The following is a 44,093-nucleotide window of genomic DNA, read 5'->3' as shown; positions in this document are numbered from 1 at the left end:
ACTGTTACCATATAACAAGGGATGGCAAAAAAATACTTAATCCGGGGAGGAAGAAGATGAAAAAACTCGTTTCTTTGTTAGCAACTTTCTTATTGGTATTTGGATTTACGAACGTAGGGTATGCAGCGGATGATAAGAATTGTGATGACTTCTCTTCTCAAGAAGAAGCGCAAAATTATTATGAAAGCAATGACCCTGATGCGGACCCAAGCGGCCTTGACCGTGACAATGATGGAGAAGCTTGTGAAATTCATTCCTATAGTGGATCTACTTCATCTGATGAAGAAGCAACATCAGGCGGCGAATCTTCCGATGAAGAAATGACTAGTGAAGAAAGCTCAGAAGCAGCTGACAGCGAAGGCGCTGAAATGGCCGATACAGCAACTAGCTATCCTGTTTATATGTTGCTTGGACTTGCTATCGCAGCATTCGGCTCTCTGCTACTATTAAAAAGACGCGTCCACTCTTAATGCACATACCATCCCATCGAGATAGGCGAACGCCTATCTCGATTTCTAAAGAAGGTGATCAATGGTGGTAAACAAGCTCAGTATTCTACTCATTTTAATCGGTCTGATTTTAACCGGCTGGAGCGGATATGAATGGTGGAGTCAGAAGAGTGTCACAACCTTTCAACCTGAAAAAGCCCAGGCCATTTCAAGGAATTGGGAGGAAACTGGTTATCAAAAGACAGTTAATCGAGAAGTGATTCAGACAAGTGATGCTACACCATCAAGTGAAGCATCTCAGGCGAAAACAGGGGAAAAAATCGGTGAATTAACAATCCCTCAATTAGGATATCTCTACCCGATCTATTGGGGAACCGATGAACAAACGTTGAAACAGGGAGTTGGTATGTATGACACAGATTTCACAACTTTACCAAGTCAAGCAGGCCATACTGCACTTGCAGGACACCGCGATACCGTTTTTGACGGCCTTGATCAACTAAAAAAAGGTGATCGTCTTTACCTCACATTAGACGATACAACATATGAATATCAAATCCGCAAAACGTGGATTACAGACGAGCATGATCGTAGCGTTATTGTGGATAAGAATTCCCCCACTCTCACACTCACCACGTGCTATCCGTTTGATTACCTCGGCTCCGCACCAGATCGTTACATCATTCAGGCAAGTTTAATACAAGTCGATGACGGGAGTGACTCGCAATCCTGAGTTACCCCTAATTCGAAATGCCGCAACAAAATAGCTATGTTAGCTTATATTGTTGATACCTCGATTTTGGCTCATTCGAGTGAAATTATAGTTTCACTCGCCTTTCAGCTCTCTGATGACCACAATCAACAATCATTAACAATTCCATATAAAAAAAGAGAACTGAGTCATCAGTTCCCTTCATCATGTTAGCGTATTTGACTAATCGAAAGCTTTTCCTGAACGATTCGAATCGCTTCAGCAAGTAGCGGAGCAATCGATAGGACTTTAATTTTATCAAGATCTTCTGAATCTGGAAGAGAGATGGTATTCGTTACAACCACTTCTTTAATGTTCGATTCAGCAATTTCTTCCGTCGCGTGACCAGAAAGAACAGCGTGGGTAAATGTCGCGTAGACGTCTTTCACACCGTTCTCTTCAAGAATGCGTGACGTAAACGTAACGTTTCTACCAGTATCAATCATATCATCAATAATAATCGCTGTTTTCCCTTGAACATCACCAATAACATTCACAGTGGATGGTTCTCCTGTGTCATAAGAGCGACGATCAATCAAAGCGATTGGCGCGTCTAGCATTGACCCTAATTTACGTGCACGAAGCGCACTGCTATTGTCGGGTGCCACAACAACAACATTTTCTAAATTTTTGTTCTCAAAATATTCAGCAAGGATCGGAATACCAGAAACCTGGTCAACTGGGATATTGAAAAATCCTTCAATTTGATTGGCATGCAAATCAATTGTTAACACGCGCGTTGCGCCCGAACGTTCTAGCATATTGGCAATCAATTTTGCTGTGATCGGCTGTCTTGGTCCCGTCTTTCGATCCTGTCTTGCATATCCATAATACGGTAGCACAACATTAATGGTTTTAGCTGATGCTCGTTTTAATGCATCAATCATAATCAAGAGCTCCATCAAATAGTCGTTTCCTGAGCCTGCGATCGATTGTACAAGGTATGTATCGCAACCACGGATGCTTTCCTCAACGTTCATGTGGATTTCACCGTCACTAAAGCGTTTAACGGAACAATTTCCAACTTTAACCCCAAGTGTCTCTACAATTTCTTGAGCCAACTCCGGATTTGAGTTCAAAGCGAACACTTTCACATCTTCTTCATGGCGTAGCATAGCGTAGCTCCTTTATCTTTCGTTTATCCCACGAATGTTCCATTCACAATACAACTGTGTATGAAGCATTTACATATGTATTTAGTTTAAACTTCTCCTCCACTATACCATACACGGAAGCTCAATTTCTGCAGATTTTTTTTGGAATTTCTATCAAAAATCACATATTTATTACTCTTCTTCATATGTATACGCTTCATTTCGTTCACTCCAAATCAGATGGGAACTTTCCCCTTTACCTCCACCTAATTGATTGAATGATACATATGATAATTGAGCCAAATATAAGCGTGAGGAATACAGGAAGAATCCATGGTATTAAGCCAACCTGTGAACCATTTGCCATTGATATGGTTTCGATTGTTATAACTGAAAACATGAGAGCGATTGTGTTCTTTAAAAAATGAATAAGAGCAACTGCCGTTCGATACTGTAGCTCAGCATTGCCTTTTGTAATGTGAACTACATAATTAAATACGTGCGGATAGCGCTCTAACATAGATAATCCACCCCACAGTAAAATGCCAAAAATAGGTAGAAAGAACAGCACCAGTTTACTTCCCCAATGATCTGCTTGACCCGCTACATCAAAATGAATGGGAACTTCTGATGGGAGACCTGACCAATTTAACAAAAGATAACCAAGAGAAAGACATAAGAAAACCAATCCAGCTATATCAAACAGTTTCTGAAGTATCGACTTTTCAATTTTAATTATCGGACGATCAGTCATTTAACTCCCCCCTTTTCATTACTTACGTTACTAGGGTAACTCTAGTTTCAGAACAAGCATGCTAAAAATATAGCCCGCTCTCAAAATAAAAGTGAGCGGGCTAGAACACATACTTTCCATTACATCTTCGCAACTTTTCTTGACTCTTCATCAATTTTCTTCATCTCGTCTTGTGTCAGCTTAAATCCTAACACTTTCACATTATCTTCTGCATGCTTTAATTTCGAAGCTCCTGGGATGGCTACAACCGTGTCTCCATGGAAATGAACGAGCCAGTTTAATGCCACCTGTCCTGCTCCCACGCCATAAGCATTCCCAATCTCTTTTAACACATTAATAAGTGGCAGCGTTCTAGCTAATCCCTGTGGTTTGAACTGAGACATATGCTTTCTCGGTCCAGAAAGGTTTGCTGCTAAGTCGGGATGATCATGGAATTTTCCAGTTAAAATCCCCTGTTCAAGTGGAGAATAGGCAATGATTGTTACTCCGTGCTGCTTCGCAAGATCGAGTACACCGTTTGTCTCAATTCTTCTATCGAGTAAGCTATACTTCATCTGGTTAGAAGCAAGGCTTGCTTCGTGACGGTTCAACTCTTGAATCGCACGATCCATTTTATCGCGATTGAAGTTACTTACACCAACAGCGCCAATATGACCCTCTTTCACGAGCGAGGCCATTTGATTCATCTCCTTTTCTGGCGAGGAGAAGGAAAACGGTTGGTGCACTTGATAAAGGTCAATACGCCGACCCTTTAATGCGTCTTTTCGTTTTTGAATCGTTCCTGTAATCGATCCTGCTGTACGCAAAAGCGGCCACCATTTAGTCGCGATGAGCGCATCTTCTTCTTTTATTTCAAGACGATTTAACGCTCCAGCAAGGGCTTCTTCTGACTTTCCCTTTCCGTAAGCTTCCGCTGTATCGAACCAGTTAATCCCGCCGTCTAAGCTCATTTTCACAATTGCGTCCATATCGGCTTCGGAAATCGTAGAGAAATAGCTTCCAATTAAGCCGCTCCCTTGACTAAATTGCCACGTTCCGAGGCCGATCGGAGAAATCTCATAATTTGTCTGTCCTAGTCTTCTCACGTCTTTGCCACATCCTTCATTAGTCTTATAACCAAGTATAGCATTCAGTGAAACAAATCTACTAAGATCTGAGTTTATGACTTCAATACCTTTTTAAACACATAGCTTACCTGATCATACGACATCTTTTCTTGATAAAAGCGATGAGCCTCTTTTTTAGCAATGCCTGAAGAAAGAGCCACTGCACCATACCCACTTTCAATTGCCCACTCTTCAACAAACGATAGCAGCTTTTCACCGTGCCCTTTCGAACGATGTTGTTCACTAGTGACAAGATCACATACCCAAACAAACCGTCCGTAGTAAAGTGTAATCATCGGCTTGAATCCAGTCACCGCGACGATTTCTTTTCCTTCGTAAAGAGCGAAAAGTCGGTACATATCCTTTATTCGAGCTTCTTCTACTAAACTAAGAAAAGTTTCTTCATCTAAATGCGACCTAAGCTCTTTCATAATTTCATATGTCTCCAGTAACTGTTCTCTTGTTTTCATTTCATAGATCAAACCGAGTCCTCCAAACAAATGCATATATTTTTTGAACTAATTATTCTATAGGATGACATATTTTAATAATAAAGCAGTTAAGACCGATTCACTTTTTCAGTTATCTTAGCTCCAGTTTGTTTCATAAGATCTTCTATTTCTAATCTATTCTCCACAAGATGAGGAGTCTTCGCTCCAACAATTGATAGGGATGCAATCACCCTCCCTCCTTTATTGAAAATAGGAACAGCCATACTAATCGCTCCATCAATTGGATCGTCAATACTAACGGAAATCCCTCGTTCTTTTACAATCTTCAGTTCCTCTAAATAGGATTCCTTATTAACAATTGAATTCGAGGCATATGACTTTAGTGGACTTTTTTCTATATTGTGGAGAATGGCCTCCTCCTCCATATGGGATAAGAAGATTTTCCCGAAATTTCCGTAGGTAAGTGGTAAAGTTTGACCTGCCTTAGAGAAAACCCTAAGTTCTTTCGTACCTTCTACCGTTTCAATAATGAGAATTTCCCCTTCGTTTAATATAGCTAATTGGACAGTATCTCCCAAACGGTCTCGTAATTCCTTCATATAGATCAACGCTAGATTTCTTAATTCATTTTGACTTTTTAAATTAATACTAAGTTCAAGAATTTTATAACCTAGTGAATATTTTTTAGTAATCGAATCTTGTTTCACAAATCCTCGATTCTCAAGCGTTTGTAAAGTTCTGTGTAGCGTACTTTTCGTAAGGTTTAAATACTCTCCAAGTTCACGAATACTTCTTTCATTGTTATTACTTAATAACAACAGCAAGTCGATCGCATTATCTACTGCAGCTACGCGCGAAAATGATTTGTTTGAATCAGACACCATTAACTTCCTCCCCATCAACATTAACTCTTCTTTCAATAGCATACCATTTACTAATAGCTATAAAATACTAATAAAAACCACATAAAAAAACTGACTCGGGCTGAGTCAGTTTTAACATCGCATAGTTAACTTACTTTGTACTTTGAAGAAAAGTCTTTATATTTACTCATTAGTTCTTTCGCAAGAGCCAAGCTCTCTTCTGGTTTGAAGGATTTATGATCAAAACCTAGCATCTCTTTTAATATTTTATGGGTGTATTTAGAGTAAACAACAGTCCCATCTTCTCTCACCTGATCAATGCCATCTAGTTTTGCAGAGGTTTCGTTTATATGGATAGCTGCATCTAAGCTAATTTCTTTAGGAAGAGCTAGTTCTGCCCCACTCTTACTAAGCACGATTGGATATCCTCCAGGCAATCCTTTTGGTGATGGAGAATGTGTGAAAATACCTGATGGACTCAATAGCGCATACATGTTTTTAATAGTAGAACTTGCAGATACAGTTGTAAATTCCGTGCCAGAAGGATACAACTTAATTGCATCCCATAATACTTGATCTGTATCAAACTGACTAGTTACGTCATTATCTTGAACCATTATTTTAATAAAGTATGGCGCTTTCTGATATCCAGATTCTCTAGGATAAACCCACCATTGATGATGTGCCACAAGGTAAACCTTCACAATATCAGTTGGTACTTGTAATTCATTCGACACCACTAGTTTTACAGCAGGTTCAATTAATTCAACATTCCCAATACCGATTGTTGGGGCGAGTCCAACCTTAGCAAGAACCGGGTTTACTAGATCAGATAGAGCCGTGTTAATAACATGGGGCTGAAGTCCAGATGCTTTAACAGCTAGCATTAAATGATACGCAAGAGCTAATTGGCACGGTAACCATGCACCTAAACTTGCTTCACTTAACTTTTTGTATACTTCATTAGGTAGTTTTCTTATCGTATGCCAGGTTTGTAAAACGGCGCAATTAATGATCACATCAGGGTTTTCTTTTTTAATTACAGAAGCTGTAGTCTCCACATCAAGCAAATCTAGTTTTTTAAAGGTAACTTTGGGATATAGTCTGAAAATGGAAGCACCACTGAGTGCATTATGGACCTTTTTCATTCCTACTTCCTCATTAATATCACATACAACTAATTCAGGACACTTCGCGTCTCTCACTAGAAACTCCAAAATATGGCTACCCACTTCACCAGAACCCATAAGAAGTACTTTACTCATTCATTAAAACCTCCTATTTTAGGGACACTGTCCCATTTCATTGTATTTTATCGGTTTCGTCTGAAAATTTCAATCATTTTTCTAAATAAGTTGCATTTTCTCACACCAATTATCAGATAATATACAAAAAAAGCTTGGAAACATATTAGTATGTTTCCAAGCTTTTTTGGCTCATTCATTCACAGCAGCATAACTTAGTTCGTTACATAATCCATAAGGTAAACAAAGCGGTTGGCCAGAACGAGGATCATAAATGATATCACTTCGAACACCAAACACATCTTCTAATACATCAGATTTCATCACTTCAAGCGGAGTGCCCGTTTTCTTCACTTTCCCTTTTTTGATCGCCACCATATGACCAGCGTAGCGGCTGGCGTGATTGAGGTCATGAACGACCATGACAATCGTGCGGTTTTCTTGAATATTTAACTTTTGAAGAAGCTCAAGCACTTCAAGCTGATGGGCCATATCGAGAAAAGTGGTTGGCTCATCTAGAAAAAGGATTTTCGTATCCTGAGCGAGCGCCATCGCAATCCAGGCGCGCTGGCGCTGACCACCAGAAAGCTGGTCAATCGGACGGTTGGCAAACTCTCCGATGCCCGTCATTTCAATCGCCCAGGCAATTTTTTCTTTATCTTCTATCGTAAGAGCTTTTAGTCCTTTCTGATGTGGAAAGCGCCCGTATGTGACAAGTTCTAGAACCGTTAGCCCTTCTGGTGCCGTGGGGTTTTGAGGAAGGATCGCTAACTCCTTCGCAAGGTCGCGCGTTTTCTGCTCATGAATGGCACGTCCATCAAGGTAAACCGTTCCACTTTTTGGCTTCATTAATCGAGATAGCGTTTTGAGAATCGTCGACTTTCCTGATCCATTCGCTCCAACAAGAGCCGTAATCTCTCCTTCAGGTATGGATAAATTCAGCTGATCTACAATGATGTTTTCCTGATAACCGATTTTAAGATCTTCTGTTTGAATCACCACACTCACTCCCTCCGCTTATACTTCTACAAAATCCTTATGATGCGTAGAATACATCGCCATAGCTTCTGCCTCAGGATCAAGAAAGGCTTTCGCACTATTTAACGCCTTAGGTCCTTCCGCAAGACCGCCTGCTATGAGCGTTAAACGATGGGGATATGTGACGATATCTCCTACTGCGAAAACACCTGGTATACTCGTTTCCATTTTTGCATCCGTAACGACTTTTCCTTCGTTCATCGTCATTCCCCAATTTTGAATGCCGCCTAAGTCGAGATTAAATCCATGATTAACAAGGAGGGCATCGATTTCAACTACTTCTTTTTCACCTGTGTCGACATGAGTAAGAACAACCTGATCAATACGCTCCTTACCAATCGCGTCAGATACGTAGCACGAACATTTTACGTGCGTTTCCGAGTTGTTCATCTCTGTGATACTACTTTCGTGACCACTAAAAGCCTCTCTGCGATGAACAATCGTTACTTTATCTGCAATTGGTTCAAGCCGATTCGCCCAGTCGATCGCCGAATCGCCTCCTCCAGAAATCAGAACGTGCTTACCTCTGAAGCTTTCCACACGATCCACGGCATAATAAAGGTTCTTCCCTTCAAAATGATCCGCGCCATCAACTGGAAGCTTTTTCACCCCAAGCGTCCCATGTCCTATCGCTAAAATAACGGTCCGTGTGTAATGCTTTTCTCCATTATGACTCGTTAAGATATAGGTTCCGTCCTCTGCTCGCTCAAGATCGTCTACTCGTTCCCCAAACACCATTGTTGGATCAAATGTGCTCGCCTGTTCTTCAAGCTGCTTAATCAAATCAGCTCCGGAGACGCCAGGAATTGCTCCAATATCTCGTAGAATTTTCTCTGGATAGAAGTAGGTCACTTTCCCACCAACTTGCGGAAGGTATTCAATGACTTTCGTCTTAAGCTCGCGCATACCGCTATAAAAAGCTGTAAATAAGCCAATAGGCCCTCCGCCAATGATCGTCACGTCATATATTTCATTCTTCACATCGTTCGCCTCCTAAGCTTTTGCTCTAGCAAGTAAATATAAAAAGTATGGAGCTCCTATAATCGCAACCATAATACCGGCATGAATTTCAGATGGTGCGAGAATCGTTCGACCAATCGTATCAGCTAATAAAAGGACAAGTCCACCAGCAAGAGCCGACAACGGCAATAGGAATCGGTGATCATTGCCGACTAACTGTCGAGCAAGATGTGGGCCAACAAGACCAACGAAACCAATTCCGCCACTAACTGACACGCAAGCAGATGCAAGGGCAACAGAAGCACCTAGGAGCAAGAAACGCTCTTTCTCTACTTTCACACCCATTCCGGTCGCAAGCTTCTCACCAAAAGTTAATCCATCTAGCGTCCTCGCTTTATAGAATATGAACGTAAATAAAACGATAATCCACGGCAGTAACGTTAGAACATGAACCCACGTCGTTCCCCAGATCTTACCGGCAAGCCAAATGGCAATGAATTGGTAATCGAATGGATCCATTCGCAGCGTTAAGATTGTAATAAGGGCACCAATACCCGCGGCGATGGCAATTCCATTTAGAATTAACCGCTGGGGCATCAATCCTTCTCTTTTACTATAAGAAAGGGCATAAATGATGATGGCCGTTGCACATCCACCAATTAATGCAAGAAACGGCATGAGTAGAATGGGTGCATCCGTTGTTTTTGGGAAGAAAGAAATGAAAATCACGACCATTAAGGCTGCTCCGCTATTGATTCCAAGGATGCCCGGATCTGCAAGGGCGTTTCGGGAGATGCCTTGGAGGATACAGCCTGAAATGGCAAGACCAGCACCGACGAGAACAGCAATCACTATTCTAGGTAAGCGAAATTCAAATAGAATCAACGATTGTTGCTCTGTTCCATTTCCAACTAGCGTGTTCAATACTTCAAGAGGACTTAATTTTGTTAATCCTGTATTCAAGCTAATTAAAAAGGTGATAACGATCAATAAGAGAAAAGTCGCCATAATGAAATACCGGCGGCGATTCCGTTTCCGCTGTGCGTCAAATAAAGCATCTAGATCCACTATAACTCCCTCCCTTCACGTCTCGCTACAAAGAGGAAGAAAGGAACACCGATAAGCGCAAATATCGCTCCGATTGGCGTTTCATATGGCGCATTAACCATTCTTGCCCCCATATCGGCAACAATCATCAAAAGTCCTCCAAGAACTGCTGAGCATGGGACAATCCAGCGGTAATCAACACCAACCAGAAACCTCGCTATATGTGGGATTACTAGGCCCACGAACCCTATTGGACCAACAGCTGACACGGCAGCACCTGCTAACACTAGTACAACAACTGCTGCTAGCGCTTTTATTAATTTCGTACGCTGACCGAGACCTACAGCAACATCTTCTCCAAGACTAAGTAACGAAATCGATTTGGAAAGAAACAGCGCCACTATGAGGGCTACAATGATCCACGGCAATAGAATCTGGATTTGTGGCCACTTCAAACCAGCTGTTCCTCCGGCAAACCAGAAGGCAAGGTCCTGTGATAGCTGAAAATGAATGGCGACTCCTTCACTCACTGCAGTAAAGAGAGCACTCACAGCAGCCCCTGCAAGCACAAGCCGAACAGGCGACAAACCATTTCTTGACAAGGAACCGATACCAAACACTAGTCCAGCCCCAATACCAGCACCTATAAAGGAAAACAGCATCAAATTGTTATAAGATAAACCTGGGAAAAAGGCAAAGCTAAGCGCAATCATCAAAGTTGCTCCTGCATTTAAACCAAGTAACCCTGAGTCAGCAAGAGGATTTCGCGTCACCCCTTGCATGATAGCACCAGCAACGGCAAAACTTGCTCCAATTAATATGTCAGCAACTGAACGCGGCATTCGAAATTCACGAATGATCGAATGTTCTGTTGAGGTTGGATCAAATTGAAAAATCGCCTGCCAGACTGTCATTAACTTTATATCTGCTGCTCCAAGCGCGATTGATAGTCCAAGGCTCAGAATGAGGGCCGCACTACCAGCAACTAAAATAAGCATAGCCGTAACAGGTCGCGACTGAACAGCTAGCTGATCTTCTATTTTTGCAGTCGGCTCAACTTTCTTTGACATGTGATAACTCCTTGCTTTATGTAGTAAAGAACCCCGGTGCCAGGCACCAGGATTTCTTCATTATTCATTGTTTTCTTTAAATGTTTTCACGATTTGGTCTAGCTGACCTTCTACTGCAATTGGATCATAGTAATACATTTCTTCAAAGTTCATTTCATAGAGATGTCCATTCTTCACAGCATCGAGGTTCTGCCAAAGAGCACTTTCCTTCGTTTCCTTTAGTACATCTTGATTATCCTCAGCGGCATACTCGGTATAAAACATGTGATCCGCTGCATATTCAGGCAATACCTCTAGTGAAATTTGTTTCCAATTGTCTCCTTCAATCACTTCTTTCTGAATCTTCTCAGGTGCTTTTAACTCAAGAGCGTCGTAGATGACCTGACCACCACGACCAAAGTTATCTCCAAAAACATAGAAATCTTTTGTTTGTACTTCGTATATGCCAACCGTCTCGTCTTCCCCAATCACACCGTCTAGTTCTTCACGCGCTGCGGCTGCCTTTTCATCAAACTGTTCAATCCACTCTTTCGCTGCGTCTTCTTTACCAGCGATTTCTCCCATAGCCGTTACTTCTTCATCTAGTGAATCATATGCTCCGAATGGAACTAGGACAGTTGGGGCAATTTTAGAAAGGAGATCGTATTGTTCTTGGTCCGTCACAATGATTAAATCCGGGTCAAGCGACGTTACTTTCTCAACAGATGGCGGCGTACCAATATCTTCAATATCCGCAATTTGTTCTTCTGTAAAATAAGGATTATCAAGAACAAATTGATCTGGAGCTCCTACTGGAGTAATTCCAAGCGCCAGGAAGTAGCCAACGTAATCGGTTGCAACAATTCGTTCAGGATTAGCTGGAATATCAAATTCTTGCCCATCAGGCAACGTAAAAGTTTTCATCTCATTGGTTTTCTCACCTTCACTTGATTCGCTTTTCTCATTCTCGTTCCCACACGCTGCTAACATAAGAACGAGCACAAGCATCAAGATAAAAGTAACCCTCTTTTTTGTAACTTTCATTATATGTACCTCTCCCCTTTGGTGATATTGAGATTCATTATCATTTAGAATGATAACACTTCTCAATACATGTGTCTAGATATCAACGAACAATTTTAATTCTTCAAAATGTCTTCATAGAAGGTTTTGTATGCGCTTTCTGTCTCTTTATGAAATTTTTGTGAGAAAAAAAGTGGTTTATCCCCTCTTATCTAAGGTTATTATTACTGACATATTCAAATAAATTGTTGTGTTTTAACTTTTATGTTAGGAATCCTTACATAAAAACACAATTATCTGTAAATATCATTAGAATGGACACTAACAAAAAAATTAAAGGTGAGGTTATTTAATCCATGACACTAACAAAGAATAGTATTCAACAGGACATCATGAAGGAAGCAAAAGAAAAGAAAGTCGAATTTATTCGTCTTGAATTTACGGACATGCTTGGTGAAACAAAAAACGTTGAACTTCCAATTGAAGAACTGGAAAGCGTTATGAATAATGAAGCAATGTTTGACAGCTCTTCCATTGCAGGTTTTTCTGATATTCAGGAAAGTGATATGTATCTCTTCCCTGACCTTGAAACATTCAAAGTCCTACCGGACGCTGTTGATCAGGATTGTATCGCTCGCTTTATCTGTGATATTCATACACCAGACGGCGAACCTTTCGAAGGGGATCCACGCTACATTTTGAAAAGAGCGATGAAGGAAGCTGAGGATATGGGTTATACAGTAAACGTTGGCCCTGAACCAGAATTCTTCCTTTTCAAGCTAGATAAAGACGGTTATCCAATTCGTAAGATGAATGACCGCGCAGGTTATTTTGATGCTTCACCAAAAGATAAAGGTGACCAGGTACGTCGTGACATCGTCCGTACACTTAAGAAATTTGGATTTGAAATGGAAGCTTCCCACCACGAAGTAGCTCAGGGACAGCATGAAATCAACTTCCGTTTCGATAGCGTCATTAAAGCAGCTGATAACATCCAGACGTTCAAAAACGTTGTAAAAGACGTTGCGACAAGTCACGATTATCATGCTACTTTCATGCCGAAGCCAATCGCAGGTGAGAACGGCTCTGGTATGCACTGTCACCTTTCCCTCTTCACTGAAGGCGAAAGCGCATTTTATGATGAGAACGATCCAGAGGGCATTTCTAAAACAATGAAGCAATTTATGGCTGGTATTCTTTCACATGCAAATGGTCTTGCTGCCATTACGAACCCCAACGTTAACTCATACAAGCGTCTCGTTCCTGGTTATGAAGCACCAGTAAGTGTGGCATGGTCTCACTCTAACCGAAGCTGTATGATTCGCGTACCAACAACTCGTGGCATGGGTACTCGTTTTGAAATTCGTAACCCAGATCCAACAGCTAACCCTTACCTAACGCTAGCTGCTGTTATCCACGCTGGACTTGAAGGTATTCGTCATGATCTTGATGCTGGCGCACCAGAAACGCGTAACCTGTATGAAGTAAGCACAGATGACGTTCCAACACTTCCAACTAACTTGAAAGAAGCAATCAAGTCACTTCGTGAAGATAAGGTAGTTATGGAAGCATTAGGAGATCATACTTCAAAAGTATATATTGAAGAGAAACAAAAAGAGTGGATCGAATACTCCCTTAACGTAAGTCAGTGGGAAGTTGACCGCTACATGAATAAGTAATAAGTAAACAAAAAACAAGCTACCTCTCGATGAGGTAGCTTGTTTTTTGTTATATGATGTAAGCTTAATGGTTGCGTGTGTATTTTTTCAGCTTTTGATACTTCACTATTTTCTCATCTAATCGTTTACTTAAGAGAAGTATTTTCCCACTTGAATAATCGTCAGCTTCTTGTCCTAGATCATAAAGCACCATTCGCAGCGTATGAATTTCATCTTCAAGGCTTTGTAGCAACATAGCGCTCTCCCTTATCATTTGTCTTTTTATTACATTACCACAAAAAAAGCTTGACTGTTTCATATTCTTACAAATTACATAATTTTTAACATTTCGCTAATCATTAACACATTTGTAATACAAGTGTGAAAACATTGAATACTGGAACATTCATTAAAATGATTGACCCTCCTTTTTTTCATTGTTATGATTCTCGTTATAAATTTCATCTAAATAAACCTTGTATAAGTTCAGGAATACGGCCTGAACGTTTCTACCAGCTACCGAAAATGGCTTGTCTACAAGGAATAATGAATACATTCATATTCCTTGTGATTTGACTCTGGTTGCTGGCCAGAGTTTTTTTTATTGATCAGGAGGGTCCATCATGAAAAACTTCTTCCAGTTCACTGAACGGGAAACGAATTACCGAAAAGAAACGTTAGCTGGGGTTACAACGTTTCTATCCATGGCATATATATTAGTTGTTAACCCCATTATCCTTAGTGAAGCAGGCATTGATAAAGGCGCACTCTTCACAGCAACTGCTCTATCTGCAATCGTCGGGTCCTTACTAATTGGCCTACTCGCAAACTTCCCTGTCGGCATTGCTCCGAGTATGGGATTAAACTCTTTCTTCACCTTCTCCGTTGTAATTGGGATGGGAATTGATTGGGAAATTGCACTCACAGGCGTCTTTATAGCCGGGATTATCTTTATGATTCTTAGCTTACTTAAAATACGAGAGAAAATTATTAACGTCATACCAAAAGACTTAAAGCACGCCATTGCAGCTGGAATTGGTTTCTTTATCGCTTTTGTTGGACTTAAGAATGCAGGGATCGTCGTTGGAAACGAAGAAACGTTTATTTCGATCGGACAGCTTACAAATCCTACGACGGCTTTAGCTGCTTTTGGGTTTGTTATTACCTTAATGATGTTGATACGTGGCATTCGCGGTGGTATTTTTTACGGAATTGTCATCACTACGATTATTGGAATGATTATTGGTCTTGTGCAGGTACCAGGCTCGGTTGTTGGACAGGTACCAAGTCTTGAACCAACTTTTGGTGTTGTCTTTCAACATTTAGGAGATATTTTCTCGCCTGAAATTCTAGCAGTTATTTTCACATTCTTATTCGTTGCCTTCTTCGACACGGCGGGTGCTCTTATCGCCGTGGCAAGTCAGGCCGGACTTATGAAAAACAACGAAATTCCGAATGCGGGACGCGCGCTACTTGCTGATTCTACATCTGGAGTTGTTGGAGCGATCTTCGGTACATCAACGACTGCCTCATTCGTAGAATCATCTGCTGGCGTTGCCGTTGGTGGCCGAACTGGATTCACATCTGTCGTAATATCGATTTGCTTCTTTATTGCTCTCTTCTTCTCACCCATTCTTGGCGTGATAACACCTGAAGTAACGGCCCCAGCCTTAATTATCGTTGGTGCCCTTATGGCAACAGAAGTGAAGCAGATTGATTGGAGTCGATTAGAAGTAGTGATCCCTGCTTTTGTCACCATCATCATGATGCCACTCACGTTTAGCGTGGCAACAGGGATCGCCCTCGGTTTCATTCTTTATCCATTTGCGATGATCGCGAAAAAAGAATGGAAGCAGGTTCATCCGATCATGTATACACTCGGTGCTTTGTTCATTCTTTACTTTATCTTTCTATAACGTTACAAAGGGACATTTCAGCTGAAATGTCCCTTTTTTTAATCCACACTGTTTCAACTTGAAAAAATAGTGGTAGTATTGCGGTGGATGGTTTAAAATAAGGCATTAACGAGAAAAGCTTTACAAAAAAGGTAGTGATTAAAAACATGCTATATATATGGGATATTGAAGAATTGGTTAAAGACACATTGGCATTTCACCAATTACCAATCAACTATGAATTTAACAATGAGCTAAACGCTCCTATGAGCTATAACGTATCGACGAATACAATTAAGTTTAACTACTTACAATTGAACGGCTATCAAGCCAAAGTAAATTTCAAACTAAAAGAAACCGAAGAAAATATCGCGAAAATCCTTTTATATCATGAGATCGGGTACTACTTAGATTTTAAGAAGCACAGACATGACCTCAGGATTTTAATGTATGAGGAAGAAGAGGAGCAGCAAAAGTTTCTTGCTGAAATCGAACGAAATGCCTGGGATTTTGGGCGGAAATTGGTTCCAGATGACCTAGTCGAGTCGTACGATAAATTAAGGGAACTCGATCAGCAGTTTCAAAACGGACAATAAAAAAACACGGAAAAGGACGAGATCTCAGTGATCTCGTCCTTTTCCGTGCTTTCTCTAAAACTCTCTTCTCCACTTCGCTATCTTATCCAGCGCTAACTGATCTTCCTTTACTTCCCCCGGCTTCACACCGATACCGATGACGTAATCGACGAACTCCATGTTCACGAATTCAAAGATATAGCTAAATTGCTGAATAAGAGGAAGTCCTTTCATTTTCGCACTGCTTCCGCATGTTTCGATCACATATGCTTTTTTCTTTGCTAGCTCTTCTTTTAAATTTAATTGTTCATCACGTAAGTATTGCGACCAGCGATCAAAGAAATTCTTCATTGGACCGCTCATCCCATACCAGTATAGGGGTGTTGAGAAAACGAGAACATCATGCGTTAACAGTAGTTCAAGCAACTCCTCATAATCATCCTCTACTGGTGAGAACCCTTCTTCTGAATGTCTCTCATCGACAATGGAATTGATGTGTTTGTCTGCAAGAGAAACCATCGTATGGTCCGTATCTTCAAGCATTCTTTTTGTCAGGTACTCTGAGTTTCCATTTTCACGAGTACTCCCTAATAGTGCCAAAATCTTCATACTACACTCTCCTTTTGCAGTGAAGCGTCTATTCACTAGAAGTATATCATCGCAACTAATATCAACGTTATCTATAATAATTGATACTAACTATCGAAATTTTTAATGGAGGGTCTGATGGATTTAAATTACTTTTATACTTTTAATGAAGTCGTTCGATCAGGAAGCTACACACAAACAGCAGAAGAACTCGGTTATGCTCAGTCCAGTGTAACGACGCAAATCAAGAAGCTTGAAGACTTTTATCACGTGAAACTGTTTGAGCGTGTTGGAAGGAAAATGAGATTAACGCCATCAGGAGAACAGCTTCATGATTACGTGAAGGAAATCATCAAGCTTGCAGATGAAGCAGAGGCTCACCTTCGAACTGATGCCAATTTAAAAGGGACCATTCGCATTGGAACTGGCGAAACACTTGCAGCGTATTATATTACACCTTATATTAAAGCGCTCAAAGAAAAGCACCCTGAATTACGCATCCGACTTGAATCGGGTCAGTGTCAAAACTTAATTGGCGGCACAGTAGATGGCACGTACGACATCACTATTTTGTTAGACCAATTACAACATCATCCTGATGTAAAAACGATCCCCATTCGTCAGGAAGAAATGGTCATGATCGCCCCTCCCCAACATCACTTCACAAAACTTGATGGATTGGATTTAAAGAAATTAGAGGAGGAAACGCTCATTCTGACCGAAGAAGGCTGCGCCTATCGAGTTCTTCTAGAAAAATGGCTAAAAGATGCAAACGTACAAGCGAAGTCGATCATTTCATTCAGTAGTCTTGAAGCCATTAAGCAATGTGTCGCGGATCAACTCGGAATTGCGCTTCTACCAAGAATAGCGGTTGAACGAGAAATTCAAAATGGGCTTGTTGCCGTGCTTCCATTTCATTCGAATGACATCACTCTCTACACGCAGATTGTATACAAAAAACGAAAATGGATTTCACCACCGCTGCAACAATTTATCGATCTGATGGAGAAGTAGACAACAACAGAATCCATTAGGGACTCTGTTGACCTATTGCGCTTGTTAGCTATTCATTAATTGAACAATTCCAGCTACTACTGAAAAAAGACTAAGTCCTATGAAAATCAGCGTCACTCTTCGCTGCTTTTTCTTTGTTTCTTCTATATAAAAGAAACAAAGAGATGCGAATACGGTGATGCTGATGACTAATCGAAACAGGTTTTCGTTCCCACCAGAAAAACCGAGCCAAGCGATGCTGCTAGCAGCGCCAATGATAACAACCAACAAGAAAACTCTTAGCAACTTCATTCTTTGTCCTCCCCACTACGACCTCTCCCCTTACACTGTAGTAGTATGAACGTTCCACCAACAGCCATAGAGATCATTACTTCAATGGCAATACCATCGGAAGGTTTATGTATGTAGTAAATGGATAGCAAACTCATCATCGTAATGCACATAAGTAATGCTGTAAATAGTATAGCCTTCCCCTTCATACGTTCTCCCTTCTTTCATGTGCTTTTGGCATCTGCATCTCTTTTACAAAGTAAGCTCCTATTAATAGAAAAAGCATTGATCCTAGTAAACTATATAATCCGAGGAAACCAAACCAGTAGCCTAAAGGATTGAGCGCAGCACTGATCAAGAAACAACTCGGGGAAATAGCTGATTTAAAGCCCGTTAAACCCATCCGTTTTCTTCTCGTTACTTGTACATAGATCCCTATTAAAAAGACGATTGAGAAAATAATCGTTACGATTACTTCGATCATCTCTCTACCTCCTCTCTCAATAAATCGCTTTCTTCTTTTACGACTGAGATGAGAAAGAAGTTTCATTCATTTTTTTGGAGAAGAGGGAAGTTCCATTCTCTATTAACCGCTATTTCTCAACTAATTTTTGATTGATATACACAGAAACGATCAGTAATAAACTAATCATAGCAAAAGCAAGAACCCATTGATCATATGGATAAGCAATGAAACTATGAAGAATAAGTATCACCCCTAAAGGGAGTAAAAATCCCCCGCCAACCACCCTTCCTAACCTAGCTTTATCACGAATCGCTTTTTCATTAAATCCAGCTAATAACCACGTTTGTTTCATTACGCCTACCAAATAAGAAACAATCAGAATTAAAATACCAATCACTAACAAATTTAGATTCATCCTAACTGCCTCCCTTCTTTTACTATTAAACTCACACAATGTTCAATCCTTCTCGTTGACTTTAAATTTAAACCGAGCTATAGTTAAAGTAACAAGGGGAGTAGCGACCGGTAACGGCTGATGAATCATCAATACGGTATTACGATACCTGGTTCATCGGGCTAAGCTATTTAGTACGCAAGACCTTGGTACAATTTTGTTGTGCCAGGGTTTTTTGTATGCGCTGGCGGAGAGGAGTTACACATGATCATTCTTATCTTTCTTCTTGCAGCTGCCGTAGTTGTCGGTGCCGCTATTTACCTGAATCAGTTCGGTGATGTTATTAGTAAGAAGTCTTCATTAAGTGGAGCTGTTGTAGGAACATTCTTAATTGCGGGAGCCACGTCACTTCCAGAATTAACAACAAGTTTAACAGCTGTGTATATCGATAATCCTGATATCGCAGTCGGTAACATGCTTGGAAGTAACGTTTTTAACCTTTTAATTTTAGCTGTAGTAGACTTAATTTATAGACGACGGAGATTGTTTCAGAAGGTAAACACGAAGGCAAATGTCCCATCTGCCCTCGTCGGTCTCCTTTTCCTCGTCATTTTAATCGTCTCTCTGTTAATTCCAGGAACGATTTCCATATTTGGTGTCGGGGTTGAAATGATTGTCATTGTATTATTGTATGTCTTATCAATGAGATACATTTCAAGCGACGATGGGGAGCAAGATGACGTCCCTACAAAAGATTACTCTCTTCGCACTGCCGTCATTGGCTTTATCGTCGCAGCACTCATTGTATTCGTATCAGGAAGTATTTTATCGATTGCTGGAGACAGACTAGCTGAGGCAACGGGTATGAATGCAAGCTTTGTCGGTAGCTTTCTCATTGCTGCTTCAACCTCTTTACCAGAACTTGTCACAGTGCTTGCTGCTTTCAAACTAGCAAACTACAATATGGCGATTGGCTCGATTCTTGGAAGCAATCTCTTTAACATTCAGCTATTAGCCCTAACTGATGTTCTCTATCGAAAAGGACCGATTCTAGCTGCAGTTGATCTGTCTCACATCTTCATTGCAGGACTTGGTTTGTTAATGACGATCGTGATTATGTACTTGCTTCTACGTCCACAAACACTCCGAAGTCAGTGGCGCTATGCTGCTCCTTCGCTTGTGATGGCGTTATTATATGTTGTTGTATCCTATGTATTATTCTAATGAAAAGCGTGCTGACTTGTTGTCAGCACGCTTTTTGATAATCTCAAAAACGTTAGTCTCGAAAGCCGCCATCTGAATGAATAATTTGTCCTGTAATCCACCTTGCTTCATGACTCGCTAGAAAACCAACCAGTCTCGCCGCATCATCAGGCGTGCCGATACGTCCTGTCGGAAACTTCGGCTTTAGAAAAGTTTGGAGTTCATCATCCATCCACCCTGAATCAGTTGGTCCAGGATCAATGGCATTCACTGTGATGTTGTAAGGAGCAAGCTCAGTTGAGAGCGATGTCGTGAAAGCTGAGATCGCTCCTTTTGTCGTAATATAGGCAAGATTGCCAGGCTGTGGGCTTTTGTCCTGCCCAGAAACAAAGTTAATGATTCTGCCTTCCGCTTGTTGCTTCTTTAAATGCTTCGCAAAAGTAACAGCCAGCATGCACGTTCCTCTTACGTTAACAGCACAGTGCTGATCAATGATTTCCGCTGATAATTCATCATGATCCACTTCTACACAATGGGTCGCATTGTTCACTAGAATCGCTAGCTCTCCGGTCATTTTCTTCACTTGTGCTATAAGGTCCTCTGATGCATTAGGCTCACTTAAATCCAGTTCCATTTCTTCAGCTATAACGCCCATTTCCTGCAGCTCTTTTTTAAAGATGACTGGGAACGTCTCGGTAGCATCCTTATAACCTGTGCTAACGTCATACTTCAAATAATGAGTAAAGAAAATATCATGGCCCTTCCTAGCAAGCTCACGACATATGCTAGCACCAATCCCGTTCGGACGGCTAACGCCTGTAACAATGGCAATGCGATTCCTTTGGTTATTCATTTAATTTCCTCCTTATGAGGAACACCTGACCAATGTGAAAGGAGATGATTCGAAAAAGGACAGCAGCCTAAGGCCCTGTCCTGATCATTTATCAATCATGAACGCGGTGTCCCCTGTATAGGTTCCATTGACATACCTATCCCTACTTAAATAGGATTATCAATAAATCTAAACCATTACAGGATTTGTCCACACATGTTCATGATCCCCTCTCCATACATCTCCGCATTCACTATATCAAATAGTTGTCTGTCATTTCAAGAAAATTCCGTAAAATAAACTCTCTATTAAACATAAATCGCACATTATATATCTCGAATTCAAGAATTTAGAGTTTGAAATAATTGTTGCAGTGGAATTACAAAATTATGACTATTATTTTAAGGAGCTAAAACATGCAGAGCCAAAATCAACTCATTCAAAAGCTTATTTCCAAAGACAGAAGTTCATTGAATGAATTGTATGATACATATATTCACCATGTCTCTCGCATCCTATGCAATAGTGACACTCCTCGATCTGATCACGAAGAAATAATCACGAAGCTTTTCACTCAGATTTGGACCTCGCCTAGACTACTTAGTAATGAAAAACACCTCTCCATAGCCATAACCAAACTTTGCCTCAAGCTTACCAATACTCATCGTTCTAGCGTCTCATAATTCAACAATTACTATTAAATAAAAACAGAGCTTCATCAAAAGGTACTCCTTTTATGTTCTATTATAAGAGAGTATCTTTCTATTTCCTGAGACAATCTAAGAAATAGTTTAAACTAGATAAGTAAATCCAATCGTTGATCAGGTGAAAGCTTGGTATAATGAATACAAAGAAGGAAATTTCTCATTTTGCTACAGATAGAGTGAGCACAACGATTTACCGTCCAAATAAACGAAACAATTATAAAGGATCGAGAGGAGCACTTATTCATGCAAAGAAACAAAGAACTTTATCAATTTTTATTAAATAAAGCAGAACAATTAACAGAAGATTGGTATGCATCACTTGATAAAAGTGGAACTGGTGTTTATTCTTCTACTGATCCAGAAGTCATTAAAGGACTTAAAGCTCAGAATTTTGAATTCCACCTACATTTGTGCAAAATCTTCATTATGAAGAAAGACGAATTCTTTGAGGAATTCGAAGACTGGGTACGAGAAATTGGACGTGATCCTGAACATTTGAACACTCCCACTCATCTGATTATGAGGGAATTTCTGCGCGTACGCGAGCAATATATGGACTTCATTGATCTGTATATAAAAGAAGCAGAAGATCTTGTCTCACAGAAAAGTATTGATATCTGGAAGTATGCTGTGATTGAAGCCATTGATGTGCTCATGACCCGCGTCGTTGAAGAAAAATCAAATCATTTGAACGCCCGTATTGAAGAACAACAACAAACGATTAATGAACTAAGCTCCCCTTTGATTGACCTGCCTAACGGAAAAGCTCTCCTGCCGCCAGTCGGTGACATTGACTCCGATCGAGCATCGGCCATTTTCGAGAACACGCTTGAAGGGTGTACAAGTAAACGAGTCGATCACCTTTTCATAGACTTATCTGGCGTGTATCTCGTCGATACACGGGTAGCTCAACAAATTTTCCAGCTGATTACTGGGCTTAAATTAATTGGTGTTACTGCTACACTATCTGGTATTCGTCCCGAAATTGCTCAAACCGCCGTTCAACTAGGCATCGACTTCGGTGAAATTCGCATCACTTCAAACCTGGCGCAGGCCATTTCAGCTGAGGCAACACCTTCTTAACACAATTAAATCATACTAAAAAGGAGAAAGCCGTCTCACGGTCTTCTCCTTTTATGATGCTTTCTCATTCTATTGTTCTCTGATTTACTAATCCACTCAAATAGGTCTCAACAATTATCCGGTAAGATTCTTCCAACGCAATGGGTCGCTGAAAACTGCCTTTACGATACAAATCAACCATGCCATGTAGAAAGCTCCGAAGCCCTCGGACGATATGGATTCTTTCCATTTCTGACAAGTGATATGGCTCAAACGCCTCCATCGTTAAGGTGACAATCGCTTCTCCAGCTTCTTGGACGTCAGACTGAAGAGGATTCGCCGCCATTAACGTAGCTTCATACAAACCTGGGTGCTGAAGTGCAAAGGTTATGTACGCCTCTGTTAAGGCTAGAATGCTTTCTCTCCCTTCCGTCTGGTGTTCAGTCTTCTCTGACAACCAATTGAAAAACTGGTTCAACGCTGAAACGGCCATACCATTTTTGATGTCATTTAAGCCATCGAAATGGTTATAAAGTGAAGGAGATTTTATCGATAGACGACGAGCAATGGTTGCCATCGTTACCTTTGAATAACTTTCTCGCTCTGCAATGTCGAGTGCTTCTTGAATCACGATATCCTTTGTGATTTTCACTTATCCCTTCACCCGCTTTTTTGCTTGAAGGATAGCGTTTTTCAACGCTTCTGGTTCATATAGAAAATCTCCATGCCCCACACCAATAACGGATGGGTTAAACGAAGCTAGCTTTTCCACTGTGGCAATCGCACGCTCCTTGTCCCACGTAGCCAGAGCAGGAAATGGAAACCGCCAGCGCAAATCACCAGCTATCGCTATGCCTCCCTTCGTTTGGAGCGCATCTGCGGCTATTAGTATTTGATTTCGTTTATCTATAAAAGCCATCATGCCAGGCGTGTGTCCCGGAGCCTCAATCGCGATCAGTGAGCCAACCATATCTCCTTCTTTAAGAAGAACATCTGGCTGCGTCTTACTGTTTCTAGGTACGCCACCCTTCACTGGAAGATCTCCTTCACCAGGCTCGAGTGATGAATCACCGTTTAACAATTTTAACTCTCTTTGAGGAAGAAGAATTTCCGCATGAGGAAGACTTGCCTTTAACCCATCAAGTGCTCCCATATGATCCGTATGTGCATGTGTAATAATGATGCGGTTGATCGGCTTCCCAATTTGAGCGGCCGCCTTTAGAATAGCGTTTTTACTAAAAGAAAGGGCTGCATCGATTAACGTTAAGCTCTCCTCTTCTTCAACGAAATAACAATTAACAGGGAACCAATTGGCCATGAAAGAAAGCTGATAGACGGTTTGTTCCTTTATTATTCTCATGTCTTATTCTCCCCCTTAAACTAATGGTGTTAGTTTAAGTATAATTAACACCATTAGTTATACAAGCTATATTTTCCGAACATATATATTAAGGATAGGTGGACAAAAGAAAAAAATAAGAGGTGTCTTCTATTTTAGGAAGGACTTCTTCTCTCCTACAGCTCGTACTTTTATTTGGATCTCTCGCAAACGTTCATTCTCTTTATGTGAGATAAACGAGTCTACAATTTGTCGAATGAAAAAAGGTCCATCTGGCTCATAACCCTGTTCAGATACGAAGTTCAATAGGGTATGATAATAAGCATTATCTTTCTCTCTCCCTTCTCTCATATAAACACTCGCATACTCCCCCTCTTCAAGTGTCATAATCTTTTGTTGATCTATTTCACTATCATCTTCAATTAAAATAAACAATCCGTCATATTCCATCGTTTCTCGTGTTTTCATATGATCCACAGATAAAATAAACCCTACTTTCCCAACCATAATTGGAGTAACATGATCAATTTCCTTTTTTAAACCGCGTAGCACGCTTTCAATATCATCTAGCGTATGGAACAGCCCCTGAATGGCTAATAGATAACGGTGAGGGAGTGTACGAATTTGCGGTTCACCAATGAAATGAATATCCCTCGATTGCTTTAAATCCAATATCTTCGTTTTCAAATGCTTCTTCATCTTTACTAATTCATTGATTTTCTCATCATTAATTCGTTCATATTCAGATAGTATTTCAATAAATTCATCAACGGTGCTATGCTCTACTTTTTTCTTTATTTCTTTTAACGGAATGCCCATCTTTTTCAAATACCAAATCATGTCCAATTTTTTAAATTGTTCTAAACAATAATAGCGATAACCTGTCTGATTATCGACTTGAAATGGCTTGAAAAGCCCAATTTCATCGTAATATCTAAGTGTTTTTACAGGAATATCATGGAGTTTTGACATCTGGCCAATTGTAAACTTATGATCCATGCTCCATTCCCTCCTAATCGTTAACGTGTTGTGATGAATTAAATGAACCAGAATTAGTTATCATTCATTCTCTTCATTATGTTCATTTCACGTGCAATCTTCAACTACAAAAGGGCTTAGCATAGTTGCTAAGCCCTTACACAATAAAAGAATAATGGTCGTTGTCATAAAACCAATTCACCTTAGTGCTGATTAGTATAACTTTCTTTCAAAACCATCTTCAGCTGCATGGTATTTGTAAGAACACCTAGAAAACCCATCACTGCAAAAATCGCAGAAAGAAGGTTTGAGAATAAGTCGATCCATCCAAACAAGGAAAAGAGTCCAGAACAAAATATTACGAAAGAACTAATCATCCCCACGATGTAATAAAAACCGTTTTTCTTCATTTAAACCTCCAACAGCAATACTAACGTAAGCATCCTTCTTGTTAATCTTTAAACTTAACATCCTGATCTGAAGGGAGCATAAGAGCAGCTCCAAAGTAAACTAGTACAAAGATTCCAGATGTTAAGAGCGTTAGTGCGATGTAAGCAATCCTTAATATATTAGCGTCTACATTCATAACCTCACTTAATCCGCCTAAAACACCCGCTAATTTTTTATTCGTCGTTGATTTGTAGATTTTCTTCATACGGCACTCTCCATTCATTTTGTTACTTACTATTCTTTACGTATTCAAAGCGAATTAGTTTCAATTACAACAAAATCATTCATTAAATGTTGAATCAGAAAGAGCGTTCAATGGTATAACCTGAGCTATGCTTCATACTTTTAACTAAAAGACTACGCCCAAAGGAGGCACCCCACTTGGTCCAGACACCACTTACTCCATGGCAGGAACATCATTTCTGGATTGAAATTCTTTCTGATCACGCGATCTTTATACGTGATTACTTATCACCGTCGGAACATAAATTTGTGAATGAAGCGAATCAGTTTGCTATGGCCTTCGAAGAGCTTCGCGAGCAACTCACACCTCTTAAGCGTGACGAACCTGCAAGCTCTGACGCTATGATTTCCTTTTCACGTAAAGCTTATCACCTGGCAAGGGCCTATTTCAATTTCGAAGGCACGATACAACGGCTTAGAATTCGGAACGAAATCAACATTAACCTAAGTCCATCTTACTTTAATGGAACGCTAGATGAGAATGAAGAATATTTGCGTCTGCTTACTTTCTACATCGAAGGAAAGGTGCCGCCCCCTCTTTCTCTTCTCGACTTAATGGACTTATGGTTAACTGATCAAGTTGGCCACGCCTCGCTATTAATTGATATTCTCGATCCGATTGAAGTCGAATTCATCACGAAAGCCCAGAATATTCAAAACCAATTTCGTGTGTATATCTCAAAAAACAGAGCCATGCGCGGTTTTCTTCGATTTACACCAACTGGCTTTCGAGCTCAGCAACGATTTGCAGATGAAGTCGCACATTCGATTCAAGATTTAAACGCTCTTGTTGAAGAAGTGATGTCTCTTTATAAAATCGATGAAGTTCTAAACAATACGACATTACGATTTCTTGAACATCATTTTCCTGAAAGCTGTTATTTCCTAGCTCATCTTAGCCACTATGCTCCATCGATTCCAGCGCCTTCTTGTTCATTAACGAAACCTTCCTATTTGCCACCAAAAGAATGAAGACGCATCAATTATGCCCTTCATTTTTCTATTTTAAAAAGAAGGATAACGGTTGTCCCTTTATTAGGGGAGCTTTCATAAATGATCTCCCCGTTCATGGCCTTCATAATGCTATGCGAGACCATCATCCCTAACCCTGTCCCTTTTTCTTTAGTAGTGAAAAAAGGCTCCCCCATTCTTACTATCTGCTCTTCCGACATACCAATGCCAGTGTCAGATATGCTAACTTTTAATTCAAAACCTTTATGTAAAGCATCAACAGTTAATTCTCCTCCATCCGGCATCGCTTCAATGGCATTTTTTAAAATATTTAGCAGACACTGCTGAAATTTACGCTTTTCTGATTGAATATAAGTGGGGGATATATCAATTTTTGAGTTAATGGTCACATCCGACATTGTAGCAAGAGGCTGAATGACGCTAAGGCTTTGCTCAAGTTCACTTTTTACATTTATTTTCTCTACCTTTTCTGGAAAAGGTTTGGCGAAGGTTAAATAATCATTAATAATTTCTGTTGCTCGATCAAGCTCATCAATAGCAAGCTCCATGTACCCCTTCGTTTTCTTATCTTCTAAGTCACTGTTGATCATTTGGAGAAAACCGCGACTAACGGTTAAGGGGTTGCGCACTTCGTGTGAGATGCTTGCGGCAAGGTGACTCGCCACCTCTAACTTCTGGCTTTCCATTACCGAATGAAGCAATTTAAATTGGTTCATAAATACTTCATAAATAAGCGTTGCTAGAACGACACCAGTTAAACTAACGAAATTGAATAATATCCAAGTTTCTATGTTTATTTGCGACTCAAAAAAAAACAAGCGACACTCCAGTTGATATACTCCCAAGACAAGCATCTAACCCAGCAGCAACCGCTAACTTCCATTTGAGGTCCAATTTAAGAAAGTGTTTTGATACTAGTGAAGTGAATATCGCAACGAGTGAAAATGAAAGCAATGTAGGATAAAAACCGCTACCTCCAAGCATAAAACGATAGCTTAATAAAACGAATAAATAGATAAGCGACACCCATTTCCCGCCATACAAAGCACCAAGAATAAAAGGGATCCTTCTAAAATCTAATATAAAATTTTCGTTAATCACAATGGGATACATCATACAGAGAATAACGGAAAGGAGGGGAAATATCGCAAGCAACCAACCTGATGATCGTTTTAAAAAGGAAGTTTGCTTCAGTAGATAAAGAATCTGAATAATACTTAACGGTGCAAAAACGAGTAATAAGTTTAGTAGGAAGCTCTTTGCAGTTAGGATCATCGTCATTGCCACCACTTTTCTAATGATTAGTAAGGTTGTCATAGTAAATATTCTTTATCTTTCCTTCTAATTCCTCTTTACAAAATGTGTAATCTTATTCTTTTCTATTGATAATGAAGCATTTTCTTTGTTATAGATGACTCACCTTTCTTCCACTTTCGGAATACAGGCATATAGATCAAGCTTTTTATCCCATTTACGAATCGTTTTCTCATAGGACATCCCAATCCGTTTTGCCACTTTGATAGAAGCTTTGTTCTCAGGATCAATTAATGAAATTAGCTTCGAAAGACCTATTTGCTCAAAACCATATTTCTTACAAGCCATCGCGGCTTCCGTTGCATAACCATTTCCCCAATTCCTTCTAGCAAAAAGATAACCGATCTCAACTTCAACACAGCCGTCCATTTTTTGAAGTACAAGCCCACATTGCCCAAGAAAACAGCCACTTCTTTTCTCTTCAACGATCCACATGCCAAAACCATAAACACTGTATTGATGCAGCGTCCATTCCACCCATTTCATCGTATCTTCTCTACTTTTACATGCAGGATAGTACCTCATTGCTTCCTTATCAGAAAAAATCTCTAAAAGGTAATCAACATCCTTCTCCCTCATTTTTCTTAAGATCAGTCGATTCGTGGAAAGAACTTGTGCTGTCATATAACTCACCTCTATGGCAGTAAAAAAGTTACAATCAAAACTTGATTGTAACTCTTTTTATCATTATCTTATACTGTGATGAAATAAAACATTCATTCCCATAATAGGAGGACGCTCATTCTCTTCCTCATCCTGATCGTTTGTTAAAGAGCTTCCTCGTGCCGATTTTTCTGATCAAGATCCCCAAACTCCATCGCCTCCAATATGGCCTCTTCTGAAAAGCCGGTTAATATGGAGATTTGTCTTATGTCACATGTCTTTTTCTGATGCTGCCTAATGAATTGAATGGCTACCATTGCTTGATACATAATCTTTGTATACTTGCTTAATAGCTGTTGACTCATCGAGCTTCGGCCACTTCCTCTCTTGGATGAGAGAAGAGAGGAGCATCTCTCCCTTATCCTTTAACCTATCACTCTTAAGCCTTTGTTCCAATAAGAAAAACTGAATTTTTACAATTTTTGATTGGAAACTTTCGTAGCCGACACAATAATTGGTTTTCTTTGGGTTTACTTCCTTTTATAGGTTCGTTCAGAAAGGAAATGAGCATTCCTACAAAAGTTTTTTTTCCATAGTTCTCAATTCAAATCTAATGGTCAGTGTTTCACAATATAGCTAAATTGTAAGACTGGTTTTATCCCTCAACCAGTTCCTGGTTCTACTTGTTCCTAATTCGCCATAATGAAAACGTCTTCTCTATGAAATCTGAGGATCGTGTGACACTTCTTACTGTTTATTGAGAATTCTTAGTTTTTCATCTATACTAACCATATTGACTGACCAGTCAGTCTAATGGTTTAAAACAATAAAGGAGGAACATTGTATGCAATCCGTTGAATCTGTCTATCAATCCAACTTTAAAAAAGGGGCATATGCTTTCTACGAAAACTTGCGCCAAAATGAGCCGATTACGTCCATTGGAAACTCCAATGGTAACAATACGTGGATCGTCACATCTTATGATGATGTTCTTGAGCTGCTAAAACGTCCTTCCTTTATTAAAGACCAATCAAAACTCTTCTCAAAAAGCGCTCGTATGGAAGACGAGCCAATGGAAACGAAGATTTTTCATCATATGATGCTAGATGTTGATCCACCAGATCACACGCGGTTACGAAAACTTGTTCAGCCTGGTTTTAACCCTAAAGCGATTAAACAACTAGCTCCCCGTATAGAAGCCATTGCTGATCAATTAATTGAAGAAATGAAGCAAAAGAATGATGTCGTGGACCTAATTGACGATTTTGCTTTTCCTCTACCAATTATCGTCATCTCGGAATTGCTTGGTGTACCAACAGAAGATCGAGATAAGTTCAGAAAATGGTCCAACTCCATCGTCTCCGCTTCCGACAATATGGAAGGCGAATTCATGCAGGATGTTCAGGAGTTTACCGAATATCTTACAACTCTCTTTAACAAAAGAAAAGCTGATCCACAAGATGACTTGATTTCAAACCTTATTAAACATGAAGAAGATGGAGAAAAGTTAAGTTCGGATGAGCTCTATTCAATGGTTTTTCTACTCATTATTGCCGGTCATGAAACGACTGTTAACTTAATTGGCAACGGTATGCTCGCTCTCTTCGAACATCGAGATCAGCTCGAGCTGTTACAAAGCGACTTTTCTTTAACAGAGAGCGCCATTGAAGAAGCGCTTCGTTATTATAGTCCCGTCGATTTCTCGACCGCTCGCTGGGCAGAAGAAGATTTTGAATTCAAAGGCGTTCAATTAACAAAAGGAGATATGATCCTCGCCTCCATCTCATCTGCTAACCGCGATGAGAAGAAATTCGACAATCCGAATAAGTTTGATATTACTCGTAAACCAAATCCTCACATCGCATTTGGCTATGGCATCCACTTCTGCCTTGGTGCTCCACTAGCAAGGTTAGAAGGAAAGATTGCTTATCAAAAATTACTTTCTGCTTTCCCTTCGATTCAATTAGCAGGAACTCCTGAGGATGCAAAATGGCGCAATATGTTCCTGCTACGCGGACTCGAAGAACTTAAAGTTCAGCTCTAATTGTAGTAACCTCTAGCTTAAATCAAAAGCCCCTCCTATTTTGTAGGAAGGGCTTTTGGTTTCATTATATCGGCACGTGCCTTTTTAATATTAAAAAATATCCATAGCACACAAGATAAGCAAGCAAGTATGAAACATATGTCCAGTAGATCGTCCACCCGTTAGAATAGTGAACAAGGTTTATCCATACACCAATCCCTTCAATGATCGTCGTGATCAAAGAAAAAAGTAGGATAATGACGAAAGGATGAAAGGATGTTCGTTTAATGGTCAGAAACAAAAAGCCTGCTAGAATCGGATAAATGCCAAAATACATCGGCATCGCTGCAATGGTTTCCATTTCATATTCAGGGTCAATGCGCCAGAAATCAAAATGTATTCCAAGCACATCAAAAATAATCGCTACAAAGGCTGCAAAAGGGGCAATCAGAAGAAAAAGCGTAAAATCTTTTCTCACAAGATAAATTCCAGCGATCCAGGGAATTACAAACGCAGCAACAATGTTAAATAGCATTTTCGATCACTCCTCATATAAGGAATGCACGAATTTGATTAGATTTATACATATTCTTATAGTTTGCTCTACCCGGTTCAAATCATCGATCGGTTTGAGCAAAAATCGAGAAATCAACATAACGTCTTCGTTTACAGATATTATAGAAAATGATTATACTCAATCTATACAATAGGTTGGAAATAGGAGGCTATTAACGAATGATTGCAGTAAGAATAGAAACAGAAGAAGCATTAAAGGAAGCCTTTAAGATACGTAAAGAAGTTTTTATCGACGAACAAGGCACGCCAGAGGATGAAGAGTATGACGAATTTGATTCACTTGATACAGCCGAACATATTCTCGTTCTTGATGAAGAAAAAGCAGTGGGCACGGCTAGATGGAGCATCGTTGACGGCGTGGGGAAATTTGAACGTATTTGTATTTTACAGTCACACCGCAAGCTTGGGATTGGTAATTTAATCGTACATAAACTTGAAGAGCTTGCCTTCAAGAAAAGCATTACGAATGTAAAGCTACATGGCCAGGTACAGGCAGAGGGCTTTTATCATAAGCTTGGTTACGAAACAAAGTCAGATGTTTTTATGGAAGATGGTATCCCTCACATTCTCATGAGGAAAATACTACCTGAAACTTTCTCAGCTCTTTAATCGTAAGTTAGATTAGAATTAAAATTGGGAACATATCTATTAGAATGAATCTACTCTTACGAAAAGGATGAAGTATACATGATGCGAAGCGGAAATCCCGTTTTAAAAAATAATACCTTTAACAAAACACGTGATCAAGGAGAGGCGATGACAATTGGAGGAACGGTAGCGAAAACGTTCTTCTTATTCCTCTTTTTACTCGGTTCATCCATCTATACCTGGTACCGCTATGCTCAGGGAGAAGATGTGTATACGATGATGGTCATTGGTGCGATCGGTGGACTGATCTTTGCACTGATTACAGCATTCTTTCATCGTGCCGCACCGATCACTGGTCCAATCTACGCCACGCTTGAAGGGTTTGCGATTGGTGGTTTATCCGCGATTCTTGAAGCCAGATATCCCGGAATCGTTATTCAGGCCGCAGCTTTAACTTTCTCAGTCATGGGCGTACTACTTTTCCTTTATGCTGCTCGCATTATAAAGGTTACAAAAAACTTCCGGTTAATGATCGTATCCGCAACGCTCGCGATCTTTGTTGTATATATAATTGACCTTGGACTGAATCTCTTCTTAAACGCCAACGTTCCTTATTTACACTCAAACGGCGTCGTTGGAATTGGCATTAGTCTATTCATTGTTGCCATCGCTGCGCTCAACCTCGTACTTGATTTTGATTTTATCGAAAACGGCGCAAACCGCGGTGCACCAAAGCACCTGGAATGGTATGGCGCATTCGGGCTAATGGTTACGCTCGTATGGTTATATATTGAGATTCTTCATTTACTACAGAAATTAAGACGATAACGACCAAAAAGCCACGTCCTGAGGACGTGGCTTTCTTATTATCATTGCATTCAGCAATTACCTATATCAATACTTAATAAGTAGAGAGATCATAATAAAGCCCCCTATAAGGGGAGATTTCCGCGAAAATCAAATTTATTCCGCGCTTTTCTCATTAATTCCGCGAATTACACCGGTTTTTCCGCGATATTTAAATTAATTCCGCGAAACCACTGTAATCGCTCGGATCAGCCGTACTTCTTCTGATGCTCCTTCTTCTTCTCTAAATAAGCTTCATCTGTACGGACAACCTTCCACTTCTCTTCAAAAATCCTCGCTGATTCGGCTTTTTCCTCATCAATATCCCGCTCGTTCACCTCACCGTCGCTGTCGTATTTCTTGCCGCCTTTATAATTCGCATAGCGACGAGCTCTTGTATAGCCCATCTGAATAAATTTGCGCGCCATATCCATCCCTACGAAATCATCATTTTCCTGGTAGTCTCGAAACATTTGATAGATTTTTTCAGAAGACTTCTTCGCAATATCAGGCGTTTTAAAGCGCCAGTGTGGAAGGATCTCACTTTTATAAGGTTCTATCATCAGAACCCCCTGCTCACCGCGTCCAACGCGGTATTTTTCAGGCTGCTCTCGAAAATTAATATTGTCAAAATCAAGATCATAGTCAAATGCCATCGGTACCACTCCTTTTTGAAGGGTATTCCCAGTATGAGGCAGAGGGTAAACAAGCCAGGGCATATTAAAGCTCTACATTCAGATTCAAAATCTCCTCAAAAGACGCATGCTCCTTACACTCGATGGAAAAAATACACTTATAGCACATTCTAACGTTCCTCCTCATGCATTTTTGGGTAAAGATTAGTCGACAATGATGACAGACGTTAGGAGGATCCCATGATATTTTTCGGCTATGCTTTCTATTTATTTCTCGCCGTTCTAAAATTTGTACTATTTAGCTTTTATACAAATACAGCTTTTCCATTGGATTTTCTCCTTATGAATCTTGCCGGCATGTTACTTTTATCTAGCTGGACACTTCTGATTCAATGGAAGAAACGGCGATGGATATGGCTGACACTGTTGTTTTTACATAGTCTTCTTCTTATATCCGATCTCTGGTACTACCGATACTTTGAAGATATGCTGTCCGTCTCACTCTTTTCACAAATGCTTCAAATGAGTGATGTCGGCGGTGGTTTTATGGCGCTGATTCGCTTTCAAGACTTTTTCCTTTTCGCTGATGTTGTGATCTTTCTATTGGTACTCTTTTTCACGAGAAAGAAACCATTTGAAGTAACGAAGAAAAAACGAAGAGTAACAGCAAGTGCCACATTTCTAATCGGAGTCGTTCTGTTTGCGTCACCGTTAATTTTTAGCGCTGTTAAAGAAGATCAGTCGCCAAATCAATCCGTCTCAGATATGCGGGACTACTATCACCTTGGTTTCTGGGGCTATCACGGTGTTGATCTTTGGAGAGGTGTAATGGCGGTGCTTAACTCTGAAGAGGATCTAACCGCAACGCAACAAAGAATGCTAGAGAAAAACGCTGCAGAAAACAAAGATGGTTCCGTTAAGAAACCTAATATCCTTTTGGTTCAATTGGAATCGTTTCAAGGATCGCTCATTGGGCAGAAAATCAACGGGAAAGAACTGACCCCCAACTTAAATCAGCTAAAAGAAGAAACGCTGTACTTCTCTTCGTTTTATCACCAAACACACGAGGGAAGGACATCTGATGCTGAATTTATAACAAATACGTCCCTCTACCCCTTGAAATCGGGATCCGTTTATACACGTTTTCCGGAAAATGAATTTGGATCATTACCGGAGCTACTGAAAGAAAATGGCTATGACACAGCAGCCATGCATGCGTATGACAAAGGATTTTGGAATCGCGACAAAGTGTATGAGAATATCGGATTTAATCAATTCTTCAGCAACAAAGATTACCCTAATCAGAAAAAAATCGGCATGGCTTTAAATGATAAAAACTTTCTGACCACCTCTATTGAACATATGGAAACGTTAAAAGAACCTTACTTTGCGTTCATGGTGGCATTAACAAGTCACACGCCATATGAAATTCCGGAAGAAGAAAGAGAGCTGGATTTATCGGGATATGATGATCCTATGTTAAAACGGTACTATCAAACTGTTTATTATGTCGATCAGGCCATTGGGTTAATGGTTGATGAGTTGAAGAAGAAAGGGATGTGGGAAGACTCCCTCGTGATCTTCTATGGTGACCATGATAGCGGACTGACGAACGAAGGCAGCGAGATGAGAAAGGAAGCCAATGTTGAAAGCGCCGTAGACGCTTTTGAACTCGATCGTCAAGTACCCCTTTTCATTAAGAAACCGAATGAAGGTAGTGGCCAGGTGATCAAAGAAAACGGCGGGCAAATCGATATCGCCCCAACAATTGTCGACATGTTAAATATGGAAATGCCGTATATGATGGGAAATTCTCTTCTTGATGATCAGCCCAACCTCACTGCATTTCGAGATGGGTCTTTCCGATATCGTGATTATTATTACGAAGCTAATTTAACCAAAGATGCTGGAAACGGAACGTGCTATAACGTTTCTACGGAAGAAAAAGTATCGCTTAGGAAATGTGATGATCAAATTGAAAACGTAACAGAGCAACTCCGCCTTTCTGATAATATTATTGAAAAGAATGGTCTTGAAAAAGATAATGAGTAGAAACGAAAGAATGGACGGTTCAGACACTTAAAGGTCTGGATCGTTTTTTTGTGGAACGTTGTTATAGTACCTTTGACACAGCTTTTCAATGAGAGAGGAAACACTTGTAAGAACTTCATAGAAACTCGTCGAATGAACAGCGATTGCCGTTCTATTGACCTATACTCCAACTAAGTAAGTTAGTGAAAACGCTCCTTGTTTAATAAACTGAATATTCTTATGGTTGAAGTGGTATAAGACTCATTTCAAATAGGAGGGTTTTATGAAGAAATGGTTGGTGTCACTATTGGTGATGATCTTCTTGCTCGCTCCCCCTTTCGCTCACGACGCACAAGCCGGCATTATAGGAAAAGGTGATGCAACTGGTACACCCGGCGAATGGTACATTGGAGATGAACCCACTACCGTCAAGCCTGGCTCTCTTCCACTCGTATTTGTCCACGGCTTAAACAGCTCTTCAAACACTTGGATTGATCAAAACGATATGGATGAACTTACATACAGCAAGAACTACCAAACAGCTTTCATTGATTTATACCCTACGAAAAACATGTGGGACAACGGGCAGCTGCTTGCTAGCAAACTAGCAGAGATCAACGCGTACTTTGGGAAGAAAGTGATTCTTGTTACCCACAGTAAAGGTGGGGTTGATGCACAGGCTGCCATCGTTCATGCAAATGCGCAGCAATATGTTGATAAAGTCATTACGCTCTCCACCCCACACAAAGGTTCACAGCTAGCTGATCTTGCCCACAGCAGCTGGGCCGGGTGGTTAGCTGCAATTATCGGAAATCGAAATGACGCCACCTATTCACTACAGACCGGCTATATGAGCTATTTCCGATCCGTTACTGATGCAAAACCGAACATTTCATCCACACCTTACTACACGTTTGGGGGCACTAGTTGGGGGAGTTTCGGTGGCGCGCTCTATTGGGGCGGTTTGTATTTACGACAATATGGCTCAAATGATGGCGCCGTTACGGTGAACAGTTCGAGACTTCCCTATGGAAATGAGATTCGCATCGGGAATTGGGATCACTCGTCCATTCGAACTGGGAGCGCTACGCTTAACTTATTTGAACCTTACTTAACACAGTCGATCCCTGCCTTTGCCCCGCGCACTTCTATCAATGAAACGGCTGCTTCTGATCAAGCTAATGTCCTCATTCGGGGCGGTGAATTTAAGGGAACGCAAGTGGAAAAGTTTGATGTAGAAGAAGATACGAAAAGCATTACGCTCGATTGGATGAGTCAAAACGAGGATTCGGTGATCACTCTTCAAGGGCCTGATCAGAAAACGTATGCGGTGACAGAAACATCTCAAGATGAGGCGATGTTTGAAGGAGCGTTTCATCACCAACTGAAGGTAGACCTCCCTAAATCTGGCACATGGAAACTAAAAGTAAAGCAATCAAAGAAAGAAAGTTACGTTATGCAAGTTGCTTATGAAAGTGAACTAAATCAAGAGCTCCAACTGAAAAGCTCTGCAAAAGTAGTGAAGCTTAATATCGACGAAAACAATGTAGTGAAAGATTCAATCGAAGGAGATATTGTGATTCAATATAGTAAAAATGGAAAAACGAAACAAAAGAAAGTGTCACAGGAAAAATTGAGTGCTCAAAAGTCCTTTCCTATTAAAAATGCTGGTGAAGGCGTTTATCACATCATGCTTGATGTGAACGGTGATACTAAAAAAAAGGCGCTTCATTTGAGCGAACCATTCTTCATACGGTTTACATTGATGCGGATGGTAAGGTGTATCAGCCTTAATCAAAAAACCCCCTTCGAACGTTCGAAGGGGGCTTTCATGTTACTCGATTCCTTTTTTAACCTCGCTAATCATTTCTGTCACTGACTCCAGTCCGCCACCAGATAAGTACCAGTAGTTTGGATCTAAATAAACAATGTGATCATTTTTATAAGCGTCTGTATTTTTCACAAGTTCATTTTCTATTACTTCTTTCGCCGATGTTTCTGCTCCATCTACAACAGCGTCACGATCAACAACGAAGAGGTAAGCTGGATTTTTTTCTGCGATATATTCAAATGAAATGCTTTGGCCATGCGTCGATGCTTCAAGATCACCATCCGCTTCAGGTAACCCTAACACATCATGAATGAGTCCAAACCTTGACCCCGCTCCGTAAGCACTTACCTTACCACCAGTCACGAGTGTTATTAATCCTTTCTCATCTAAAGAAGATGTAAGCTCCTGAACAGATGAAATTTCTTCATCGATTTTCGCTAATTCTTCTTCCGCTTCTACTTCTTTCCCAAAAATCTCACCAAGCGTTGTGACATTCTTTTTGAATGAAGGGATATAGTCTGTTGTATCGACTCCCATATAAATCGTTGGTGCAATCTTACTTAATTCTTCATAGGCATCCGACTGTCTGCCTGAAATGATAATTAACCCTGGGTTCATTTCTGCGATTTGTTCAAAATCTGGTTCCTTCAAACCGCCAGCGTTTTCGTATGTATCTGATTCATATTTTGAAAGGTAAGATGGAATATTAGCTTGTGGAACACCCGCTACCTCTACACCCAGTTTATCGAGAGTATCTAGTGTACCAAAATCAAAGACAACAACATTCTCAGGATTTTTTTGAACCGTTGTTTCTCCAAGGTCGTGCTTCACGGTTACTTCTTCTGTTTCTGATGATCCCTTCGCTTCTGCATTTGCTTCTGTTGCTTCAGAATTATTCGTACCGCATGCAGATACGATTAGTGCTAGAGCTGATAGAGCTAAAACCAAAATCCATTTCCTCATTATTCTTCTCCCCTTATCTCTTTTTTGAAGTGTTGATAGAATTGATATCAATTCTCAATCATTTACAATAAAAAAAGAATGACCAGAATCATTTAACTTAATGATAATGATTATCAGTGTCATTTGTCAATATAGATTTTGAATTTTATGAGAAATAAATTCCAATACGGTGATCACCATATTGTTCAATAGGAATATGCATATCATAAATTTCTTTCAGGACTTCTGTCGTAATCATCTCATCGGTTCGCCCTTCTCTTATTAGCGATCCATTTTTAAGCGCAACGATTTGGTCTGAGTAAACCGATGCAAAGTTAATATCATGAATCACAATTAAAACGGTTTTCCCCAATTCATCAGCCAGGCGTCTTAATACCTTCATAATTTGAACAGAATGCTTCATATCAAGATTATTTAACGGCTCATCAAGAATGATGTATTCCGTATTCTGAGCTATAACCATGGCAATAAAAGCCCGCTGCTTCTGACCACCGCTTAAATGATCAATAAATTGATCTTGGATTTCTTCCAACTCCATATAGAGAATCGCTTCATCTACATACGCCCAGTCCTCTTTCGTTAATCGTCCCTGGGAATAAGGAAAACGACCAAATGAAACCAATTCACGTACTTTTAACCGAACGTTTAGCTCATTAGATTGTTTCAATATCGAGATTTTCTTTGCAAGCTCATTGCTTTTCGTTTTTGTAACGTTACTCCCATCGATGTAAACTTCTCCTTCATCACATGAAAGCAAGCGACTCACCATCGAAATAAGCGTACTTTTTCCTGCTCCGTTTGGACCGATGAAGGAAGTGATCGTCCCTTTTTGAACAGTGAGAGAGACGTTCTGAACAACTTTTTTCTTACCATATGATTTTGAGACATTTTTGATTTCAATCATGATTTCCTCTCCTTCAGTAGAAGATAAATAAAGTACACGCCGCCAATAAAATTAATAATGATGCTGATCGATGTTGAGAACGTAAAAACGCGTTCGACGATAAGCTGTCCTCCGACTAAAGCAATCACGCTCATAAAAATTGATCCTGATATGAGATAGCTATGTTGATACGTCTTAAGAAACTCATGTGCTACATTGACTACGAGTAGTCCGAGAAACGTAATTGGGCCAACTAGTGCGGTCGAAATTGATACAAGAATCGAAATGACAATTAACAATCGTTTCACGATGTGATCATAATCGACGCCTAGATTCACGGCATGATCACGCCCTAGTGATAGCACGTCCAAGTACTTTATGTATTTCCAGGCATAAACCAATACAATGACGAAAGCAGCAATCGATACAAGTAAGACATCTGTGTTCACATTATTGAAGCTCACAAACATCCGTCCTGTACAACCTGAAATTCATTCGGATCGATCAACATTTCCATGAACGATGAGAGACTTCCAAATAGGGTACCGAAGATTAATCCAATTAAAAGCAGGAAGTAGATATTCTGTCCTTCTTTTCGAAATAGGAGCTTAAATAATAGACTTGCAAACACCATCATTAAGACAACTGACAAAAGAAAATTAATATTTTTATTTAAGATTAAAATGTTCATTGATCCAAATAAGAAGACAATGACGGTTTGAATGAGCATATAGAGAGAATCAAGCCCAATAATACTAGGTGTTAGAATTCGATTATTTGTGATTGTTTGAAAGATAACCGTAGAGAATGCAATGGCACTTCCTGTTACAATAATAGCCACAATTTTGATTGCACGCCTCGGCAAAATATAGCCTACATTTCCTCCCAGGTCGATCAATAGAAACGCGCTAATGAGCAGGAGACTGAGCACAAAAAGGAGACTGTTTTTCATACGTTTAGACATAAGCTCTTCTCCTTAACAACAAGTAAATGAATAGAATACTTCCGATTACACCAACCATCAAACCAATCGATATCTCATATGGATAAATAATCAATCGCCCAAGAATATCACAGATTAACACAAATACTGCGCCCATCATGGCAGTTGGAAACAGATTCGCTTTCAGATTATCCCCCATCATGATCGAGACGATATTAGGGATAATCAAACCGAGAAATGGAATGGCTCCTACTGTTAACATGACAACGGTTGTCACCAAAGCAACGATAACGAGTCCGATGTTAACAATCTGTTTATACTTTAAGCCAAGATTAACCGAGAAGTCTTCACCCATTCCAGCAATCGTAAATCGATTGGCGTAAATGTAGGCGATGATAAGTCCTGGAACGCTTATGTATAATAGTTCATACTGACCTTTTAATACGACTGAGAAATCTCCCTGCAGCCATGAACCGATGCTCTGCATTAAATCATACTTATACGCGAAAAACGTAGTAATTGACCCCAGGACATTCCCAAACATCAACCCTACTAGTGGAATGAAGATCGCATCCTTATATTTCACTCGATCGAGCACCTTCATAAAAAGGAACGTACCCGCTAAAGCGAACAAAAACGAAATCATCATTTTTTGCATTAAGCTAGCGGAGGAAAATAAGATAAGGGAAACGAGAATCCCAAGTCTAGCAGCATCCATCGTACCCGCCGTTGTTGGAGAGACAAACTTATTACGACTAAGCTGCTGCATAATAAGTCCACAAATACTCATACTTGCCCCGGCAATAATAATACTAACGAGACGAGGAACCCGACTAATCCAGAACACCTGACTCTGCTCATCCGTAAAATTAAACACCTCGAGAGGTGACATGCTTTTGACCCCAATAAAAAGGGATACAAAGGATAATAAAATAAATAAACTAATTAAGTATCTCTTCTTCATCTCACTCTTCCCTTTACTAGATTTGGTTAAATCGCTCTTACCATACGCATCTAATTTATAATGATAATCATTATCACTTCGTCATGCAACCTATTTGTGTCTTTTCATTAGAAATAAATAGACATAAAAAAGAGAGAATAGCAGCCAATTTTCTAGCTCGCTTTCTCTCTTTCTTTCAATAACCTATTTATTTTGATACATACCAATCGAGCGCTTTCTCTTCTATTTCTTTTACAAGTGAATCCTTTCCATCGATATAAGCTTCCATATCCTCAGGATAACGCATCGCAAGCTCAGCCTTTGTCTGTCCGTATTGCAAGCGATCACTCCGATGTTCCATTAAGTAGTCTCGAAATGCCAGGTGGTGATCAATGTCCGGATTTCCTAATTCATATAGATGAACATGATGAGAGCGCTGATCTCCACCCTTCCGAAAGAAACGGCGGCCAGTCAGTCCATTTTCACCAAGCGCTTCATATCCAAGTTCTTTCATGTACTCATTTTTTTGATCCACTAGACTAAGATCTTTTACAACTGGCATGATATCGATCACTGGCTTCGCCTTCAACCCTTCAACTGCCGTACTGCCAATATGATGAACCTCAATCATATTATCGCCATATACGCGTTCAAGCTTCTGAGCTTCTAACAAAAACAACTCACGCCAAATTTCATTGAACTCCTGAACTTCTACTTTCCTCATTGTGGTCACCTCAATTAGTTTTAATTTAATCTCGTATTCTAAATAACGCTGCCCACAGACCTTCTACGCTAAAAGTTCCACTAGAAGGATACGCTCTCTTAATCTCAATGGGCTCGAAATCCTGGAAAATAGTTCGCAACTCTCTTCCGTAAAGATAAGCCACCCCTGTAGACTTCTAGATCGGAGAGGGGGAACCTCCAAAAAATATGCGAGGGCTTGCCCACTGGAGTTTTATTGGCTAAATTCAAGATTTATTGGCCAAAATCCAAGTGTATTTGCTAACTAGAATCATTCCACCTAATCATACCATTATATGGAATGATCCCCCCTCCTCCTTAATGAAATTTTTACAATCAAGACGTTTGTAACGAGACGATGATGAGAGTATAATTTGATAATTGATTGAGGGGAAAACTACTTAACTACTACTAATGAAGATGATAAGAAATTGCGAGAGGAGTCCTATCGTGACCACTAAACCTTATAATAAAGTGTTAATTGCGACGCTTCTGCTAGCTGGAGCGTTTATTACAATTTTGAACCAAACTCTTATGATTACGGCGATTCCACCGATCATGGAGGAAATGAACATTACCGCGAATACAGCACAATGGCTGACGACAGTCTTTATGCTTGTGAATGGAATCATGATACCGATCAGTGCTTTTCTTCTTGAACGATTTACAACGAGACAGCTTTTTATTTCCGCGATGAGTATTTTCTCAGTGGGAACGGTGATTGGCGGATTCGCGCCGAACTTTGGCGTGTTGTTAATTGGGCGTGTTATTCAATCCGCCGGTGCTGGGGTTATGATGCCCCTTATGCAAACCGTCTTTCTGATGATTTTTCCAGTGAACAAACGCGGCGCTGCGATGGGTTACATCGGGCTCGTGATTTCATTTGCACCCGCCATCGGTCCCGCGTTGTCCGGTTGGATTACAGCTGCCTATTCATGGCGCTTACTCTTTTGGTCAATGCTGCCACTCGCGATAATGATTATTGCAGTTGCCTATTTCGTTATGAAAAATGTGACAGAGCTCACGTTTCCAAAAGTCGATCCGATCTCCATTATTCTTTCATCGATCGGTTTCGGCGGATTGCTTTATGCGTTCACGAGTGCAGGGAACATAGGCTGGGGCAGCATGAGAACGATCGTCGTTCTTATCGTTGGTGTCGTCACGCTGACGATTTTCATATTAAGACAGCTACGTCTTTCACAGCCGATGCTCGAGTTTCGAGTGTTTAAAGATAAGATTTTCACCATTACGACGATCATCGGGATGATGATGTTTCTTGGATTAATTGGTTCAGAAACGTTGATCCCACTATATATGCAAAACATGAGAGACTTTACCGCATTTGAGTCCGGACTTGTCCTACTTCCTGGGGCCGTTATCACAGCATTTATGTCCCCGATTACAGGACGAATTTTTGATAAAATCGGTGCGCGTCTCCTTGCAATTGTTGGTTTAACAATTGTAACTGGCGCAACGCTCGGCTTCTCATTTCTCGATACATCGACAACCATTACGTTCTTAACAGTAATGTATGCGATTCGTATGTTTGGTTTATCGATGGTCATGATGCCGGTCACAACGGCTGGATTGAATCAAATGCCGAAACACCTTATTCCACATGGGGCTGCCATGAATAATACAATGCGACAGATTGCGGCTTCAGTCGGAACGGCGATTTTAGTGACGGTCATGACAACGACCGCTCAAACGGCTCAGCAGCAGCCATCTATCTCAAGACCAGATATTTATGGCGTAAATATCGCATTTCTCGTCATTCTTGCTCTCACGATTGTGGCGCTTGTGCTTTCGTTTTTTGTGAAAAAGACCGCGCCTCAACAAGAATACGAGCAATCGAATGAGGCTCCAGTTGCAAACAACCGGAATCAGCCTAAGTCTGTTAATGCTTAAACGAACATTTTTCATTCAACCGTTCAGTCATTTGACTGAGCGGTTTTTATAATTGAAAGGTTGATCAAAGGATTGTTTCCCGCTAATCAGGTAATACTTGTTAGTAAATTCAATTACAGGGATGAGCATATGATTTACATTTATCATGACTACGGTGGGACACACACCACATCAATAGCTGCAGCCTTTCATTTACATCTTTTAAAGCCCTCTTCTCTTCCTTTAACAAGTGAAGAAGTTCTTGCCGTGCCCTTTTTTAACAAATTAACGAAAAAGGACGCCGGACGACTCCTTTTCCACGGTCGGGATTCAGATGGCCATAAAGTCTACACAATTGGTAAAAAATCGTCGAAACTGATCGTGCCCGCTTTATATGATATGACTTTAATGCTATTTGACCATTTTCAAGTAGATGATCAGATTATCCTCTCAAACACGTCACCAACCGTCCCGTTTGTTATGTCAATAGGAGGAGGTCTTTCTCGAGGGCTTGGCATCGATACTCTCGGAGTACCGCTTCTCATCAAAGGGGCTAAAAAGTGCAGTCCGCTCATTTATGATCTCGTTGAGCATACGAAAAAACAAGCTCACCAAACGACGGAAAAAGTGCTCCTACTCGAAAATCAGCATTTTAAGATTTAAATAGTTTTACTTGTAGCCCGTTGAACCATCGTTTGGATCAACGCGCATTTTTCAGTCTAGGTGTTTTCTAAGTTGTAGTTAAAGAAGGAAATCTAAAAACTAGAGCCATTATAGCTAATAGATAAATTAAATACGAACCCCCGAGAG

At 40.3% G+C, this 44,093-nt stretch carries 49 protein-coding genes, 1 pseudogene and 1 riboswitch; of the genes and pseudogenes, 16 read left to right on the top strand and 34 right to left on the bottom strand.

Translation table 11 applies throughout. The features are described from left to right. Window positions 1-56: 56 nt before the first annotated feature. Window positions 57-470 carry an excalibur calcium-binding domain-containing protein gene (locus ACIFPW_RS15960; RefSeq protein ID WP_430245741.1) on the top strand — a complete coding sequence of 138 codons (414 nt, stop codon included), beginning with the start codon at window positions 57-59 and terminating at the stop codon, window positions 468-470. Window positions 471-531: 61 nt separating this feature from the next. Continuing rightward, complete coding sequence (locus tag ACIFPW_RS15955; RefSeq protein ID WP_430245739.1) at window positions 532-1,182, top strand: class D sortase; 651 nt, start codon at window positions 532-534, stop codon at window positions 1,180-1,182. Window positions 1,183-1,370: 188 nt separating this feature from the next. Here the strand turns inward: ACIFPW_RS15955 and ACIFPW_RS15950 are convergent, their stop codons facing one another. From ACIFPW_RS15950 to ACIFPW_RS15900, 11 genes are all read right to left on the bottom strand, one after another. Further along, window positions 1,371-2,315 carry a ribose-phosphate diphosphokinase gene (locus ACIFPW_RS15950; RefSeq protein WP_194220564.1) on the bottom strand — a complete coding sequence of 315 codons (945 nt, stop codon included), beginning with the start codon at window positions 2,313-2,315 and terminating at the stop codon, window positions 1,371-1,373. A 235-nt stretch (window positions 2,316-2,550) separates the two neighbouring features. Further along, window positions 2,551-3,048, bottom strand: coding sequence for a DUF1648 domain-containing protein (locus ACIFPW_RS15945; RefSeq protein WP_430245737.1), 498 nt, complete (start codon window positions 3,046-3,048; stop codon window positions 2,551-2,553). Window positions 3,049-3,167: 119 nt separating this feature from the next. Then, window positions 3,168-4,133, bottom strand: a complete 966-nt coding sequence (locus ACIFPW_RS15940; protein WP_430245735.1) for an aldo/keto reductase — start codon at window positions 4,131-4,133, stop codon at window positions 3,168-3,170. 74 nt (window positions 4,134-4,207) lie between these two features. After that, on the bottom strand, window positions 4,208-4,624 hold the full coding sequence (locus ACIFPW_RS15935; protein WP_430245747.1) for a GNAT family N-acetyltransferase: 417 nt from the start codon (window positions 4,622-4,624) through the stop codon (window positions 4,208-4,210). Window positions 4,625-4,713: 89 nt separating this feature from the next. Beyond that, the gene (locus ACIFPW_RS15930; protein ID WP_430245733.1) at window positions 4,714-5,490 is read right to left on the bottom strand and encodes an IclR family transcriptional regulator; all 777 of its coding nucleotides are present in this window, start codon (window positions 5,488-5,490) and stop codon (window positions 4,714-4,716) included. Window positions 5,491-5,615: 125 nt separating this feature from the next. Continuing rightward, window positions 5,616-6,734, bottom strand: coding sequence for a saccharopine dehydrogenase NADP-binding domain-containing protein (locus ACIFPW_RS15925; RefSeq protein ID WP_430245731.1), 1,119 nt, complete (start codon window positions 6,732-6,734; stop codon window positions 5,616-5,618). Between the two features lie 171 nt (window positions 6,735-6,905). Next, window positions 6,906-7,715 (bottom strand): ABC transporter ATP-binding protein, encoded by an 810-nt coding sequence (locus ACIFPW_RS15920; protein ID WP_430245729.1) that lies wholly within the window; start codon window positions 7,713-7,715, stop codon window positions 6,906-6,908. 15 nt (window positions 7,716-7,730) lie between these two features. After that, window positions 7,731-8,732 (bottom strand): NAD(P)/FAD-dependent oxidoreductase, encoded by a 1,002-nt coding sequence (locus ACIFPW_RS15915; protein ID WP_430245727.1) that lies wholly within the window; start codon window positions 8,730-8,732, stop codon window positions 7,731-7,733. Between the two features lie 12 nt (window positions 8,733-8,744). After that, window positions 8,745-9,719 (bottom strand): FecCD family ABC transporter permease, encoded by a 975-nt coding sequence (locus tag ACIFPW_RS15910; RefSeq protein ID WP_430245745.1) that lies wholly within the window; start codon window positions 9,717-9,719, stop codon window positions 8,745-8,747. 59 nt (window positions 9,720-9,778) lie between these two features. Then, window positions 9,779-10,828 carry a FecCD family ABC transporter permease gene (locus ACIFPW_RS15905; protein WP_430245726.1) on the bottom strand — a complete coding sequence of 350 codons (1,050 nt, stop codon included), beginning with the start codon at window positions 10,826-10,828 and terminating at the stop codon, window positions 9,779-9,781. Between the two features lie 60 nt (window positions 10,829-10,888). Further along, window positions 10,889-11,851, bottom strand: a complete 963-nt coding sequence (locus ACIFPW_RS15900) for an iron-hydroxamate ABC transporter substrate-binding protein (protein ID WP_430245724.1) — start codon at window positions 11,849-11,851, stop codon at window positions 10,889-10,891. Window positions 11,852-12,186: 335 nt separating this feature from the next. On the opposite strand from ACIFPW_RS15900, the gene glnA reads away from it, so the two are divergent. After that, a complete protein-coding gene (glnA, locus tag ACIFPW_RS15895) occupies window positions 12,187-13,509 on the top strand; it encodes a type I glutamate--ammonia ligase (RefSeq protein WP_430245722.1) in 1,323 nt (440 codons plus the stop codon). 64 nt (window positions 13,510-13,573) lie between these two features. Here glnA and ACIFPW_RS15890 read toward each other — a convergent pair whose 3' ends face one another. Next, window positions 13,574-13,744 (bottom strand): aspartyl-phosphate phosphatase Spo0E family protein, encoded by a 171-nt coding sequence (locus tag ACIFPW_RS15890; RefSeq protein WP_194220555.1) that lies wholly within the window; start codon window positions 13,742-13,744, stop codon window positions 13,574-13,576. Window positions 13,745-13,944: 200 nt separating this feature from the next. After that, window positions 13,945-14,045, top strand: a riboswitch (purine riboswitch). Between the two features lie 66 nt (window positions 14,046-14,111). On the opposite strand from ACIFPW_RS15890, the gene ACIFPW_RS15885 reads away from it, so the two are divergent. Together ACIFPW_RS15885 and ACIFPW_RS15880 are read left to right on the top strand one after the other, a co-directional pair. After that, window positions 14,112-15,404 (top strand): NCS2 family permease, encoded by a 1,293-nt coding sequence (locus ACIFPW_RS15885; RefSeq protein WP_430245720.1) that lies wholly within the window; start codon window positions 14,112-14,114, stop codon window positions 15,402-15,404. 146 nt (window positions 15,405-15,550) lie between these two features. Continuing rightward, window positions 15,551-15,979: a hypothetical protein gene (locus tag ACIFPW_RS15880; protein WP_194220553.1), complete on the top strand. Its 429-nt coding sequence runs from the start codon at window positions 15,551-15,553 to the stop codon at window positions 15,977-15,979. 54 nt (window positions 15,980-16,033) lie between these two features. Here ACIFPW_RS15880 and ACIFPW_RS15875 read toward each other — a convergent pair whose 3' ends face one another. Further along, window positions 16,034-16,567, bottom strand: a complete 534-nt coding sequence (locus ACIFPW_RS15875; RefSeq protein WP_430245718.1) for a flavodoxin family protein — start codon at window positions 16,565-16,567, stop codon at window positions 16,034-16,036. 117 nt (window positions 16,568-16,684) lie between these two features. On the opposite strand from ACIFPW_RS15875, the gene ACIFPW_RS15870 reads away from it, so the two are divergent. Beyond that, window positions 16,685-17,560 carry a LysR family transcriptional regulator gene (locus tag ACIFPW_RS15870; RefSeq protein ID WP_430245716.1) on the top strand — a complete coding sequence of 292 codons (876 nt, stop codon included), beginning with the start codon at window positions 16,685-16,687 and terminating at the stop codon, window positions 17,558-17,560. A gap of 45 nt (window positions 17,561-17,605) precedes the next feature. On the opposite strand, the gene ACIFPW_RS15865 is transcribed toward ACIFPW_RS15870, so the two are convergent. The 4 genes from ACIFPW_RS15865 to ACIFPW_RS15850 form a co-directional block, all read right to left on the bottom strand. Further along, window positions 17,606-17,851 carry a hypothetical protein gene (locus ACIFPW_RS15865; protein WP_427392234.1) on the bottom strand — a complete coding sequence of 82 codons (246 nt, stop codon included), beginning with the start codon at window positions 17,849-17,851 and terminating at the stop codon, window positions 17,606-17,608. Next, on the bottom strand, window positions 17,848-18,039 hold the full coding sequence (locus ACIFPW_RS15860) for a hypothetical protein (protein WP_226616702.1): 192 nt from the start codon (window positions 18,037-18,039) through the stop codon (window positions 17,848-17,850). The genes ACIFPW_RS15865 and ACIFPW_RS15860 overlap by 4 nt, the downstream gene beginning before the upstream one ends. Beyond that, window positions 18,036-18,314 carry a hypothetical protein gene (locus tag ACIFPW_RS15855; protein WP_430245714.1) on the bottom strand — a complete coding sequence of 93 codons (279 nt, stop codon included), beginning with the start codon at window positions 18,312-18,314 and terminating at the stop codon, window positions 18,036-18,038. The genes ACIFPW_RS15860 and ACIFPW_RS15855 overlap by 4 nt, the downstream gene beginning before the upstream one ends. A gap of 109 nt (window positions 18,315-18,423) precedes the next feature. Further along, window positions 18,424-18,711, bottom strand: a complete 288-nt coding sequence (locus ACIFPW_RS15850) for a DUF3784 domain-containing protein (RefSeq protein ID WP_430245713.1) — start codon at window positions 18,709-18,711, stop codon at window positions 18,424-18,426. 243 nt (window positions 18,712-18,954) lie between these two features. Between ACIFPW_RS15850 and ACIFPW_RS15845 the strand changes: the two genes are divergently transcribed. Then, entirely contained in the window at window positions 18,955-19,914 is a 960-nt protein-coding gene (locus ACIFPW_RS15845; RefSeq protein WP_430245711.1) for a sodium:calcium antiporter, read from the top strand. Window positions 19,915-19,966: 52 nt separating this feature from the next. Here the strand turns inward: ACIFPW_RS15845 and ACIFPW_RS15840 are convergent, their stop codons facing one another. Next, a complete protein-coding gene (locus ACIFPW_RS15840) occupies window positions 19,967-20,746 on the bottom strand; it encodes an SDR family oxidoreductase (RefSeq protein WP_430245710.1) in 780 nt (259 codons plus the stop codon). Between the two features lie 929 nt (window positions 20,747-21,675). Here ACIFPW_RS15840 and ACIFPW_RS15835 point away from each other — a divergent pair. After that, entirely contained in the window at window positions 21,676-22,515 is an 840-nt protein-coding gene (locus ACIFPW_RS15835) for an STAS domain-containing protein (protein WP_430245708.1), read from the top strand. A 64-nt stretch (window positions 22,516-22,579) separates the two neighbouring features. On the opposite strand, the gene ACIFPW_RS15830 is transcribed toward ACIFPW_RS15835, so the two are convergent. From ACIFPW_RS15830 to ACIFPW_RS15810, 5 genes are all read right to left on the bottom strand, one after another. Beyond that, entirely contained in the window at window positions 22,580-23,146 is a 567-nt protein-coding gene (locus tag ACIFPW_RS15830; RefSeq protein WP_430245705.1) for a TetR/AcrR family transcriptional regulator, read from the bottom strand. Further along, a complete protein-coding gene (locus ACIFPW_RS15825) occupies window positions 23,147-23,854 on the bottom strand; it encodes an MBL fold metallo-hydrolase (protein ID WP_430245703.1) in 708 nt (235 codons plus the stop codon). A 129-nt stretch (window positions 23,855-23,983) separates the two neighbouring features. Then, window positions 23,984-24,832 carry a MerR family transcriptional regulator gene (locus tag ACIFPW_RS15820; protein ID WP_430245702.1) on the bottom strand — a complete coding sequence of 283 codons (849 nt, stop codon included), beginning with the start codon at window positions 24,830-24,832 and terminating at the stop codon, window positions 23,984-23,986. Window positions 24,833-25,014: 182 nt separating this feature from the next. Continuing rightward, window positions 25,015-25,221 carry a hypothetical protein gene (locus ACIFPW_RS15815; RefSeq protein ID WP_430245701.1) on the bottom strand — a complete coding sequence of 69 codons (207 nt, stop codon included), beginning with the start codon at window positions 25,219-25,221 and terminating at the stop codon, window positions 25,015-25,017. A gap of 41 nt (window positions 25,222-25,262) precedes the next feature. Then, entirely contained in the window at window positions 25,263-25,466 is a 204-nt protein-coding gene (locus ACIFPW_RS15810) for a PspC domain-containing protein (protein ID WP_430245699.1), read from the bottom strand. 176 nt (window positions 25,467-25,642) lie between these two features. Here ACIFPW_RS15810 and ACIFPW_RS15805 point away from each other — a divergent pair, with 176 nt between their 5' ends. Then, window positions 25,643-26,476, top strand: a complete 834-nt coding sequence (locus tag ACIFPW_RS15805) for a DUF2935 domain-containing protein (protein WP_430245698.1) — start codon at window positions 25,643-25,645, stop codon at window positions 26,474-26,476. A 20-nt stretch (window positions 26,477-26,496) separates the two neighbouring features. Here the strand turns inward: ACIFPW_RS15805 and ACIFPW_RS15800 are convergent, their stop codons facing one another. The 4 genes from ACIFPW_RS15800 to ACIFPW_RS15785 form a co-directional block, all read right to left on the bottom strand. Continuing rightward, on the bottom strand, window positions 26,497-27,294 hold the full coding sequence (locus tag ACIFPW_RS15800; RefSeq protein WP_430245697.1) for an ATP-binding protein: 798 nt from the start codon (window positions 27,292-27,294) through the stop codon (window positions 26,497-26,499). Next, window positions 27,281-27,751, bottom strand: coding sequence for a LytS/YhcK type 5TM receptor domain-containing protein (locus ACIFPW_RS15795; protein WP_430245694.1), 471 nt, complete (start codon window positions 27,749-27,751; stop codon window positions 27,281-27,283). The genes ACIFPW_RS15800 and ACIFPW_RS15795 overlap by 14 nt, the downstream gene beginning before the upstream one ends. A gap of 141 nt (window positions 27,752-27,892) precedes the next feature. Then, a complete protein-coding gene (locus tag ACIFPW_RS15790) occupies window positions 27,893-28,414 on the bottom strand; it encodes a GNAT family N-acetyltransferase (protein WP_430245693.1) in 522 nt (173 codons plus the stop codon). Between the two features lie 143 nt (window positions 28,415-28,557). Next, complete coding sequence (locus ACIFPW_RS15785; protein ID WP_430245691.1) at window positions 28,558-28,758, bottom strand: hypothetical protein; 201 nt, start codon at window positions 28,756-28,758, stop codon at window positions 28,558-28,560. 479 nt (window positions 28,759-29,237) lie between these two features. Between ACIFPW_RS15785 and ACIFPW_RS15780 the strand changes: the two genes are divergently transcribed. Then, window positions 29,238-30,437, top strand: a complete 1,200-nt coding sequence (locus ACIFPW_RS15780) for a cytochrome P450 family protein (RefSeq protein WP_430245689.1) — start codon at window positions 29,238-29,240, stop codon at window positions 30,435-30,437. Between the two features lie 64 nt (window positions 30,438-30,501). Here the strand turns inward: ACIFPW_RS15780 and ACIFPW_RS15775 are convergent, their stop codons facing one another. Beyond that, window positions 30,502-30,951 carry a CBO0543 family protein gene (locus tag ACIFPW_RS15775; RefSeq protein ID WP_430245687.1) on the bottom strand — a complete coding sequence of 150 codons (450 nt, stop codon included), beginning with the start codon at window positions 30,949-30,951 and terminating at the stop codon, window positions 30,502-30,504. Between the two features lie 203 nt (window positions 30,952-31,154). Here ACIFPW_RS15775 and ACIFPW_RS15770 point away from each other — a divergent pair, with 203 nt between their 5' ends. After that, window positions 31,155-31,601 carry a GNAT family N-acetyltransferase gene (locus tag ACIFPW_RS15770; protein ID WP_430245743.1) on the top strand — a complete coding sequence of 149 codons (447 nt, stop codon included), beginning with the start codon at window positions 31,155-31,157 and terminating at the stop codon, window positions 31,599-31,601. A gap of 81 nt (window positions 31,602-31,682) precedes the next feature. Continuing rightward, window positions 31,683-32,408 (top strand): Bax inhibitor-1/YccA family protein, encoded by a 726-nt coding sequence (locus tag ACIFPW_RS15765; RefSeq protein ID WP_194222218.1) that lies wholly within the window; start codon window positions 31,683-31,685, stop codon window positions 32,406-32,408. A 227-nt stretch (window positions 32,409-32,635) separates the two neighbouring features. Here ACIFPW_RS15765 and ACIFPW_RS15760 read toward each other — a convergent pair whose 3' ends face one another. Continuing rightward, window positions 32,636-33,082, bottom strand: coding sequence for a DUF4385 domain-containing protein (locus ACIFPW_RS15760; protein ID WP_430245684.1), 447 nt, complete (start codon window positions 33,080-33,082; stop codon window positions 32,636-32,638). A 219-nt stretch (window positions 33,083-33,301) separates the two neighbouring features. Between ACIFPW_RS15760 and ACIFPW_RS15755 the strand changes: the two genes are divergently transcribed. Next, entirely contained in the window at window positions 33,302-35,113 is a 1,812-nt protein-coding gene (locus tag ACIFPW_RS15755) for an LTA synthase family protein (RefSeq protein WP_430245683.1), read from the top strand. 262 nt (window positions 35,114-35,375) lie between these two features. Continuing rightward, window positions 35,376-36,971 (top strand): esterase/lipase family protein, encoded by a 1,596-nt coding sequence (locus tag ACIFPW_RS15750; protein WP_430245681.1) that lies wholly within the window; start codon window positions 35,376-35,378, stop codon window positions 36,969-36,971. Here the strand turns inward: ACIFPW_RS15750 and ACIFPW_RS15745 are convergent. The 5 genes and pseudogenes from ACIFPW_RS15745 to ACIFPW_RS15725 form a co-directional block, all read right to left on the bottom strand. Further along, the gene (locus ACIFPW_RS15745) at window positions 36,927-37,886 is read right to left on the bottom strand and encodes a siderophore ABC transporter substrate-binding protein (RefSeq protein WP_430245678.1); all 960 of its coding nucleotides are present in this window, start codon (window positions 37,884-37,886) and stop codon (window positions 36,927-36,929) included. The two genes, ACIFPW_RS15750 and ACIFPW_RS15745, sit on opposite strands and share 45 nt — an antisense overlap. 145 nt (window positions 37,887-38,031) lie before the next feature. Then, window positions 38,032-38,790, bottom strand: coding sequence for an ABC transporter ATP-binding protein (locus tag ACIFPW_RS15740; protein WP_430245676.1), 759 nt, complete (start codon window positions 38,788-38,790; stop codon window positions 38,032-38,034). Then, window positions 38,787-39,733 (bottom strand): annotated as a pseudogene (locus tag ACIFPW_RS15735) (iron chelate uptake ABC transporter family permease subunit). The gene ACIFPW_RS15740 and the pseudogene ACIFPW_RS15735 overlap by 4 nt, the downstream one beginning before the upstream one ends. After that, entirely contained in the window at window positions 39,726-40,676 is a 951-nt protein-coding gene (locus ACIFPW_RS15730; protein WP_430245675.1) for an ABC transporter permease, read from the bottom strand. The pseudogene ACIFPW_RS15735 and the gene ACIFPW_RS15730 overlap by 8 nt, the downstream one beginning before the upstream one ends. Before the next feature lie 187 nt (window positions 40,677-40,863). Next, window positions 40,864-41,379 carry a GrpB family protein gene (locus tag ACIFPW_RS15725; RefSeq protein WP_430245672.1) on the bottom strand — a complete coding sequence of 172 codons (516 nt, stop codon included), beginning with the start codon at window positions 41,377-41,379 and terminating at the stop codon, window positions 40,864-40,866. 467 nt (window positions 41,380-41,846) lie between these two features. Between ACIFPW_RS15725 and ACIFPW_RS15720 the strand changes: the two genes are divergently transcribed. Beyond that, window positions 41,847-43,304, top strand: coding sequence for an MDR family MFS transporter (locus ACIFPW_RS15720; RefSeq protein WP_430245670.1), 1,458 nt, complete (start codon window positions 41,847-41,849; stop codon window positions 43,302-43,304). A gap of 129 nt (window positions 43,305-43,433) precedes the next feature. After that, the gene (locus ACIFPW_RS15715; RefSeq protein WP_283152812.1) at window positions 43,434-43,946 is read left to right on the top strand and encodes a DUF3189 family protein; all 513 of its coding nucleotides are present in this window, start codon (window positions 43,434-43,436) and stop codon (window positions 43,944-43,946) included. The last annotated feature ends 147 nt before the right edge of the window (window positions 43,947-44,093 follow it).

The sequence above is a fragment of the Pseudalkalibacillus sp. NRS-1564 genome (assembly GCF_050467905.1).
Taxonomy (GTDB): domain Bacteria; phylum Bacillota; class Bacilli; order Bacillales; family Guptibacillaceae; genus Guptibacillus; species Guptibacillus hwajinpoensis_B.
The sequence above is the reverse complement of the archived record's forward strand: the minus strand, read 5'-3'. Positions and strand labels throughout refer to the sequence as shown.

Bases quoted from the DNA above. Each gene is read 5' to 3' on its own strand.
- ACIFPW_RS15945 (WP_430245737.1), bottom strand. From the start codon at position 3,048: ATGACTGATCGTCCGATAATTAAAATTGAAAAGTCGATACTTCAGAAA.
- ACIFPW_RS15950 (WP_194220564.1), bottom strand. From the start codon at position 2,315: ATGCTACGCCATGAAGAAGATGTGAAAGTGTTCGCTTTGAACTCAAAT.
- ACIFPW_RS15815 (WP_430245701.1), bottom strand. From the start codon at position 25,221: ATGAAGAAAAACGGTTTTTATTACATCGTGGGGATGATTAGTTCTTTC.
- ACIFPW_RS15780 (WP_430245689.1), top strand. From the start codon at position 29,238: ATGCAATCCGTTGAATCTGTCTATCAATCCAACTTTAAAAAAGGGGCA.
- ACIFPW_RS15910 (WP_430245745.1), bottom strand. From the start codon at position 9,719: ATGGCGACTTTTCTCTTATTGATCGTTATCACCTTTTTAATTAGCTTG.
- ACIFPW_RS15880 (WP_194220553.1), top strand. From the start codon at position 15,551: ATGCTATATATATGGGATATTGAAGAATTGGTTAAAGACACATTGGCA.
- ACIFPW_RS15820 (WP_430245702.1), bottom strand. From the start codon at position 24,832: ATGGATCATAAGTTTACAATTGGCCAGATGTCAAAACTCCATGATATT.
- ACIFPW_RS15740 (WP_430245676.1), bottom strand. From the start codon at position 38,790: ATGATTGAAATCAAAAATGTCTCAAAATCATATGGTAAGAAAAAAGTT.
- ACIFPW_RS15715 (WP_283152812.1), top strand. From the start codon at position 43,434: ATGATTTACATTTATCATGACTACGGTGGGACACACACCACATCAATA.
- ACIFPW_RS15775 (WP_430245687.1), bottom strand. From the start codon at position 30,951: ATGCTATTTAACATTGTTGCTGCGTTTGTAATTCCCTGGATCGCTGGA.
- ACIFPW_RS15755 (WP_430245683.1), top strand. From the start codon at position 33,302: ATGATATTTTTCGGCTATGCTTTCTATTTATTTCTCGCCGTTCTAAAA.
- ACIFPW_RS15790 (WP_430245693.1), bottom strand. From the start codon at position 28,414: ATGACAGCACAAGTTCTTTCCACGAATCGACTGATCTTAAGAAAAATG.
- ACIFPW_RS15875 (WP_430245718.1), bottom strand. From the start codon at position 16,567: ATGAAGATTTTGGCACTATTAGGGAGTACTCGTGAAAATGGAAACTCA.
- ACIFPW_RS15750 (WP_430245681.1), top strand. From the start codon at position 35,376: ATGAAGAAATGGTTGGTGTCACTATTGGTGATGATCTTCTTGCTCGCT.
- ACIFPW_RS15825 (WP_430245703.1), bottom strand. From the start codon at position 23,854: ATGAGAATAATAAAGGAACAAACCGTCTATCAGCTTTCTTTCATGGCC.
- ACIFPW_RS15925 (WP_430245731.1), bottom strand. From the start codon at position 6,734: ATGAGTAAAGTACTTCTTATGGGTTCTGGTGAAGTGGGTAGCCATATT.
- ACIFPW_RS15730 (WP_430245675.1), bottom strand. From the start codon at position 40,676: ATGAAGAAGAGATACTTAATTAGTTTATTTATTTTATTATCCTTTGTA.
- ACIFPW_RS15840 (WP_430245710.1), bottom strand. From the start codon at position 20,746: ATGAATAACCAAAGGAATCGCATTGCCATTGTTACAGGCGTTAGCCGT.
- ACIFPW_RS15850 (WP_430245713.1), bottom strand. From the start codon at position 18,711: ATGAATCTAAATTTGTTAGTGATTGGTATTTTAATTCTGATTGTTTCT.
- ACIFPW_RS15930 (WP_430245733.1), bottom strand. From the start codon at position 5,490: ATGGTGTCTGATTCAAACAAATCATTTTCGCGCGTAGCTGCAGTAGAT.
- ACIFPW_RS15960 (WP_430245741.1), top strand. From the start codon at position 57: ATGAAAAAACTCGTTTCTTTGTTAGCAACTTTCTTATTGGTATTTGGA.
- ACIFPW_RS15745 (WP_430245678.1), bottom strand. From the start codon at position 37,886: ATGAGGAAATGGATTTTGGTTTTAGCTCTATCAGCTCTAGCACTAATC.
- ACIFPW_RS15885 (WP_430245720.1), top strand. From the start codon at position 14,112: ATGAAAAACTTCTTCCAGTTCACTGAACGGGAAACGAATTACCGAAAA.
- ACIFPW_RS15845 (WP_430245711.1), top strand. From the start codon at position 18,955: ATGATCATTCTTATCTTTCTTCTTGCAGCTGCCGTAGTTGTCGGTGCC.
- ACIFPW_RS15765 (WP_194222218.1), top strand. From the start codon at position 31,683: ATGCGAAGCGGAAATCCCGTTTTAAAAAATAATACCTTTAACAAAACA.
- ACIFPW_RS15890 (WP_194220555.1), bottom strand. From the start codon at position 13,744: ATGTTGCTACAAAGCCTTGAAGATGAAATTCATACGCTGCGAATGGTG.
- ACIFPW_RS15865 (WP_427392234.1), bottom strand. From the start codon at position 17,851: ATGAAGTTGCTAAGAGTTTTCTTGTTGGTTGTTATCATTGGCGCTGCT.
- ACIFPW_RS15785 (WP_430245691.1), bottom strand. From the start codon at position 28,758: ATGAGTCAACAGCTATTAAGCAAGTATACAAAGATTATGTATCAAGCA.
- ACIFPW_RS15835 (WP_430245708.1), top strand. From the start codon at position 21,676: ATGCAAAGAAACAAAGAACTTTATCAATTTTTATTAAATAAAGCAGAA.
- ACIFPW_RS15725 (WP_430245672.1), bottom strand. From the start codon at position 41,379: ATGAGGAAAGTAGAAGTTCAGGAGTTCAATGAAATTTGGCGTGAGTTG.
- ACIFPW_RS15855 (WP_430245714.1), bottom strand. From the start codon at position 18,314: ATGATCGAAGTAATCGTAACGATTATTTTCTCAATCGTCTTTTTAATA.
- ACIFPW_RS15900 (WP_430245724.1), bottom strand. From the start codon at position 11,851: ATGAAAGTTACAAAAAAGAGGGTTACTTTTATCTTGATGCTTGTGCTC.
- ACIFPW_RS15860 (WP_226616702.1), bottom strand. From the start codon at position 18,039: ATGAAGGGGAAGGCTATACTATTTACAGCATTACTTATGTGCATTACG.
- ACIFPW_RS15955 (WP_430245739.1), top strand. From the start codon at position 532: ATGGTGGTAAACAAGCTCAGTATTCTACTCATTTTAATCGGTCTGATT.
- glnA (WP_430245722.1), top strand. From the start codon at position 12,187: ATGACACTAACAAAGAATAGTATTCAACAGGACATCATGAAGGAAGCA.
- ACIFPW_RS15795 (WP_430245694.1), bottom strand. From the start codon at position 27,751: ATGATCCTAACTGCAAAGAGCTTCCTACTAAACTTATTACTCGTTTTT.
- ACIFPW_RS15870 (WP_430245716.1), top strand. From the start codon at position 16,685: ATGGATTTAAATTACTTTTATACTTTTAATGAAGTCGTTCGATCAGGA.
- ACIFPW_RS15810 (WP_430245699.1), bottom strand. From the start codon at position 25,466: ATGAAGAAAATCTACAAATCAACGACGAATAAAAAATTAGCGGGTGTT.
- ACIFPW_RS15935 (WP_430245747.1), bottom strand. From the start codon at position 4,624: ATGAAAACAAGAGAACAGTTACTGGAGACATATGAAATTATGAAAGAG.
- ACIFPW_RS15905 (WP_430245726.1), bottom strand. From the start codon at position 10,828: ATGTCAAAGAAAGTTGAGCCGACTGCAAAAATAGAAGATCAGCTAGCT.
- ACIFPW_RS15760 (WP_430245684.1), bottom strand. From the start codon at position 33,082: ATGGCATTTGACTATGATCTTGATTTTGACAATATTAATTTTCGAGAG.